The sequence below is a fragment of the Bythopirellula sp. genome (assembly GCF_041737835.1).
Taxonomy (GTDB): domain Bacteria; phylum Planctomycetota; class Planctomycetia; order Pirellulales; family Lacipirellulaceae; genus Bythopirellula.
Map to the genome: position 1 here is coordinate 115344 of NZ_JBGSQY010000030.1, position 57671 is coordinate 173014.

The following is a 57671-nucleotide window of genomic DNA, read 5'->3' on the forward strand; positions in this document are numbered from 1 at the left end:
ACTCTTCTTGTGCAAGCGTGGCTTCATGGTCGAGATTCGTAAGCCGCGCTTGCCAGGAATCCGCCGCTGCTTTTTCGACCATCAGCTCAACTTGCAGCTTCTGCACCGAAGGATTCACCGCGGTCGTGGAATAGGTGCGAGAATCTTGTTGATCGTCCATGATGTCTTTGGCTTCGCGGACTTTCTGACGCGCGGCAATGACCAGCGGATGTTCTTCGGTGTACTTCGAGAGTAGTTCCTTTTCCTGAATTTCGAGGGCGTAAAGTTGCTGCCGCATGTTGTCCCCCGCCGTGTTGGGCATGCCGTCGACTTCTTGCGACGTGATCCGCGAGGGTAACGCGGCAATCAACTTTTCCAAACTGGCAACACGAGCGGAACTTGCGCTGAACGACGTATGCGCGGAAAGCTGCTCAGTCGAAATCTTTTTGACTTTGTCTTCGACGAGCTGTCGTTGGCCTTCGAGCGAAGCGAGCCCCATTTCATTCTTAGCCTCGGCCAACTTTTTCTGAAACTTATTCACTTCGTCAGAAAAGACTTTGGCTTGATCGACGAAAAATCCGTAGGAGCCTGCCGTCGCGTGGATACGTTGATGTTCGCTGAGATATTCATCAACGACCGCCGCCACGATCTGCTGAGCTTGTCGTGGGGACCGCGCTTTGTAAGCGATCGAGATGATGTTCGACTTCTGTTTGGCATAAATGGCCAGATTGTCCCCCAGGGCTTGAACAGCCTTCTCCCGCTCGCTGATCGGGCCTATGGGCTCAAGCCACCCGGAAACTGTTCCCACGACGCTCGATAAGGCTTCTTTAAATGGATTCGGTTTTGTTGGCTCGCCGCCTTCGGAGGGAGGAAGCAGAATGGCTTCTGGCCCCAGCCGATCGACGACTCGCTCCATGAGTGCGCGACTTTTCAGAACTTCCAAAATGGAATTCAATTCGCTTTCGCGGGATTCATTAAGGGCAATAACTTGGCCCGTGGTCACCGTGGGATCAAGCGTGACGCTTTCCCGACCAACTCGCACAAAGAGCAGCGATTCGGATTCGTAAGTCCGCGGCAAGAAAATGAGCACGGCCACCGATAACGCCATCAGGCTGCAAAAAGTCAGGAGTGACTTCTTGGGATGACGTCTGAGAATGCGCGGTATATCGCCCAAGCCCAAAGTGGGGGCTTCTCGCACAAGGGTCATGCGTAGCTCCGAGGATGTGTATCGAGAAACTGGCCGCAATCGCGATCCAACGCGGAGTGTTTATTCAACCAGGCGAATCAATGCCCGGTTGTCGTTTGCTGGTTGTCCAACAGCCAAGCGTGATTGGTGCGGACTTCAGCCGAGGCGGGTTAATGGTGACCTTAATGTTCGGTGGGAAAATCTCCAGTCTTTGACGACTGGAATCCGATCTCTCTGAACACAAAGTCTTGTTAAACACCAATTTGCGCAACCCTTACAGTATTTACAATCGCTACAAGAGTCAATGGTTGAGACTTGCAAAACAGCAGGATTCTACAGTCGCAACTAGCAGTCGAGCATGCCTCACACCCTCGGCAAGGCTGTGCCTAAGTCAGTCCGCTGAAACCAATTACTGCTTATTAAAACCAGGTTTCGAATATTCGGCGGTAAACACATAGCTGCCTGATTCAATTTCTATCGTCGCCACATGATCGGCCATTCCCAACAGCTTAGCCCCTTCAACGTCAGTCAAAGGCTTGTCCCCTTCTCGGATGGTCTTTGCATCGTCGGTGGGTAGAGTAATCGTGGCAGTCGTATTGGCGGGGATTTCGATCTTCAATAGGAACTCATCGCCCCGGCAGTCCCAGCGACAAAAGATCGGGCCACGAACCGAGTCATAGCTCGCTTCGGCAAACGTGAGATCACCCACCGGGTGCGGCGTGATCAAAATATGTTTGAATCCAGGAGCCGCCGGGTCGGGATTGATCCCCACGAGCGTGCGAACGTACCAATTCACACAATCACCCAGAAAGATGTGGTTTTGCGATCCGCCATCGGTCCACATTTCCCACAACGTCGTGGCCCCCTGCTTGATCCACCACCCCCAACTCGGTTGCGTTTCCTGGCTGGCCACACGGTAGGCCAATTCGACTTGCCCGTTCTTGGTAAGTGCATGCAGCAGATACTTGGAACCCAACACGCCCGTGTCGAGATGGTCATCGGTCTTGTGCAAACTCTCCACGAGGGCATCCGTCACAGCGGCCACTTCATCTGGTTCCACCATGTCGTGAAACAGCGCACAACTTTGCGATGTCTGGCTGCCGTTGGAGTATTGGTGCGTTTCAGGATTGTAAAGCTCACGGTTAAAACCCGCCTTAATGAAATCTGCTTGATCGGAGTATTGCTTGGCTTCATCGTCGTGGCCCAACAATTGCGCGGTTGCGGCCACGATATTCGCGTCGTGAAAATGATAAGCCGTGGAGGTGACGATCTCGGGGGTCGTGGTTTTGTAAGGAACATAATCGCCGAGCCCTATCGCATTGGTGCCGGTCTTGGCTTTCTGATTGAGATAATCGACGTAACGGCGATGCTGATCGTACAACCGCGTGCGGGCACGCGCGTCGCCATAGTACAGGTGCAAATAGTCAGGGATGATCAGAAACGCGCTATCCCACGCCGGACCGTTCCCCCACTGATAGCCCCAACCGCCCGTGGGCACGATGCCGGGGAGTTTGCCGTCGCTCTGCTGCTCGTCGGCCATGTCGTCGAGCCATTTTTCGTACACGGTCACCGCATCGTAATTCCACAGCGCCGTTTCACACGCCAGATGCGCATCTGCCATCCAGCCGTTTTTTTCGCGGTGCGGGCAGTCGGTGGGAATGCCATGCAAGTTGCTCAAGTACGACCAACGGGCATTCTCCCAAATTTGATTCAGCAGAGGGTTGGAACATTCGAAGTGCCCGACTTCGGGAACCGCGGAATGAATGAAGTGGATTTTGAGATTATCCGCGGTGAGCGGTTCGTTCGCGCCTGTGACTTCCACATACTGAAAACCGTGATAAACAAATCGCGATTGCCATGATTCTTCGCCCTCGCCTTTGAGAACATACGTGTCGGTTTGAAACTGCTGATCCTTTCCTTTATTCCAAACATGCACGGCGATCTCGTCTTGATTCACCGTGCCATCAGCGTTGAGTCGCTCGCCATACTTCATCGTGACCTTGCTGCCTGCAGGGCCGGAAATTTTGATCTCGGCGCAGCCTGCTAGGTTTTGTCCTGCATCGAAAACGTAAACCCCGGGTTTCGGTTCAGTAACTGACACGGGTTTGAGCGTCTTGTCGACCATGATTGGATGGAACGCTTGCGCCACCAACTTGCCGCCGGGCGACTTCACAACTTGGGCAGCGTCCCAGCTGCTATCGTCAAAACCCGCCCGATCCCAGCCCTGCTGCTCAAGACGCGCATCGTAGGTTTCGCCGCCGTAAATGCTGTTGTAAGTGATGGGCCCCGCGGTTGTTTTCCAATTTTCGTCGGAAACGATCCGCTCGGTGGTGCCGTCTTCAAACTCGATCACCATTTCCAACAGCATCCGTGGCGAGGCCCGCCACGGGGCCGTATCGAAATTCCAAGCCGCCAGCGTTTGCACGTTCAGCCAACCGTTGCCCAGCATCACTCCCAGCGCGTTTTCGCCCTCGCGAAGATCCGCGGTTACGTCGTAAGTCGAATAAAGCACCCGTTTGTCATAGCGCGTGTACCCAGGATCCAAACGGCGGTTGCCAATCCGCTCGCCGTTGATCGAAAGCTCATAATAACCCAAGCCGGTCACGTAGACTCGGGCTTGCTTGATCGGCTTGGAGAGCGTGAATTCCTGTCTGAGCAGCGGCAAAGGTTGTGGTTCGATCGATTCGTTGCGCGCGATCCACTTGCCATGCCAGTGGTCGGGATTGAGCAATGCCATTTCCCACGTTGCCGGTTCACTCCAAGCCGATTGTTGACCAGGGGCATCCCAAATCCTCACCTTCCACCAAACTTTTTGATCCGTAACCAACGGCTGGCCGGCATATTCAATCGCCACGGATTCGCTGGAATCAACCTTGCCCGATTCCCATAAGTCACCAATATCGTTGGCGAGTTTGTCGGGAGAACTCGCAACCAAAATTTGATATGCGGACTGACTTTGATTGCGTTTGTCGGCATCCACTTGCCAACTCAACCGCGGCTGTGTTTCGTCAAGTCCCAAGGGATCCGTCAGATATTCGCATCGCAAGTTTTCCACACGGCAAGCCGTTGATTCCGCGCGTGACTCGCTATTCAGAATTAACGCCGTGATGGTCGTGAATAAAACACAGACTGTAGTTTTCCGCCAGTGAAACATGCGTGCCTCATTCAGCAGGTAAGACTTGATGGCAATCCGAGAAGTGAGCGAGCCCTAGTATCGTAAGCAGTCACCGTCGCACAGAGCTAGACCTACGGCTGATAACAACAAACTCGAGGCCAAAATAATTCTCAATGACTTGTGAACCTTTGGCCGTTATTTCTCAATGACTGGCTCACGTAACCTGGGAATAATGAAAAGTTGATAATCAGCATTAGCACAGTTGAAAACATTGCTAGAACCGTTGACCCTTGCCCCGGTAGCGATTTTCTGCACACTGCTCTTCAGTGACCGACGGTTCGTGCGGCATGTTTGAATCGATCTCTCCTCAGGTACTCGCTCATCATGAATCAACGATATTTCTTTGTCTTGATACTGGCATTGCTTGTGATGCCTGGACGCCTGTCGGCAGCTGAGCCCGCCACGACTCGTTGGACGCCTGAACAAGCCAACGCGTGGTATGCGGATCTGCCGTGGCTGGTTGGAAGCAATTTCCTGCCAAGTTCGGCCATCAATCAACTTGAAATGTGGCAGGCTGACACCTTCGATCCTGAAACCATCGATCGCGAGTTGGGTTGGGCCGCGGCCATCGGTTGCAACACAATGCGGGTATTTCTACACGATCTTTGCTGGCGTGAAGATCGCGATGGCTTCTTCGAGCGAATCGACAAATATCTGGAGATCGCCGACAAGCATAAGATTCGCACGATGTTCGTAATATTTGACGGTGTTTGGGATCCTGATCCCGCGACTGGCAAGCAGCGCGAGCCGCGCGCTGGCGTTCACAACAGCGGTTGGGTGCAATCGCCTGGCCGAGCAATCCTCGAAAATCCCGCCGAAGTGGCAAAATTACAGCCCTATGTGGCTGACCTGCTCAAAACTTATGGCAAGGATCGCCGCGTGTTGGTTTGGGATTTGTTCAACGAAGCGGATAACCCCAATACCAATAGCTATGGTCCCAAGGAATTAGCCAACAAGGACGAACTCGCCGAGAAGTTAGTGAATCTCTCGTTTGAATGGGCACGCGCCGTGGAACCCGAGCAGCCGCTTACGGTGGGTGTCTGGCGCGGCCCCGCATGGGATCTGACCGACGAACTCAATCTCGTACACAAAGCAGCCTTGGCACAAAGCGACGTCATTTCATTCCATGATTATGGCGATCCAAAATCCATGAATGCTCGCATTGCCCAACTGAAACCCTTGGGCCGGCCGTTGTTTTGCACCGAATACATGGCCCGCGGCAACGGTAGCACGTTCGAGTCGATTCTGCCAATTATCAAGGAACAAAAAGTCGCGGCATACGGCTGGGGTTTGGTCGACGGCAAGAGCCAAACCAAGTACCCCTGGGAAACTTGGCAAACCCCGATCGACGGCGAACCTTCGCCTTGGCATCACGACATTTTTCGCGTTGACGGTACGCCGTATCAGCAACAGGAAGTCGATTTGATCGAATCACTGACCAAGTAATTAAGCATCAACTCACGCGGAGCATGCCACCCAAAGGCACACGCGAGGCGCGTTCCGCTGGAATCCAGGCGGCGATCACGATTGTCACCAGTCCCGCCAAAAATGCGCCGACAGTCAAATACGGATGGAATTGGAATTCGATCACGTGCCCCGTGACGCCGTAGGTGGCCAAATTGATCAGATAAGCGATCCCCAGCCCCGCTATCACCGCAGGGAGCATCGCCATCAAGGCAATGATCAGCGCTTGGGCGAAGATCACCTTGCGAATCTGACCCCGTGAGGCGGCGATCACTCTGAGGAGCCCAAACTCGAATGTTTGCTCGAGCACGCTGATCATGAGCGTATTCACAACGCCGAACGTGGCGACCAACAATCCCAGTGCCACCATGCCCCATAATCCGGCATCGATGCCCGACATCATGCCATCGATTTGTCCTTGGAGTTCGGAGAAGGACTGCAAAATCAGTCCATGATCTTGAGTCACGTTTAACAAGTTCGCACGCACCTTGTCGATCTGGGCGTGGTCGACTTTGACGACGAAAACATCCACGCCACCGATCTCGAGTTCTTTTTCCGCTGTCGCGCTATCCATGTACACCGTTAAACCGCCGGCTTGGTACTCGGTCACAATAGCCGCGACGCGAAATGGTTTCACGCCACTATCTGTTTCCAGGGGCAGTTCATCGCCAATTTTGAGATTGGACCGTTCTGCCAAGACCGAGCCAATCACGACTTCCCCGTCCGCCAGACTTAGGCGAATCGTATCCTCGTCCCCTTGCACGATGTCAAACTGCTGGAGCGCCGAGTCTTCGAATCCACGCACGATCAGAATGATGTTCTGATCGCCAACTTTGGCATTCACAAGCCGGATCGCGTCGATCCCCTCGACGCCATCCACAGCCAAAAGCTCAGCGCCAAGTCCGTCAGGAAGATCCGCCGCGAGCCCCGTGGCCATGTCAGGCATTGTGGCTCGGATAAAAAAGTCGGCGATCAGCGTTTTTCTATACCAATCGCGGATGTCTTGCACGTTGTCGAGCACCGTGTTCGCTAAACCCAGAGCCGCGCTGGCGGCGATGAACACCACGCCCACGGTCAATGTTGTGCGTGAGCGATGAATCAACAGTTGCCGACTGGCGATGCGGCCTTCGACGCGCATGCGCCGCGGCAAAAGTTTCGCCACGGCGGCCGTAATTATGGGAAGCCCGACGGGCAGAATAAGCACCAGACCAACCAGACCGGCGACCCCCGACAAGACGGCCACGACCTGAGAAACTCGTCCCGTGATGCTCAAGAACAACAGAATTCCAGAGATGATCACCGTGATAATCCCGGTCACCACAAACCATTTCGACGAGCCTTCGATTTCATCAGGCAGGACCGACCGTAAAGCATCGAGTGGAGCCAGCCGCGCGGCTTTGAACGCGGGAAGCGCCGCGCCAGCGAGCGACATGCCGATTCCAAAGATTGCCGCCAAAATGAAAGGAGTTGGGGTCAATTGAATCGGCGGCAATGTTGTTTCGTAGATGGCCCCCATCGCGACGTTGAGATAACGAGCGATGAATACGCCGAGCGCGCATCCAAGGATCGTCCCCAGCACACCCATCACGGCGGCTTCGGTCATCACCAGCGTGGCGATCTGCTGTCGTGTGCCGCCAATCGCGCGCATGATGCCCAATTGCCGACGGCGCTGCGTGACGCTGATCAAAAACGTGTTCGTAATGACAAACACGGCTACCAGCAAGATAAACGCACGGGCCATCATCAGAGCCTGGTTGGTCGAAAGCACGGTTTCTTGAGCCATCGCGCTGCGGCCAGCTGGGTTCCGTAATTCCGCGGACTCGGGCAAGACGGCTTCAATCGCTGCTCGCAGAGCCTCTTCATCGGCATCGGGCGTCATCACGATTTGAATCACGTCGAGCCGCCGCGGCGCGCGGAACCATTGCTGACCCTTGGCGAGCGGCATGAGGAGCCCGGCCCCTTGGATCGAAATCGAAGCGGTCTTGGATGTGAAGAGCCCCACGACATTCGCACCGACTCGTCCGCTGCGGGTGAGCAAAAAGACCTCATCGCCGACTTTAACACCCAGGTTTTCGGCCAAAAGTTTGTTGAGCAACACGCCATCAGAATCAAGGGGCTTACCTTCGACGATTTCATAATCATGCACATCCCCATCGCGTGCTGGGTCGACTGCCGCAGCAACTAGCTGCACGCGCTCGTCGCCCGCATACAGGACGGCGGGCCGTTGCAGCCGAGGCGCGACCGCTTCTACGCCGGGGACTTTGGTGATGGTGTCCACCAGCGTAGCAGGAATCGATTGACCGATCGGCGCGGCCACTTCTAACGACGCCTTGCCCGCCAGCGATTCGAAAATCTGATCGAAGGCTTTGCCGGTTGAACGAGTCGTGAAAGTCACGGCCACCACGGCGGCAACACCGATAGCAACACTGGCAAGTGTAAGAATTGCGCGGCCCGGATGTTTGCGTGCTTCTCGAATTCCTAGTTTTCGATAAAGCATTTTTACTTGGCCCCCACAATCTGTGCGTTCTCTTCCGCTTCGGGTCGGGCGTCCTCGGCAATCAATCCGTCACGCATGTGCAGCACCCGGTCCGCCGTCGCGGCAATTTCGCTATCGTGGGTAACCATGATGACGGTTTGCCCGTGATCGACCACCAAATCGCGAAGTAATCGCATAACTTGTTGGCCTCCCGCGCTGTCGAGATTGCCCGTCGGTTCGTCAGCGAGTAACAGCGTCGGATTCGTCACAAGCGCTCGAGCCACGGCCACGCGCTGTTGCTCGCCGCCTGATAGCATGCTGGGAAGGTGATCGACACGTTTACCCAGCCCCACTTGTTCCAAACCCGCTTGTGCGCGTTCTTTGGCTTCCCGCTCGCTGATACCGTCAAGCTCCAATGGCAACGCGGCATTCTCAAGCGCGGTGAGTGTCGGCATCAGATTAAACGCCTGAAACACAAAACCAATTTCGCGGCGGCGAAGTAGCGTGCGATCAAAATCGGTGAGGCTCGCGATGTCGACTCCACCCACAAATACTTGGCCCGTGGTGGGGGTATCAATCGCGCCTAACATGCTCAGCAAGCTGCTTTTGCCGCAGCCCGAAGGACCCACAATCGCGGTTAATTCTCCAGTATGAATCGCGCAATTGATGCCACGGACGGCTTGCACGGCCACTTCCCCCGTGCTGAATGATTTGGTGACGTTGATCGTTTCCGCGGCATATTTGGATTGCTGCATGATCGCATCCCTTCCATAAGTGCAATAAAGTCCCGCTTGGGTAAGCCTCAATCCTAGCAATCTCTATGCCGATTGAAACCGGGCGAAGTACCCCTAAATTCGCTGTTCTCCCGAGAATTACGGGTTAATGCGGAAGAAATCGCAATTATTACCGGAGAAATGCCACCAACTCTGGCACGTGGAGAGGCAATCGTCAGTTGCTCAGATATCAGCCGAGATTGGCACCGGCTTGGGTGGCGACCACCATTCCGAGAAGGATTGCAGCAGCAAGAAGAAGACCGGCGTGAAGAACACGGCCAGCACCGTCGACGTGATCATGCCGCCAAACACGGCCGTACCTAGCGCTTGTTGACCAGCCGCCCCCGCGCCCGTGGCCCACACCAACGGCGCGACGCCCAAGATAAACGCGAATGACGTCATGAGAATCGGTCGGAATCGAAGCCGCGCGGCTTCGACGGTCGCATCATAAATCGAATGACCTTCTTTGCGTAAATCACGAGCGAACTCGACGATCAAAATCGCATTTTTGCTGGCCAGTGCGATAATCAGCACGATGCCAATTTGCGTATAGATATTGTTATCCATGCCTCGAAATGAAACCGCGGCAACTGAACCCAACAATCCCAACGGCACCACCAAGATCACTGCCGCCGGGAGAATCCAACTTTCGTACTGAGCCGCAAGGACCAAATACACGAGCAACACGGCAAAAGCAAAGACCCACATGGCCTGCCCGCTGATGCGTTTCTCTTGGAACGATTCGCCAGTCCAATCGTAACCCATCGTGTCGGGCAACTCGGCTCGCGCGATCTGTTCCATGATGGTCAGTGCTTCACCAGAGCTTACACCGGGGGCGGGCTCACCCCGAATCGCAGCCGTCGGATACAAGTTATAACGTTGAATAATCTGCGGGCCGAACGAACGCTTCACTTTGATCACCGAGCCCAGCGGAATCATCTGCCCTCGCGTGTTGCGAACTTCGAGACGTTCGATATCACGCGGATCAAGTCGAAAATCCTCTTCTGCTTGCAATCGCACCTGGAAGGTCCGGCCAAACTTATTGAAGTCGTTCACATACGCCGAGCCAAGATAGGTCTGCAAAGCGCCAAACACGGCCGACAAGGGAACGTTGAGCGTTTTGACCTTCACGCGGTCGATATCGATGTAAAGCTGGGGTACCCCGGCGCGGAAGGATGAATTGACGCCAGCAAGCTGTGCTTGGCCCTCAGCATTCGTTTGTCCTGTAGCCGTCTCTACGATACGCCCCACGGCTGACTGCAACTCGCCCAAGCCAACGCCGGTACGATCTTCGACTTGCATTTGGAAACCGCTGCGAAAACCAAGGCCACGAATCGCCGGGGGCGGAAACGCGAAGATTTGCGCTTCCTTGATTTGCGAAAACTGCCCCATCAAGTTGCCTAAGATACCTTGCAAACTCAAGCTGGGATCTTGCCGCTCATCCCAATCCTCAAATCGCATGAAGATCGTCGCCGCGTTTGACGCCGCGCTGCCGTCGACCAACGACATGCCACCAATATTGAACCACGTCATGATGCCCGGCGTGTCGGCCAGAATCTTGTTCACTCGATCGGTAACTTCCTTGGTGCGAGACTGCGAAGCGGCATCGGGCAACTGAATGCTGGCGATGATGTAGCCCTGATCTTCGACCGGCAAGAAGCCCGTCGGTACGCGGCCATACCACCAAGCTGTGAATCCCACCAAGCCGACAAACACCAGCATCGTGACCCATTTGACCCGCAGCAACCCGCGAACGATGGCCACGTAAACGCGTTCGAACTTACTGTAGACGTAGTTGAAACCGCGATAGAACCAGTTCTTGTGTTCGGAGGGCTTACGCAAATAAGTCGCACATTGAGCCGGTTTGAGCGTCACCGCGTTGATGGCACTGATGAGTGCCGTCGCGGCAATCGTGAGCGCGAACTGTCGATACAACTGGCCCGTAATACCACCCAGAAATGCCGTCGGAAGAAACACGGCCATCAACACCAGCGTGATGCCGATGATCGGCCCCAACACTTGTTCCATGGCGCGGATCGTGGCTTCGCGAGGCTCCATGCCACGTTCGATATGATGAGCCGCAGCTTCGACGATCACGATCGCATCGTCGACGACGATACCGATGGCAAGCACCAAGCCGAACAGCGTGAGCATGTTCACCGAAAAGCCCATGACAAACATCGCGGCGAATGCACCGATAATGGTCACGGGAACAGTCGTGGCAGGCACAAGCACGGCCCGCCAATCTTGCAAGAAGATCAAGATGACGATGAGTACCAACACGCCCGCTTCGATGATCGTGTGATACACCGATTCAATCGAGGCTTCGACGAAGGCCGTCGTATCAAGCGGGAAGTCGACCAGCATGCCTTCGGGAAACGATTCCTGCATGCGGCCAACAGCTTCGCGAACCCCTTCGGCTACGGCCAAGGCATTGGCGCCGGGGAGTTGATAAACACCGAGGCTTGCCGAAGGGACACCACCCTTTTCGGCGTATTGGTCGTAACTCTGCGCACCCAACTCTACCCGTGCGATGTCTTTGAGATACGTAACGCGACCATCTTCGCTCGCCTTGACGACGATGTTCTCGAATTGCTCTGGATCGCTCAGACGACCCAACGCCGATACGATGTATTGGAACTCTAGCGTGTTCGGAGAAGGCGGCTGACCCACCTGCCCCGCCGCGACTTGAACATTCTGCTCCTGAATCGCCGCGTAAACGTCCTGTACCGTCAAATTACGCGATTTGAGCTTCTCGGGGTCCAGCCACACTCGCATCGAATAGTTGTTGCCACCAAAAATGGTCACGCCACCCACGCCCGGCACGCGGCTTAGTTCGTCACGCATCCGCAGGTTGGCGTAGTTCGATAAAAACAGCGAGCTGTAGCGATTGTTTTCCGAAGTGAGGCTCGCCACGATCACGATCGCGGTCGACTGCTTTTTGACCGTGATCCCCTGACGGCGGACTTCTTCGGGCGTTTGTGGTTCGGCGACCGCGACGAGGTTTTGCACAAGCACCTGGGCTTGATCCAAGTCGGTGCCGATTTCAAATGTGACCGTCAACGAGTAAGTGCCGTCGCTGGAACAAACCGACGACATGTAGAGCATGTTTTCCACGCCGTTGACTTGCTGCTCGATAGGCGAAGCCACGGTGTCAGACACAACCTGGGCATTCGCACCCGGGTAGACGGCGGTCACCACCACGGTCGGTGGGGTGACGTCGGGATATTGCTCGATGGGCAGGCCGAAAATAGCCACGGCACCAAGAATCATCGTGACAATCGCGATGACGTTGGCAAAGATCGGTCGGTCGATAAAGAAGCGGCTTAACACGGAGTTTTTATTTCCCCACGGCTTTGGGGGACTTCGTGCTTGCCAATTCCGATTCCGTGCCAGGCAGGCCCGCGGCAGTTGTTTTGTTCGCGTCCTTGTCCGCCTTGGCGACGTTCTCTTGCCTCTCGGGATTCACCGGCGCACCGGGACGAGCCCGCTGCAAACCGTTGACCACGACCCAATCGTCGAGGTTGAGGCCTTCATTCACCACACGCATTTCCTTGACGCGCGTGCCGAGCTGCACGGGCCGATATTCCACGACGTTTTTGTCATTCACAACCAACACGTATTCGCCCCGTTGATCGGTCGCAATTGCGCGATCGGGAACGAGCAACTTCGGTTTGGGGGTCCCCACGGGCAAACGGAGCCGCACAAAAAGTCCCGGCAGCAATTGGCCATCGGGATTCGGAAACACCGCGCGACGCATTTGCGTACCTGTTTGCGAATCGACACCCAACTCGGAAAAATCGAGACGGCCTTCGTAAGGAAAGCCACCAGCGTCGGTTAGCCCCATATAAACCTTGGGCTGAATTTGATGATTTGTAGCAGCGTTGTCGTTCTCGCCTTGCAAGAGCTTCAACACATCACTCTCACTGACTGAAAAATAAGCGTGGATCGGATCCACAACTTCCACACGGGTAAGAACCGTGGATTCCGCGGTCACGAGATTCCCGATATCGACCATGTGTCGCGAAACGCGTCCGCTGAAAGGGGACTTCACCTGTGTGTAGCCCAAGTTAAGTTCCGCCTGACGGATAGTGGCGTTCGCCGACGCGACATCCGCCTTGGCGGTGGCTACGTCGGCTTTTTTCACATCGAGTTCATTCTCAGAAAGTGCGCCGCGAGCCACGAGTGGCTGGGTGCGTGCGATTTCTGCCTCGGCAAGGGCAAGCGAAGCCTCAGCTTTTTGAAGGGTCGCCTTCGCGAGGTCGAGGGCCGCTTGAAACGGCGCGGCTTCGATCACAAACAGCACGTCGCCCGCTTTGACGTTCGCACCATCATCAAAGTTAATCTCTTGCAGATAGCCGTTGACGCGAGCGCGAATTTCAACAGATTCGGTCGCGCGGGTCGTGCCGGTGAACTCAAGTTCTTGCACGATTTCGCGTTCGATGGGCTTTTCGACACTCACTGCCGGTGGTGGCGGTGGGGCGTAGGTATTGGGTTGGCCGCAACCGACGAGCACCAACAACCCGAGTACCACGGCTATGCCGGTGGCTACTGGCCACGGTTTGAATTTCCGAGCGTCCAAGGAGTGTTCCATGGAAGAATTGTCCATAGGGAGAATGCGATATTCCAAGAATAGCCCGCCAGCGGAGGGGTTTTAGGCAGCGGGATTCGTTAATGAGCTAATGGTTAGCTTTTGCCTCATCTGTAGTCTAGTTTACGCTGGACGGGCGCGCCCGTCCAGCGTAGTATTGTTGTGACAACTCACATTGGGGGGCGGTATTTTCCGCAATCTTGCTGGCTGCTGTCGCCAGCAGGGACCCTTGGGCTTTTCCCTTGGTTCACCACGACTTGGCCTACTAGAACGTGGTTCGCACTAACATGGCTGTTTCAGAAACTCATACCGAATCCTCAGAACTCGCCCCTACCACAAAACGGTCGCAGGAGATCCTCGACGCCGCGGTGCAAGCGTTTGCCTCGCAGGGGTTTGCCCAGACCGACGTCCAGGTGATTGCCGACCAAGTCGGCGTGGGAAAAGGGACCGTTTACCGTCACTTCGGTAATAAGGAAGCGTTGTTCCTGGCCACGGTGAAGCACGCGCGCGACAAATTAATAAGCGCCGTCGATGCCAGCAAGCATCCGACCATCGAACCGCTTGCTCAGCTTCGCATCTGCATGACGGCCATTTTGGAGTTCTTCGACGCGCATCCCGAAGTCGTTGAGCTGCTGATTGAAGAGCGGGCACTCTTTCGCGATCGCCGGCCGTCGTTGTTCTTTGAGCACGACGACGAACGCAAGCGCGAATGGGGGCAGCGGCTGCAAGAAATGATCGACGCGGGGACGATCCGCGACTTGCCCGTGCCGCAGATTCAAGACACGCTTTCGCGGTTTGTGTTTGGCGCGATGTTCTTCAACTACTTCGAAGGGAATCGCAAACCAATCGCCGATCAGGCTGCGGCGATGTTCGACATGTTCTTCAACGGCCTGCTCGCGCCGGAAACATCTGCATAAGAACTGCTTCAACTATCTCCACACGAACGGACTCTTCGTCGGTTCACGGCAGATTCCGAACGGTCCGCACAAGGCCCGTGGTATGCATGTGGGGCAAGGCTTCTTGCAATAGTTGTCGCAACAGCAGTCGTAACAACAATCCTGACAGGGCATAGGCTTCTGGCAGTAGTCATCGCAACAGCAGTTGTAGCAACAGTCCTGGCATGGCATTGGCTTGGGACAATAGGTTGGGCAGAGGCAAAGAAAATGCGGCGTAAAGCAACTACGCGCGGCAGGGATTTCCTCTTCTTCAGCCCGCGCTGCTGTGGGTAGGACCAATAAGCCCAAGAGCAGAACCAGCAACAGTCGACGCAAGTTTTTCATTTCAATCAACATATCTGTGCTCGTGTTCTTAGGGGTTCGTGTTCATGGTTTCTTCTTCGAGCTTAAGCGTCTCTGGCAAATCGGCCGGCAGCGGTTGTGGGATTTCCGGCAACGGTTCCGGTTCGACGGCAGCCGGCACGTCCACGACATCCAGCGGCGGCAACGGTTGCAACCGCAACTGCCAACCACCACCCAAGGCCCGATAGATGTTGACCAAGCTGCGAGCCACCTCGCCCTGAGCAACGGCCAAGGCATCTTGTTGCTGCACGAGGAACAATTCAGCCACGAACACACGACCGAAGTCGGCCCGGCCACCTTCATACAAGTCGTTCACAAGATCACGTGATTCGACTGCGGCGGCGGCGCCCGTTTCCAGAATCTTGACTTGCTCTTGAGCTTGCAAGAAGGCAATGATCGCATCTTCGGCTTCTCGATTCGCATCGAGCACCGTTTGCTGATACGCGGTCAACTGTTGCATGAACTGGGCTTCTTGCACGGCGATCAAACTTCGCAGTCGGCCGTAGTTGAAGATGTTCCAGTTGAAAGACGGCCCCACCGACCCACCCGTGGCATTGGAACGGAACAAGTCTTCGAATTGATTCGCACGCACAAAAATCTGACCGTTGATCGTAAAAGCGGGATACAAGTCAGTTTCGGCAATACCGATTTCCGCGCTTTGCACCGCCACGAGCCGTTCGGCACGGCGGACGTCGGGGCGACGGCGAATCAAGTCAGCAGGGATGCCCACGGCGACTTCCGCTGGGGCGGTAGGAATCTGCGACACTTGGCGAGCCAAGATCGCCGTAATGTCTTGAGGCGGCATGCCCATCAACACGCAGAGGCGGTTTTCGGCCTGACGCAGTTGTGCTTGGAATTGAGGAATCGCGGCTTCCGTTTGCGCGATATTGGTGATCGCCTGGGCCACGTCGAGGCGATTCGACACGCCTTCTTGTTCTTTGACTTCCGCGATCCGCATCGAACCAGTTTGGTTACGCACGTTCGCTTCGGCATAGCGGAGCCGTTGTTCGAGCGTGCGAATTTCAACATAAGTCGCCGCGACGTCGCTGATCAACACGACGAGCACTTCGTCGTAGCCTTCAACCGAGGCATCCAATTGGGCATCGGCGGCTTCGATCGACCGACGGAATCGGCCCCAGAAGTCGAGTTCCCAGGCGAATTGAGTTCCGAAGTTCCAAATGCTGAATTCACGCGGCACGCCCAAGCCACCACCACCGCCGCCGACGAAACCAACTTGTTCACTCAACAATTGGCGGCTATATCCACCCGACGCGGTTTGTGATTGAGGAAACAAATTTCCCACGGCGTAGGAACGCAGGGCCCGCGCTTCCATCACGCGAAAGCCCGCTTCACGCAGCGAGAGATTCTGCTGCGAGGCGGTTTGCACCAAATCGTCGAGAACCGGGTCGTTGAAATTCCGCCACCAAGCCCAATGAGCTTGCGGAGTGCTGATCACACGGCCGTCTTGATAGTCGATCCACTCGTTGGCCACGGGGGCGGCCGGTTTGCAATAGTTCGGACCAACCTTGAAACCGTTCTTGAAATATTCTTTGCAGCTCGTCACGCAGCCGCTCAGTGTGCTCAGCCCAAAGGCCAAGCAAACCAAGGTGAGTAGCATACGACGGGTACGGGAAGCACTGCCAGCAAGAGGCGAGTGCGCGATCGATTGAGTCATGAGTATCCGCGCCAAAGGGTCTGGTTCTGACGGTAATACTCGAAATATCGGTCAATCCGCTGCCAGTAAGAACGATTTCAACGGTTTTGACGGTAACTCCATTTGTACTAGCACCCAATCAACCGATAGGACCGTCAAAGTTTGCCAAGGTGGTGGCGAACTAGGCAAGAAGCGCGGACGCGCGCGTCCAGCCAACATCTGGATATTTGATTCGATAGCAATCAATGAATGGGAAAGATGTTTGTAGCACGCCGCCACACACGAGATGGAGCAACGATGTCTAGAACTTCGAGCGGCTGGGATCTGCGCGGAAGAAAGTTAGTAGCAACCAGCAGATACCAAGCGTATTTGATCTTAGGCACACAAGACACACCATCCTCTATTGCCAAGCGGGGCAAATTATGAATAGATCCGTTCGTCACGAACCGTCGTTAGTTTCCAGAATTTCCATGTCTATATCAATCATCCATAAACAATCATTTGGAGGCGACGGAGAACTCTACGCGGGTCATTTCACACCGTGAAATTGGACGGGTTGGCACCCATACGCGGTTGCAGGCGAACAACGCTATATTAGAACCATGTGTCCCCTAGCCGCGGCTTGGCAAAGGAATCGGGATGTCTGGAGCTCAGAATGAGAGTCAATGGGTCGGTGTCCGCACTGTCGGTCGTGTCGCCCTCTTCATGTTTCTTTGCGCCCTTGGCGTAGCATTTGCCGCGCCGATCGCCAAGCAATTTTCAGGCATACCCGCGGAGCTTGCAATCGGCCAACTTACAAGCCTTTGGACCTTCGCACTCACGATCGCGTTCGTCAGATGGGAACGACTACGGCTCGTCGATGTAGGAGCGGCGCTGACAAGTAAGAGCGTGCCTCGCGCCATTCTGGGATTTACTCTTGGCATCGCGATTCTTGGCGCCTGGGCAGTTCTTTGCGCGTTGGCCGGCCCTGTAAAGTGGAGTATGGCGAAGGATTCAACCTTTGGCGCACTGGGAGTGTTTGCTATCGCATACGTGCTTTTGGCGTGCCGAGAAGAATTGGTGTTCCATGGTTACCCGCTACGACGGCTAGATCGCTCATACGGAATGTGGGTTGCCCAGATTATGGTAGCATTAGTATTTATCGCCGAACATCGACTCGGCGGCATGTCGAGGCAGCGCGCGTTTCTAGGGCCGGGCATCGGGTGTCTACTATTCGGCATGGCAGCAATAGCTACGAGAGGTCTTGCGATTCCCATAGGCCTGCACGCAGGCTGGAATACAGGGCATTGGTCACTTGGTTTGAAGGGCGCAGGGGGATTTTGGCAAGGAGTTGTGCCTTCAGGACAGGATGATCGCGCAGAGTTTGTGGCAATGGTCGCTTATATCACTGTGATGTGTATCGGGATCGTTGGGTTTTGGCTGCGATATCGTTGGTGCGGGCGTAAAGGACGTCTAACAATTTGTTAGGCGTCTTTCGACATCGATTTCTGTACATCTGCTTGTGTATGCCAGTGCATCTGTAAATATGGCTCGCTAGTCATGAATTGCTGCAATAGTTCATCATCGGTGCCGTCCAAGTGGATGTCGCTTTCATGGCAAAACATCACTTCAAGCCGCTTCGCTGGAACTTCAAAGATAAAGTCCGACTCTCCTGGCGTGACAATCTTCTGCTCAATTGAATCTTCAATAAGATATTGCATCCAACGCGTGTCATCGTTCATGGGCTGCCAATGCAGACTGCCGTGAATCTTTGTCTTCCAGCCATACATGGCGACGATTTTATGCTCGCCAACAAGGTTTAGCAGCACATCGGGCAAAGCCAGCAGAGCAGCATGCATCTGCTCCTTCGGTAAATAGTCAGTACTAAATTTTGCGGCCTTGCTCGCCATCGATCGTACGCCTGACGTAGAAGAACAATTGCCCGTCCTGCAATCTACGAGGTCGAGTGCCAGTATACCGCCAAGAAAAGGTAAAGCCAAAGCGCCCGTTTACTGCGGGTCAACGACTGCGCCTTGCTCGGCTTCGATATCTCTGAACTAACATACCGATGACCCCTATGAAGGAGGCTGTAATTGCACTGGATAAGGTGCCGATGGCTAATAGGCCCAAAGGGGCGAGTATTCCTGTAGCAAACTTTGAACCAAAGAGTGGTGGAGACAACCCGGGCGGTGAGCGATCAATAGCACGTATTACTTCGATAATGGGTACATCTAATGTCGCGCTTTTATAGGCAAGTAGACCAACTATTCCAATCCAAATTAGGACACAGATTGCGCCGAGCACGACGAATGAGATTTTTGTGCCAAGCCAAGTGCATCGCTTGATCAACGCAAATCCATTCGGTGATGCTGTATCATGCATAGTGACCTAACCAAAATGCTCACTTGCCGGCTCCCAAGCTATTGGGATCTAGAACCAGTATACCGTCGCGAAAAGAAAAATTTCAAAAGCAATCGTTATTTCACGGCATTGAATTCTTTGACAACTTTCGATATTCATCGAATAGCTGTTGAGCAACGAAGGAACGGTGTTCCGGGTTGGTTTCGATACCAATGCTCACACGTTCAAGCGAATGGAGATGTTGGGCGAGTTTGACAGCATCCGCACCGTCTTGGAGCAGGCAAACCATCCCCGGCACATAGTTGCTGTATTCGTTGCGTGCCGCTGGGCTGTCGTTCACACCGATAGGGTCCCAATGTTTCCAAAGGATGCGATCGACCGACTTAGAAAGTGCTGCTTTTACTTTGGCTTTCACAGCAGGCGTACTAGCCGCCAACTTGTTATTCAACACGAAAAGTAAAGGGATCGCTGCCGAACAGAGTTGTTCAACAGCACCCGAATAGAAAAAGCTCCCCGGGTAGGACGCGAACCTACGACCCAGCGGTAAACAGGCGATTCTGGCAAGTCTCTGCATGGCTTTTTCGCTGCAATTATAGGGTATTCTAAATCGGCCTGGATACTTTATCCATCTCAAAAGTATCCATTTCCCAAGGGCGAGACACGGTCAACTTTCATTATCAAAAGCAATTGTGGCTACTTGGTTGTTTTCTCGGCGTGCCCGAGCCGGCTATGGCAATGATGCTGCTCTTGGCAGCGGCAGGAATTTACCAGCAGCGACGGCGGAGTATCTAAATCCTACACCCACAATGTGCCTGGAGTCCTTCGAGAACATTTCAAGCATTCGAGCAGTAGTGCACGCGGCATACAAGAGTGGGGGTGAGGGTCAAATCATCTGGATTCTCACTCCAAATCTGACCGCAGGTGAAGGGGGCAGGTCAGTGTTCAGTGAGGAACGCAAAAGGATCAGGTACATTTGCGACCTGGATGTTGTGATGTGCTCCTTTTCGTCACACTTTTCTCCGATGAGTGCGGACCGGGCTCCGTGGGCGATCCGTTTTTTCCAGGATTTAGCTGTCGGAGTGATCGGCACCTCAATTGCTCGGTTTTTAACCTCTGGGGCTCATTCAGAGCCCATAAAGAGTACTCGTTTGCGAAAGGATGCGACAATAATGAACAAAAATCATAGTTTGGCAGGCGTCCTGGGCATTTTGTTAGTCGGGGTCGTCTGGGCTCAGGGTCTTGATGAGCCACTGGTTGAGCCGTTTCCTAACACCGAAGCGAAGCCGTTCACTTTCTGGATGGATGTGAAGCTGGGAGAATCTCAAAAAATCTTCGCTGCCTTAGCGGAGGCCGATTTCGAAACCCTTGTCGGTAGTGCCAAGAAGCTGACGGCCTTAGCCGAAATGGAGGGCTTTGTCCGCAATCGCTATCCGGGATATAAAACTCAATTACAATCCTATCAATTCGCTCTTCGCGAAATCGAAAAGCAAGCGAGCCATGAGTCTATTGAAGGGGTAACGCTGGGTTTTCAGCAGTTGACTTTGAGCTGTGTGAATTGCCACAAGCAACTACGCGATGCCGCTAAATGACTTGGAGTGCTTCATTTAGACCTAGTTCACGGTTTGGTAATCAAGGAGATTGACGATGGCGTGTGTTCACTTGCAGCGACTTTACAATCTTTGCCAGGAACAGGAACTGAAACTTGGCGGGGCGGACTTGATCAGAGTGTTCTGCACGCAGTGTGGCGAGCAGGAAGTTTGTCCGTCTACGTTGATGGACGACTACCATCCGCAAGAAAACGAGCCGGCAGGAGAAAAGTAAAAAGCACAACAGGCTGCCTTGCCAGAGGCCCAAGTAGGCAAGTTGAAAGAGGCGATATCGGGTAGTTTTTGGTCGTCGCCGCTCACGGTTTCCTCGATCGCGTTTGCCCTAGCAGGTTTACTTGTATTGATGGTTGGCCTGTGGACGCGACAGGCAGCGTTTGGGTTTGGCGGCATTGTGCAAACCGAGGGACGCGACATCTCGCGCTTGATGGAAGCGCTAGGAGCACTTCATCGGAAGTACGAGCTCATGTATACAGTCTTGCTCGTCGCGGCGATCATCAGCTTAGTATCGTTTGTGGCCAGCCTTTGGCATGCGTGGCGGGGCGGTACCTGACAGTAAGAGGATAGGCAGTTTCTTTATGGCCGATCTTAACGGCATGATTGGGATGGCTCGCTCGCTTATCGATGGGTTAGAATCCCAAGCTCTCAGCTTGCACGGGTTGGTACTCCCCTCATTCATGGAATTTTTCATGAGCGCAGATGTTTCAAGACTCATCGCGTCCCTTCGGTCCGACGATTCTGCGACACAACAAGCCACAGCAGAACAACTGGCTCACATGGAAACAGGTGCCCAGGCTGCCGCCGTGGCGCTTGTCGAGGCTTCTGACTCCGACAAGGAAGAGGTACGCGAATGGGTTGTCGCGGCATTGGAAGGGATCGGACCGCCTCTGGAAAAGGACATCGCGCAATTAGCCGCGTTGCTCCAGAAAAAATCGCTGGATGTGGCGTACTGGGCCGCGACTTTATTGGGTCGATTGGGGCATGAGGCGGCGCCTGCCGTTTCCGAACTGACCAAGGCCGTTTCCACTCATGACGAGTTGGCTGTCAGGCAACGGGCGGCTTCGGCCTTGGGAGAGATTGGTCCGGCAGCCAAGTCATCACTCGACTCGCTACAAGACGCCACTAAGAGTACGGATCCTCGACTGGCTACACTTGCACGGGACGCCATCGAACAAATCAAGGATTAGCACTGATCTTATAAACTTCTATGGCTGGCTGTTAAGGCCCGATGTTGAATGCACTCTACTCAGCGAGGATTTTCTGGCCTTGTGGCGATAGCCATGCCATTTCCCGATTCGTAGGCACTGAACTCCGCCCAGACGGGGCAATGATCCGAGACTTCCAGAGCTTCCGCCTCACTGAGTCCGAAGCTATTCATCAAATCTACAACGCCGAAGCGTCCATAATATTCGGACGTGGCCATCTGATTAAAGACGATGTTGTCGTACATCTTGTTACGCCGCGTGTTCGTTGTCACTTGCGTGATGGCGTGTGCGATATTGGGGAGCTGCCCTAGATTGCCGAGGTGGTATTCATCCACATTCAGGTCACCCAGAAGAATGACGTCGTCCTCGCCGCTCCCATTCTGCTGCACACCCACGAAGGTATGCGCCAGGGCATTCAATTCCGTTTTTGTCTCGTCCGGATCGGTGTGAATGTCGACCAATGTAAAAGTGAAGGCCCTCTCCGGAGGTACTCCGCGCACCCGAAACCGCGCTGCCAGCGGTTCTCGGTGCAACAAGTCTTGAGGATCCGGGGTCGTGTAAACAGAATTCATTCCCAGCTCGATACGCGAAGAGTCGAAGATAATCGCGTACTGTTCCTTACTGTTCGTCCTCCCCAGTCGGGGACCGATCACATAACTGTATTGACCCACTCCGGCGTTGATCATGTTCACGAACGTCGGCACAACACTATCATCGGTCGAACGAACTTCCTGGATGGCTACGATGTCGAACTGCCGAATGATGTTGGTCAGCACCTGCATCGCCTTGGGATTGGCAAGCTTCGACGTGCCAAAGACTTGGATATTAAACGAGGCGATCTTGATCGATTCCGGGCCGCGGGGCGCCAGCGGTGGCAGGTAAACATTGGTAGGGGTGTAGGCAACCCCGCCAGGTTGCTGGGCCACGTTGACATCGCTCGGGTAGGCTTGGGTATCTGCAGCGCGCTTGCCGAACAGCTTGTCCGCCGCGGAGACGACCAACACCTGCAGGTCGTGGCTGATCTTGGCTGCCTGCTGTTGGTCGACCGATATATGGGGCTTGCCTTCCGACCACTCGACCTTAACGATGCCCGAGCCCGTGACACCAAAGATTGTGACTAACATGAGCCACAAATACTTCGATACACCGGATTTTTTCGCAGTCGCTGGCCGTCGGTTACTTTTAATGGTCTTGGCCATGCGTCGTCATCGTTCCATCGCAGCGTTAATTGCGAAAGTTCGCCAGGCGTGGCGAGTTTTTCGCACAGCCCCTAAGGCGCAGCTCCCTGCAAACGCAAGTAAGAAGAAACTAGCTACTGCTGTTCGTTGCGTGTGTTCCAACGGTCAGTCAGCCATTCCTTGGCAGTGCTTTCACCATCGGCCATGTGCAGCCTTTGTTCTACGCTGTGCTCCAAGTTGTGCTGGACTTCAATCGCGCGTTCTTTGTTGACTTGCAAATGTGGCACACCTCCCGACCAATCCAAAGTAAGGACACCAGAAGCAGCCAGAGCGCATACCAGGAGCAAGGTGACACGAGCACCCCAACGGCTGGCCACGACATCTCGGATTGGCGCGGGAAAAGCCATCGCGCCAACGCCCACGAGATGTTGCGCAGCAGTCTTCTTTTTGGATCTCGCCATGTGGAAACTCCAATTAGGTACAATGAGAGGCATCTGTGCCGCAAAGAAACGGCCGCGACTTGTATCCGGTGGCCCGCTTTGCTGCAAGCCGAACTTGGTGGGGGCTATCTGCTATCAGTGCCGAAGCATTGGCCTGCAAGGCACTATTCGACGGTGCTGTCAATCTGCAAATAGTTGAGAGAACGGCGAGTTCAATGGCTCGCGAACGAGTTCGCAGGTCGCTAATTCGATGCGACTCGTGATTGCTTGAGAAAAAACTTTCTATAACTCTGTGGCCTATTGGTGGCTCGACAAAGTTTGAGGCTGGGTATCGACCGCTCAAGCTCGGCGAATAGCGATGTTTCAACTGGCTGGAGGGACGATCAGGACCGCGCGGTTTTTGTTGGATGATTCGCTGCGCTGTATAACTTGACTGAGATTCGTCTAATACGTGTCGAACACTCATTTTTTACGCAAGTGTGCACGTTGAGATTTGTCTTGGTCGAGTTCGACGACTCGGGTCAGGATTCGCAAATTCGGCGTATAACACAGTCATGACCTCTTATTGGACTTTATCCGTCTATCGAAAAATTTGACAGTTGCTCTGATCCTCATCAAAGCAACCGCCCATAGTTTGCCTTTTATTCAAGCTAGTCAGGGGTCGACGCACGTGATTCTGATCCAACACCCCCACATGGAGAAAATTATGAGCGTTTTCGCACGCCTTGCACGATGAGCTGCAGTGTTGCACGGGCATATGATGTTGAAAATCGAGCCGTTCCAGGTGCTTGCCGTGGTTTGCTCCTCCAATTCAACACTTGGTATGCGTCTTGCAAGTTTACCCATCTAGGAAATGAGTGGGTAAAGGAAAGTAAGGTGCAGCATGTACGAGGGAACGGACTTAGAAGACTACATGGTTACAATCCGTGAGCGCGTTTGTTCGCATTGCATTGAGCGGCCGCCCAACGGGCCGCCGTGCCTGCCGCTGGGGAAACGCTGTGGAGTCGAGGTAAACCTTCGCGAACTTGTCGAAGCCGTGCACAAGGAGCATTCCAATTGGATGGAACCGTACATCGATCGATTTCATGAAGACGTTTGTGCTCACTGCATTAATCGTCCGACGCCGCAATGCCCTTGCACCCTTGAATATTTGCTCCAGCTTGCGGTCGAAGCAATCGAAGAAGTCGACGAAATTCGAGGCAAGTCGGCCATTTAAACGCGCGAAGATAAAACTTTGAGAATGTACAGCACTGTGGCTGTTCCATGTGTGGTCGCATTTCGGCGAAACCGCTTCGGGCGGTCCGTACGGGGGGTTCGACTACTAACTTCCAGGAGTCGGCAAAAGAATTGCTGATCTAATTTTGGAAAGAATAAAAGCCTTGTTACGTGCACAGCCTATGTCGTAAGTATCCTTAAGACGTTGAAGCGAAACCCGCGTGACAGCCCTCACAGTTGTGGCACCGCGCAGGCCGTTCGCTTGCTGATGCGACTGGCAGTCAGCACGACGGACTAGATGTATTTATTATTTTATTGCAGTTGGACAACTGACCTAGGGAAGCGAGCATGGCATGTATTCACTTACAAAAGCTTTACAAACTTTGCCAGGAGCAGGATCTGAAGCTCAGCGGGTCAGAATTGATCCGCGTGGTGTGCCATCAGTGTGGCGAACAGGAAGTGTGTCCCTCCATTTTGATGGATGAGTACGACGCTAAAGAGTCGGAGCCTGTTGCCGCCACGAAGCAGACGCAGCCGGAAAATTCCGCCTTGTGAAGTATCAACAGCGGTTGATTCGGCTGAGCCGGTTTGGACGAGTGGGCGATTTCAATATGCTGCTCGCTAAGAGCGAATAATTTCATTAAGCCATTATAAAGATACTGCCGACAGAGGGCTCTCGTTGAGAAATTAGTCTCATGGAACTATCACCACCTGAAGAAGAAATTCAAAAACTCCTGACCTTCGTCAGTGAGCATGAAGCTTCTGATTTGCATTTGAAAGTCGGATATCCTCCTTATGTGAGGATCGGAGGGCACCTCCGCAAGTTGCAGCTACCGGATCTTCCGGATGCGACCTACATCGATGGCATGTTTAAACCGATGGTCCCGAACGATCGTTGGCGGGACTTCGAGAAGAAGGGCTCGGTCGATTTCTCAACCGCTCACAGTACTGGAGACCGCTTTCGGATCAATCTCTTTCGTTCGCGAGGTGAAATTCATGCTGCGATTCGGCGCGTGCAGGCTAAGATTTCGAACTTTAATGATTTGAACCTTCCTGATGTTTACCGCAAAATGATCACTGAGACTTTTGAGGGATTAGTCTTGGTGTGCGGTGTGACGGGTAGCGGCAAAAGTTCTACCTTGGCCGCAATGCTCGAACACATCAACCAAACCCGCAGCATGCATATAATCACGATCGAAGACCCTATCGAGTTTACTTATCATGGGAAAAAGTGCATCATCTCGCAGCGTGAAGTAGGACTTGACGTACCAAACTTTCAGGACGCGATGCGCGTTGTCGTACGGCAGGACCCAGATGCGATACTAATTGGCGAGATGCGAGATCGAGAAACTATGCTGGCGGCAATTCAAGCAGCAGAGACAGGGCACTTGGTGATGGGATCGTTGCATTGTGCAGATGCTCAGTTGAGTTTTTCCCGGATTCTTGAATTCTTTGATAGAAGTGAACACAGCTTTATCCGCTCGTCGCTCTCAAGTAGCCTCAAGGCCATCATGTGCCAGAGGTTGTTGCCAGCCTTGGAAGAGGGGCGTCGCTATCCAGCGACGGAGGTATTGCTGGTGAATTCAATTGTCAAAGAGAAGATTTTACACGAAGAGGACGAGGACCTACCAGCACTTTTGCATCAATGCCGAGCGGAAGGTATGCGAGAATACACCCATTCCTTGTGTGAGTTGGTGCTGTCAGAAAAAATATCGCGCGTCGTAGCGCTAGACGCTGCCCCGAATCGTGAAGCCCTACTCTCGGCGCTCAAAGGAATTGATTCTGCTTCTGGTGGAATCATCTCGCGATTAAGAAAATAGAGCTTTGGTGGCTACTTTGCTTTTCTGAAATTGCAAATCCAGTCTATCTTGAGCAATACATTGATCTTATGCCCAGCGGCTGAATGTACATGCCCCTTCCCTGGTTCATAACAGAAGTCGCTTAACGGCTTATTTATCAAACAATTTTCTGCGCTAAATCTAAAAAGCCTCATTTCAATGAGACTCCCTTCTTCATATTCCTACCCGTTGCACGTTCCCACGGCGCTTCCCGTGAACTCGCTGGTCATGGAAGGTCGATGAAATTCTTAGAGCAACCGTGAAGTGAAATCGGCGCGAACGCCCACCCGCATCGCTTACAAAAAACGCTCCTGCAAACTTTAGATGGAGGGATAGGCGGCATCTCTCATCAGGAAGCCTATTATGTTTTACACTTTTACCAGACTACTGCCTGCGGTATTACTGATTTTCATTCCAGCCGCGGTCACGCTTTCAATTGGTGCCGAGCAATACGCGGACTCATCAAATCTGATAGCTCGACCAGTTCCAGGGCAATCCAATGATGCTCTGCTGAAAAAAGTTCGGCAGGTTCTCGACGAATACTACCTGCGTCCGCTTAACACACGAGATGATCCCCCCTGGTCCGTGCTCCACTGGTCCATCGCTTACGGTGTCGATGCCAAGATCCGCGTCGGCCACCCTGCCGGCAAGCAGGTTACCGCCATCGGTTGGCTCTGTTCCAATTATCCTTTACGAGGCAAGCAGTTGATTGCCTGCAGCGAAGATGGCCTCTTTCTACCTATCGGTCCGGGAGTCCAAGGTCACGACGCCCAATTCTTAGCTATGCTAGCGCAGTCGCGAGTGCCTGCAAATTATTTGTTGCAAGTGTCCGAACAAGAATTGACAATTGCTGACCTCGTTGAACACGAGAAGCAAACTTGTACCACCGGCAACGAACAAACTTTCAAGCTCATCGGCATCGGTCACTACGAAGGGACACAAGCACGCTGGCAGAACAAAAGTCATGAGCGTTGGTCTGTCGAACGTCTGTTACAGGAAGAGCTCCAGCAGCCGATTAGTGGTCGACAGGCCACATGTGGAGGATTGCATCGACTGTTTGCCTTCCACTACGCAACGGAACTGCGCATGCGAGAAACAAGCTCACTCTCAGGACCGTGGCAAGAAGCGGTCCAACGAACAAACTACTATCAGCGGCGGGCGTTCCAGTTGCAAAATCCCGATGGTAGTTTTAGTACAGCCTGGCTTGACAAATCCGAACAGCGTCCCGATCTGGAACGACAGCTCATAACCAGCGGGCACGTCTTGGAATGGTTGGCGTTCTCGCTCCCAGAAGACGAGCTACGCGATCCGCGCTTTGAGAAAGCTGTTATGTATATTGTCCAGCTGCTTAACGACAACTTGCATCAACGCCTGCACCGTGGCGGCATGGGACACGCGTTGCATGCCTTGGCAATTTATGAGCAGAGGATGGTCTGCACCGAGCCTGGCGAACGCAGTGAACGACTTGCCAGTGTTGGTGTGGGACCGCAAACTCGTGGCGAATCCATCGATTGAGGTGAGACGACTTGGAGAGTCATGCGACTCTGCAAATTTCCCAGATAAATCCCGCGGAATAAATCCACGCGCCGAGGTTCTAGGCTCCTTTGACTTTGTTCAGACAGGAACACCCAGTGCCGACGGCGTTACCAACCGTTTCCCCCGTGCGGCCTCCCTATTTCCGGAGGTACTATAACGGTAGCAGTAACTAAACCGTTTTGCCATCGATTCTCGCACTAGCCCGATATGTTCTGCACCGCCGAACGTCACCGGGTCGCCTTAATGGGCCACTCAGCAAAGACTTACAAAAAGCTCCCCGGGTAGGACTCGAACCTACGACCCAGCGGTTAACAGCCGCTTGCTCTACCAACTGAGCTACCAGGGAATGTCAACGCGATTGCGAAGAATCTCCATAATATCGGACACACCACACACGAACAAGAGCCGTGCGAACACAGAAAAGTTCGAGAAAAGCCCCTTTATGCGGGTTATAACGCCGAGCGTTCCGGCTGGCGCTAATTGAGCACTTTTTCCATCACTACACAGGTGCCGCGTTCGGCCAGTTCGACCCTGTTCATGTAGGCCCGCATCAGGGCCAAGCCTCGGCCGCCGGGAACTTCAAGATTTTCGTCCGCGCAGCAATCGGGCACGTGGCAAGGATCGTAGCCGGGGCCTTCGTCGCGAATCTTCACAAAGAAGCGCTTCGGCGAGAGTTCACAATCCACATAGACAAGTTTATTGGGGTCGTGCTTGTTGCCGTGCCGAACCGCATTGCTGAGCGATTCTTCGAGGGCCATGCGAACGGCAAAAACGTCCTGGTTGTTCCAACCAAAATCTTGCAAGACACTGATCATTTCTTCCATGGGCTCATGGTAGGCCGTCAGCGTACTCGGCAAGGTATGCGACATCGTGATGGGTTGAGCGGGAGCAGTCATGACCATATGCTCGGCGAAATCTTACGGGAAAGAAATTTCATCGAGGCCGTCACCGCTGTTGAACCCATGCGCTATCGACCTGCCGTTATGGGTGCTCTCTGTTCCAAGAAAGCACAGTCAACCCCTGCGTTTTACGCTTTATAAAACCGCGAGGGCGTCAGCTTCATTATCCTTGATGGTAAAGAGCTTGTCCAAATTGGTGATCGCAAACACCTGAAAAATCTCAGGGGCGATGTTGGACAATATGAGCTTGGCTCCGTTCTTTTTCACTTTCTTCTCGAAAGTGATCAGTTTGCCCAGGGCCGCCGACGACAGAAACTCGACATTGGCAAAATTGAGCAGAATCTTCTGGCGGTTGTCCTTCTCGACCAGGGTGAACAGCTCGTCACCCAGCTCCTGAATCGCTTCGGGATCGATGATCTTTTGGTCCTTGAACTTCACCACGCTCACTTGAGCCGATTCAGCCACTTCCAGTCGACGCAACATAACCACGCTCTAGGGATGAAATAGAATGAATGCCAATGTTGGGAAACGAGCAAAACGAGCGGCCAAAAGATGATTTGCCGCCTCAAGCGATCATATCCGGCCCGGGGGGCATGTCAAGGAAGCGGGGGCCCTCGCTGGGTGCGTTGCCGAAGCTCAATTCATGACCTGGATCTGTTCGGGTGCTGGGGGTGCCGAGGCCGATTTGTACACCGCCCGGCTAATGAGCAGGAAATTGCGCCCGTTGAATTCCGTGACCACGCCGGTGACGCTCCAGCGAATCGTCTCGGCTTCATCGGAACCTTTGAGGGTGCGGACCACACGTTCGAGATTCAGATTCGGCAGGGCGACGATTTCCAGGTCATCCTCGGCAACAAAGATCGCCCCATCGCCATCCTGTCGGAAATGCCCGCCGTGGTCAGTAAGTTGTGTGCCTTCGCGCAAGCGGCGCTTGGCACGCTCTTCTTTTTCTTCCCGCGAGAGCCGCTGCTCCAGCTGGCGAATCGCTTCGTCTTCGACGATCTCGTCAGCAACTTCGATGGCACGCTCTTTGGCTTGAGTCGACCAACCCGCGCAGACCATGCCAACAACAGCAAATGCGATGCTCAAGCGGAGGGCCAATGATTTCATAATGTCCATCACTTTCGCACGTTGAAGCCCAGCGTCAATCAAAAATTGCGTCAGCCACCCGGCTTCTTCATCGCCAGACTATGCAGAATCAGCACGGCCCCCGCGGAAATCATGAACCACCCCAGCCATTCGGGCGGGCTGATCACTTTATTGGGCAGGGCACCCAGATCGCGGGTGAATGACACCATCGTGGCAGTCGTCGACGACTTATTGGAGCGCTCCGCCAGAAATTGCGTGGCCTCATCGGTGAGGACATAAGTGCTCACGAAGCGAAATTGCAAGCCAATCAGCAGAACGATCATCCCGAGGAAAAAATATTGGTTGCGATTGAGTTCCATGGCCTTGATCCTTCATGACGTTGGTTGATGGCGGCGAACACAGCGGCCTCGACCATCACACCATTCACTGAAGCGAGAAAAACGGCTTCTCTTAATCCCTTCATCGAGAAAAGCGCGGTGAAAGCTTCAGAATGCCTCAGTTGTAACCAGTCACACAGATCGTATGGCTCTTAGCGTGTTTCGCGGTTGAGCAAGCGATCGACGCCGCTGTTGAACGTGTCGTTGACCGCGCTGTCGATCAGGTCGCGGCGGTTGGCGTTGACCAGGGCAGCCGCAATATCGGCATGTTGCGCCCAATCGGAAATTTTGTAGTCACGAATATCAACGAACGTGTTGGTCAATTGGCCATCGACCTTGGGGACCAGATGCCAGCCATCGTTAGCGTGAACGACGTGGTAGTGCATGGCCATATAGATAAGCACCCCGCCGGTCAGCACTCCCGCGAAAAAGCTGGTCAGTCGGCGTATCATGCTCGTCTCCGGAAATGGGTCAAAAGGAACGCGGACTTTACGCCGCCTGGGGGAGATTCGTTCTGGCTGGCGCGATCTTGCTCGCCAAATGACCAGTTTCAAGCCGATCCGGCCGGTTGGTGGGATTATAATGAGAACAAGTATTGGCCGTCGGGGGCGTTGAGACAAGATTGATTGACACCCCCCGTTCCCCTGTCAATTGTGAAGAATGACGGACATTTTTCGCCCCTTTTCGCTAGTGCGCGGTACGTTTGCAGGAACCCTTTCCCCGCTGCTGGCAACCACATAGCTGCCTGAGATGCCCTCTATGCGCCAAAGAACACCAAACTTCTGGCAACCCTTGCTGGCTTGCGCCGTGCTTGTGGTTGCGTGCATCGCGGGCTGCAATCAAAAGTCGAGCGGCTTAGCTCAGGGGGAAAACCAAACCCGGCCTCGTTCGATTTACGCACTGGGCCAATTGGAACCCGCCTCGGGAATCATCGCCGTCAGCGCGATTCCGGGTGAGCGACTCGTCGAACTCGATCCTGACGTGGTCGAAAACCAGCGCGTGCCAGCCAATGGTATCTTGGGTTTGCTCGCGAGTTACGACGTTGGCAAAGCCCAGCTCGCGGCGCTCGTCAAAAAAATGCAGCTCACCGAGAAGAACAGCGGCCTGCAAGTCGAAACCGCCAAAGCGCAAAAATCACAAGCCGAAGCTTCGCTGGCTCAGGCTCAGGCCAAGCTCAAAGAACTAGAACTGCAATCCATCAAGCTGCAAGCCTTGGAACGATCGGTCCAACTCGCGACCGAAGAATTTATTCGCCTCGAAGCGCTCCGTTTGGAAGACCCGGAATTGGTCACCGAACATCAGCTCAAAAAGCGCGAAAACGAAATGGCAACGGCAGCGGCCGATTTCCGAATCGCCAACGAAAGTTATGAGTCGGCCAAGGAAGCGGCAGATAAAACTGTCACCGCAGCGCAAGCTCAGATTCGTGTGGCCGATCTCACCGTTCAACAACTTGGCCAGAAGTTTGAAGAACAGGCCGTGGAACAAGAAATCGACGTAGCCAAGGAAACGCTAAAGCGCTCGGTGTTGATGGCTCCCAACGTCGCGCCCGACACGCTGCAAAATGTGCTTGAAGTTGAAACTGTCGAAGATCACAAACCGGGTTCGACCGACGATCGCAATCCGCTCACCGTGCTCAAGATTTTCTTGCGTCCCGGCGAATTCGTCACGCAGATGCCCATCATGCAACTGGGCGATTTGAGTTCGATGGTTTGTGTGGCCGAGGTTTACGAAGCCGACGTCAAAGATTTGCAGGTCGGCCAAGCGGCCGTGATTCGCAGTCCCGCCTTCTCGGGTGAGTTCGCCGACGGCATCAATCCCGAAACCCACGAGCGCACCGGTGGCATGAAAGGCCAGATCGAACGCATCGGCGGCATCATCGGTTCCCCGGGGCTGGCCAATCGCAATCCGCTCGCTCCCGCGGATCGCAGCGTCGTGGAAGTGCGCGTGGCCATCGAAGACCCGGTCGCGATTGCCGAAGCTGCCCGCCGTGTCGGTTTGCAAGTGACCGTCGAGTTTGAAAAGCCTGAAACGGAAGAATCCGCCTCCGATGCGAATCCATGAAAACCCCACTCGCCTGGAAGAACCTTGTTTACAATAAGGTCCGCACGGCCATTGGCATTGCGGGGGTGGGTTTCGCCGTCATTCTGATTTTCATGCAACTCGGCTTTTTGGGTGGGATCACGCGCACCGCCACGCAAATCTACGACGCGCTCGACTTCGATTTGATGCTGCGTTCGCCCGCGTACTTACATCTCACGGAAGCCCGTTCCTTCCCGCGCTATCGCGTCCATCAAGCCGCTTCCGTGACGGAAGTCGCGAGTGCCGAACCGTTTTATCTTGGTTTGAGTGAATGGCAGGCCCCAACATTCAACGCCGGCGAAGAAACCGATGACCGCGCGGGGCAATGGCGCGGGATCATCACGATGGGAACCGATCCCAATCACCCTGGATTTGTCCGCGAGGACATCGCCGCGGCAACTCAAGCGCTGACCGATCCGCGCTATGTGCTGGTCGACACCAAATCGACACCCGATTACGGCCCACGCAACGGTCGCCGGTTCAGCGAAGACGACATCGGCGTGGAAACGGCGCTTGGACCAAATCTCGTGCAGATCGTGGGACTGTTCAAGCTGGGCGCCGGCATGGCCAGCAACGGCGCGTGTATCACCAATGTACAAGGCTATGTGCGTGCCTGCCCCTGGCAGACGATCGAAGATGTCACCTTCGGGCTGATCAAGCTTCGCGAAGACGCCGATCCCGAAGCCGTGCGGCAAGAACTGCGAAAGATCTACGGCATTCCCGATACAAACTATGGTCCCGGGGATTTGTCATCGAACCCCGCCGCGTTAACCAACCGCGACGTCGAGATTCTCACCCGTGCGGAAGTCAACGAACGCGAAGAGTATCGCTGGGTTCATGAAACGCCCTTAGGCCAGATATTCACGCTCGGCGTGTGGGTCGCGTTGTTCGTGGGTATAGCAATCGTCTACCAAGTGCTGTCGACCGACATCGCCAACATGATGAGCGAGTACGCCACGCTCAAAGCGATGGGCTATTCGGCCATGTATCTCACCAAAGTGGTGTTGCTGCAATCGGTGCTGCTGGCGCTCGTGGGGTATATTCCATCGCTCGTGATTTCCTGGGGGCTTTACCGCTTGATCGAAGCCCTGTCGGGCATGCCACTCGAGATGACTCCGGGAATCATGATCACCGTGTTGGTGCTCGCCCTGTTTATGTGCGTTGTCTCGGGACTCGCGGCCCTGCGTAAACTTTATAAGGCCGATCCCGCCGATTTGTTTTAAGCGATGAAATCACTCACCAAAACTCCGCTGGCCTGGAAGAATCTGACGCACGACATGCGGCGGTTGGTGGTGGCGATTTGTGGCATCGCGTTCGCCGTGCTGTTGATGTTCACCCAAGTCGGCTTTCAGAATGCGCTCTTTGATAGCCAGGTCAAACTGATCGACGACCTCGCAGGTGATATCTTTATCGTCAGCAAAGCCAAATACACGCTCGCCGCGGAAAAGCGGTTTCCTATTTCGCGGCTCAATCAAGCTCGTTCCTGCCCCGGCGTCGAGGGGGCGTATCCGATTTACACCGAGCTCACCACCTCGGTGGTCCGCCGCATCAACAACGGCATGGGCAATCTCGGCTATCCCCTGCGAACAATCGGTTTCCATCTCGACGATCCTGTGTTCGAAAGCAACGAAATCAACGACCAAAGTCCCAAATTGCGCGTCAAGGGAACCGCCCTGCTCGACCGCAAGAGCAAGCAATCAAAATTTCCTTTCCCTTTGGACGATGATGCCGCGCTTGAGCAGGAATATGTGGAACTCGCCGGCAAGCGGCTCACGCTCGTTGGCACGTTTGACTTGGGGACCGATTTCGCTCACGACGGCAATTTGCTGATGAGCGCCGAGAGCTTCGCCGAGTTCTACCCCCATCGGGTGCGCTTTGGCGATCCCTTAAGCGTGATCGACATCGGAGTCGTGGATGTCGACCCCGCAGCCGACGTCGATGAAGTTCGCACATTTCTCGAGCAAACGCTCGATAAAGACGTGTTCGTCATGACGCGCGCTCAATTCCGTGCCGAGGAAATTCGCTTCTGGGATAAAAGCACGCCGATTGGCACGGTGTTTCTCGCGGGAAAAATTATCGGTTTCATCGTCGGCATGGTCATCTGCTACCAAGTGATCTACTCGGATATCGCCGATCACATGGCCGAATTCGCCACGCTCAAAGCCATGGGCTACACCACCCGATACTTTATTGTGTTGATTCTCACCGAAGCGGTGCTGCTGGCCGTCGTCGGATTCATCCCCGGCACCGCCGTCAGCACGGGACTGTACACCTGGCTCTCCGGCCGTACGGGGTTGTTGATGGTAATGACGCTGCACGGCGTGTTGTTCGTGCTCGTGGCCACGATTGTCATGTGCGTTGCCTCGGGCATGCTGGCGGTGCGAAAATTGCTTGCCGCGGACCCGGCAAATTTGTTCTAAGCCTTACCCTCGAACCTATCACGACTATGACCTCTCAAACCACCATCCCGGCAACCAGCGGCGCGTTTACTGGGAGCGGCTTGCAAATGCCGAAGACCGTGCGAGTCAACGGTCTGAATCACTATTTCGGCGAGGGGGAATTGCGTAAGCAAGCTCTGTATCACAACAACCTCGACGTGCGCCGTGGTGAAATCGTCATCATGACAGGCCCTTCCGGTTCGGGCAAAACGACGCTGCTCACGTTGATCGGCACGTTGCGCACCGTGCAAGAAGGAAGCCTCACCGTGCTGGGGAACGAACTCAACGGTGCGGATCGCGACCTCATCGTGCGGCTCCGCAAGGAAATGGGCTTCATCTTTCAAGCTCACAATCTGTTTGAATCGCTCACGGCCTATCAAAACGTCAACATGGCGGCGGAACTCGTGGGTCTCGACCCCATGGTTGCCGAAGGACGCATTAACTCACTGCTCACCCGGCTCGGGCTGGGGCACCGCATTCACTACAAACCCAAGTCACTTTCCGGCGGTCAAAAGCAGCGTGTGGCGATTGCCCGCGGCTTGGTCCACAAACCAAAATTGATACTCGCCGACGAACCCACCGCCGCCTTGGATGAAAAATCGGGCCGCGAAGTGGTGACGCTGTTTCAAGAACTCGCTCGCGACGAAGGCTGCACGATCATTATGGTCACGCACGACAATCGCATTCTCGACGTGGCGGACCGTATCGTGAACATGGTCGACGGCAAGATTAAGTCCAACGTCGCGGTGAAGGAAACGGCTGTGATCTGCGACTTCTTGAAAGGCTTCCCGCTGTTCGCCGATCTCACGCCAAACACGATCGCGGAGTTGGCTGATCAGATGATGGTCCACGAAGCCGACCCCGGCGACGTCGTCATTCGCCAGGGAGATGCCGGCGATCTGTTCTATCTCATCCGCACGGGCAGAGTCGACGTGTTCATCAATGACGGCACCCAGGAACGCAAAGTCGCCGAGCTCAAAGAAGGCCAATACTTCGGCGAAGCAGCCCTCATCACCGACGAACCACGCAACGCCACGATCGTCGCGCACGAGCCTTGCATTTTCTACGCCCTCGGCAAAGACGACTTCCGCGCCGTGCTCGAAACCAGCGCCACGTTCGAAGAAGAACTACGGCAGGCCTTGTTTAGACGGCAGTAGGGGAGTTACAAGCCGTCCTGTCATTCTGAGGGAGCCTCGGCGACTGAAAAATCTGGTCAGCATAACCCTGCCCTGCCCCACTTAAGTTCGTCAAAGCAGATTGGTCATTTGATGGTGGCTAAATCACCACCGATGGGAAGCCCGCCAGACTTGTAAATCTGACTTGGTTGAACTCGATACCCCATAGAGGTGATGTGGAATAAGAGATGGGCCCAGAAGTCCGCAAACGCCCCCGCAACGACAACCTAACCGTCGCATATGGACCGGCTAGGGCCGCTAAGTCCTTTATTTGCTAGGCACTTCGACTACTCACCCTACCAAGTTCGGCACTTCAGCCGTAGAATCACTCTCAGTAGGCGAGAAGTTGGGACCGTGCTGGGCGTTGCCGGGCCGGTCAAGACGTAATGAAGAATGGGCAGCAAACGGTGACTGCTCGCCTCTCTCATCGTTCAGGAGTGATTTGGTAAGTGCCATCTCTGTTTGTCATTCGTGGCCGCGACCAAGGTACGCGGTTCCAGCTTGAGGAACCGGTCCATACCGTCGGGCGGACTCAATCGAATTCCGTGCGCCTGCACGACACTGAAGTTTCCCGTGAACACGCGGAACTCGTGCGCCGTGGCGATGGCTATGTGCTGCGCGATCTGAGCAGCTCGAATGGCACGTATGTGAACGGCCAGCCAACCAGCGAACGCGAACTTGTGAGCGGCGATCAATTGCAGTTTGGTCGTTCGATGTTGCTGTACACCGGCTTTGTCGAAAACGCCTACGAGAACATCGCCGACCAGATCGACATTATTCCCCGTGCGGATAGCAACGACGGTTCGCGGATCGTGGCCGCGTTGAGCCACTCGAACAACAGCGATTGGCTCTTGCCCGACGCGCGTGATTCTTCGAGCCCCTGGATCGCACGGGCACGCAGCAATTTGCAAATCATGTATCGCACGGCCTTGGCGGTGAGCCACACGATGGACATCGACCAATTGCTGGCCCGCATCATGGAGATGATCTTCGAGTGGGTCGATGCGGATCGTGGCTGCATCATGCTCTACGATACCGAAAGCGAACAGCTCGTACCGAAAGTGCGTCGCCATCGCCGAGGGATTCGCAGCGATGAAAAGATTACGATCAGCAAGACGATTCTCGACTTTGTCGTAGATCGCAACGAAGGGGTGCTCACCAGCAACGCCCGCGACGACAAGCGTTGGGACCCCACGGCCAGTATTGTGAGCTTAGGTGTACGCGAGGCGATCTGCGTGCCGATGCAAGGGCGTTACAACGTCGTGGGTGTGATTTACATCGATACTTCGATCACGCCGCAACGGATGTTGATGAACGCCGGTAAGATCGATCAATTCACCGAGGAGCATTTGCGGTTGATGATCGCGATTGCTCATCAGGCTGCACTCGCGGTTGAAGATACGTCCTACTATAAGGCCATGCTGCAAGCAGAACGGCTCGCGGCGGTTGGCCAGACGATTGCCTCGCTGTCGCACCACATCAAGAACATCCTGCAAGGGGTGCGAGGCGGCAGCTATTTGATCGAACTTGGTCTTGCCGATCATGGCAAATCCCTAAGCAAAGGCGAGCCCGACGAAGCGGCCACGAACAAGGCGGTCGACACGATCCGCAAAGGCTGGGGCATCGTCGAGCGCAACCAGGAACGCATTTCCGCTCTCGTGATGGACATGCTCACGTTCAGCAAAGAACGCGAGCCCGAACCGCGGGCGGCGGATCTGAATGAATTGGTCAAAGATGTCGCCGAGTTGATGCAAGTTCACGCCAACGATATGAACGTGATATTGGAATCAGGAATCGATCCCGCGATGCCGGTATTGATGTTTGACCCCGAGGCCATGCACCGCGCGCTACTCAACGTTGTGACCAACGCGATCGACGCCTGCGACGAAGTTGAGGGGGCCACGGTTACGGTCAGTTCGCAGTACGACCCAGAACAAAAGTTGGCGCGATTGGTGATCACCGATAACGGTGCAGGGATCGCGCCCGAGGACCTCGATTCCATCTTCCACGTGTTTGTTTCCCGCAAAGGCGGACGCGGTACGGGATTAGGCTTGCCCGTTTCACGTAAGATTCTTGAAGAGCACGGCGGGCAAATCTTGGTGGCGAGCGAACCAGGCAAGGGGAGTTCGTTTACTCTTGAACTTCCCGCCACTCAGCCGAACGTTGAACAGTTGCAGGAGTTTGACGGCGAGCCGGGCACGCTCAACCGCGCGACGCAGCAGCACAAAGTCGCTCCGCCTCAACCTTCGTAGTGGGCGTTCGCACCGACATAAGGATTGTGCTCTTTCTCTTCACCGATTGTTGTTTGTGGTCCGTGGCCGGGAAGAACGATAGTTTCCGCGGGCAAGGTGAACAGCTTTTCGTGGATCGAACGTTTCAGATCGGCGAAATTCCCATCGGCAAAATCAGTGCGCCCGATGCCGCCCGCGAAAAGCACATCGCCCCCCAGCACGAACACGGGGTCGTGATCTTCCACGATGAAGACCACATGTCCGGCGGAGTGGCCGGGCGTTTCGCGAACCTTGAGCTTGATGCCGGCCAAATCGAGGGTCTCGCCTTCGGCCACGGTCTGGTCCGCTGGGGGGCTAACCAGTTTGAAGCCGTAACCAGCCGAGAGGTTACCTACGGGATCGGTCAGTTTGCTAGCATCTCCATGGCCGATGATCAGCGGGCACTCAGGCCACTGCTCCTTAAGCGACGCGTTGCCGGCAATGTGGTCGGAGTGGCCGTGAGTGCATAAAATGGCTGCGGGTGTGAGTTCTTGCTCTGCTAGCAAATCTAAAATCGCCTGTGGATCGAAGCCTGGATCGATCACCAGGCACTCACCTTCGCGTGGGCCGGTGACGATGTACGTGTTCTCGTCAAAGGGCATGGAAACCACGCTCTGAATTTTTAGCGGCGACTTATGCATGCAGTGAAATTCCTCTTCCGCCAGTTTGCCCAGTTCGCTAACATCCCCACCCCCGCAGATACCCGCAGCAAGATCGTTACTCTCCCAATAGTTCCGAATAGGCAGGTTAGGTAGAAACTCGGCTTTGACGAGCTGATTGTAATTGTTTCTGCCGTGCGGGGCGATAGTTAGTACGACCGGCAATATTTTCCGTTCTCGCCGTCGGGAAAAGCTGCCTCACGACGGGTCGTGCACATCGCACAACTAACCAATATGAATTGAAATCGAGTGCCGGGAGTGCAACGCTTCCGCAGGAGTAACTTAGTATGGGCTGTAAAGTTTCTTCGCTGTTAGCCGCCACTCTTCTCGCATCACCGTTCTGTCCGACCACATTTGCACAACAAGCTCAGCTAGTCGAGCCCATCCACCGAGTTGAAAACCAACAACCGGCGGCCGCTGCTCCCGCGCAAGTGCCGGCTCAACTTGCTTCGCGAATTGCCCCTCCAGCGTCAACGGGTCCGTTCGATTTGAATCCCCAACCCGGCGAGCATCCCTTGATGCCGTCAGTGCGGATGGCGCAAGACGCGGTAGCTCGAATTGATGCCACGATCGCTGACTACAGTGCGATGTTGATCAAAGAAGAACGTATCGACGGAACACTGAATCCCAAGGAAGTGGCGTTCGTCAAAGTTCGTCACCAACCTTTCTCGGTTTATTGCTACTTCCTGCAACCCCACAAAGGCCGGGAATGTGTTTACACCGATGGCCCCAATGCCTCGAAGGGTGTACTCGTGGCTCGCGATTGTGGTTTCCGCCAACGCCTGGGCAAGTTCGAGCTTGATCCCGAAGGCCGCTTGGCAATGGCCAATCAAAAGTACCCCATCATGAAGCTAGGCGTTCGCAACCTCATGGAGGAACTCTCGGTCGTGGGTGGCAACGATACCCAATTCGGTGAGTGCGAGGTTCAAACCAAGCAAAGCGCGATCAATGGCCGGGCTTGCACCTTGATCGAAGTGGTTCACCCGGTTCCCCGTCAGAACTTCCGCTTTCACAAAGCTGAAATCTTCATCGACAACGAGTTGAAGCTGCCAATCCGCTATGCCGCTTACATGTGGCCGCAAAATCCTGGTGAGCAACCGCCGTTGGAAGAAGCCTACACCTACCTGAACATCAAGTTGAACAACGGCTTCACCGACGCCGACTTCGACAAGAACAACCCCGAATACTTCAAATAAGCAGGTCTTTGTTCGATCAATCATCCATCAGCCCCAGCATCGCACTATGTGATGCTGGGGCTGTGTTTGTTTAAAGAGACGATAGACGGCCAAAAAACTATTCTTACACCTCTGGGGTCACTGCCCCGCTTTAACGTCATCACATCTAACAATGCAATCTGGCTTGCATGAGATATAAAGTTAATCGTTATCAAACGCATAGATGCACGTCTGACGATAGGTTTCCCCAGGCCGCAACACAGCGGAGGGGAAATTTGGATGGTTCGGCGCATCGGGGAAATTTTGTGTTTCCAAACAGAACGCGCATTGCCCGTGATACGGCACGCCCTTTTTGCCTGACTGCCCCGAGAGATGATTTCCCGTGTAAAGCTGCACGCCCGGCTGATCGGTGGCGACACGCATCACCCGACGTGACTTGGGATCGAGCACCTCGGCGATAGGACGCAACGTGCCCCACTCGCCGTTAAGCACGTAGTTTTGATCGTAACCGCCGTTGGTCTCCGCGATGCGATCGCCAATCGCATGCCGCGTGCGAAAATCAAGCGGCGTGCCAGCCACTTCAGCAAACTCGCCGGTGGGAATCAAATGTTCGTCGACAACCGTGTAGCGGTCGGCATCGATCATCAGCTCGTGATCGACAATGCTCGGACCGTCCTGACCAGAAAGATTGAAATAACTGTGGTTTGTGAGATTGATAATCGTCGGCTTGTCGGTGGTCGCTTCGTAGTCGATCCGTAAGGCGTTGTCTTCGCTCAACGTGTAAGTGACCGTGCAGTTGAGCGTCCCGGGGAACATTTCTTCACCGGCGGGGCTTTCGTAAGTGAACCTTACGCCTAATTTGTCGGACAGCTGCTCTCCCGTCCACTTCACCTTATCCAAGCTTCGCGAAATACCACCGTGCAAATGATTGGGACCATTATTGATCGCCAATTGATATTCCACGCCATCGAGTGTGAACTTGCCATGCCGAATGCGATTGGCAAAGCGACCCGTCGTGCAACCGAAATGATGGTTGGCCCCCGAATCATATTCACCCACCGTATCGAAACCGAGCACCACGTCGTCGAGTTTCCCCAACCGGTCGGGCACGTGCAATTCCGCCAGCGTGGCTCCACGGGAAAACCATTTGGCAGTCATGCCGTGCGAGTTCGTGACGATAAACATGGGCGATTTCCAAAAGCTGAAATGGTGACGAGTTCAGGCCGGAAATTATGGCGATCCGCGCGAATCTCCGCAAGCGAATCCCGGTGTCGGGGGTAGGCGAAAAATGGTTTTGTCAGGTAACATATCACGATCGACTTTGTGAGAATACATTTCAGCGGAACGTCCTTAGTAACGAGAACACCAGCAATAATTTCATGCATAATCAACAAACTTCAATCCGCATCGGCGTGGACCTGGGTGGCAGCGACATTAAACTCGGGGCCACCGATTTGAGTGCCACGACGATTCTGACTCCTGAATTGGTCAAATGCGCGAGCCTGAGCCAAGAAGGTCCGCAAAAAACGATCAGCCAAATCACCAACGGCGTGCAAGCCGTTCTTAACAAGGTCGATGCCCGCTGGAGCGACATCGCCGACATCGCGGTGACTGTCCCTTGCCCTTGCTCGGCCGAAGGATTGATTTTGAGCGTGCCGAATCTGGGCACGCCCGAAACCAAGCATCTCTGGCAGGTGCCGTTTGGAGAACTGCTCGCTGCGGAAATCGAAAAGGTGGCTGGTCGCGCGATTCCGGTTTTTGCCTGCAACGATGCCAACGCCGCGGGCCAGGATGAAGACTTCACACGCTTTGGCAGCACCACCGCCTCGCGAACGACGGTCTTTGCAACCACCGGCACGGGCCTGGGTGGGTGTATCATTGCCGATGGACGAGTCTTTTTTGGTTTGGGTCAAGCGGGTGAATTGGGTCACATGAAAATCGCACCGCCGGCTGCCTATGCCGAACGATTTGCCGACGATCCGTTTCCCACCTGTGGCTGCGGAGCCAAACAGTGTGTGGAATCACGCGCTTCATTGTCGGGGCTCGTGCGGCGGATTACTTGGGCGTTGAGTGATGCCGGCACGGCGTTGATCACCAAAGATTTGCAGTCACGCGGCCAGTCCGTGAATCCCGAAGTCGTGGCCCGACTCAAAGAGCTTCATCAAGAAGGGGCGAAGCGCGCCGCTTACGAAGTTCGGACCTTTGCCGATAAGCAACAAGACGCCTTCTGCCGTTGGCTGCTCGATGATTGGGCGATCATGTTCGGTGCCCTGTTCGCAAGTGTTGCCGCCGTGCTGCACCCCGACATATTCATCATCGGGGGTGGACTCACGGAAATGTCGACCGAAGGCAAGGAATGGTTCTTAACCACGGTGAAGCAATCCTACGCCGCTGTCAACAAACAAGTCTGTTTTGATAGTTCCCCCACCAATTGCGACATCCAGTGGAGCGTTAGCCGCGATCAAGGGTGGCGGGGTGCAATTCTGATGGCGATGCGAGCCAAAGGTTAAAAAGAAAAACGAACGATCCTTGACCAATCAAGCGCCGCCACGAGTACGCGCGGCCTGGGAGATCTTGTCGCCGATCATGGCGATTTTTTGGTCACGCAACCGCTTTTCGTTGAGCCAATACGGGCTCGTGATTTCTTTAAAGGCATAAATGGCCGCTTGAATCCCTTCGGCCCAGGCCACGGTAATGAGCTTGATGTCTCCATGCACGTCGCCGATGGCGAAAATCCCGCGCCGACTGGTTTCAAAGTAGGGATCGACCGCAATGCTGCCATCTTCATTGAGGCGAAGATTAAGACGTTGAAAGGTTTCCTTGGCCGAGAGAAAGCCAATCTGTACCACCACATAATCGGCGAGGAGTTGCTGGCCTGTGGTGAGTTCCAAGGCAATTTCGCCTGCTTGGAACCAAGCCCGAGAAATTTCGGTGCTGCAGTGGACGGTTCCACCCGCCTGACGAAAGCGCGTCACGCTGTCGGATTTCGCGACGGGCACTTCCTCACGGACCACGACGTCGACTTGGCCGTTGCGCTCTTGAGCCATCACCGCGGCATCAAGGGCCGAGTCGCCGCCACCCACCACAACAATCCGTCGGCCATCATAGTCGCCGATTTTGGGAATCTTGTAGAACACCTTCTTGGATTCAAGTGCATCGACCACTGGCAAGGCACGTGGATAATGCAAAAGTCCACAGGCTATCAAAACCTTGCGGCACAGATACTCGCCGTTCTTAGTGACAACCTTCTTAAGAACGTCCCCTTTTTCTTCTTGATTGGTGTCTTCAATGGTTACGAGCTCGTCATTGAATCGAAACTGCACCAGGGCGTCGACTGCTTGCCGATAGGTGCGTGCCGAGAGTTCTTCGCCACTAATCCCATCGGGAAAGCCGGGAATGTCGACAATCTTTTTGTCGGCGTAAAGAAATTGCGGCTGTCCACCCGGTTTGTCTTTGGCTTCAATCACGAGTGTCGTCAGTCCGCGATGCGCGGTCGTCAAACTCGCCGCCAACCCCGCGGGGCCGGCTCCAATGATGACAACGTCCCAATAAGCCAAACTGTCGAAATCGAGATCATCCGCAAGTTCGGTGACTTTGAAATCAGCCATAAAACGTGTTCCTTCCAGCCGTTTGGTTCTATTCCCGCTTCGTTGTTATAATGAAAGTCTGAATGTGGAACCACCGCGGGAATAAAGTCATGACGCTTCGCACGCTTATCATTCCTCTCTTTATGAGCCTCGCTGGCGGCGCTATGTTCGCGAGTTTTTGCGCAGCGCAAGGGCGCAATCCGATGCAGCAAGGCGGTCAAGGCGGTATGGGTCAAAGTGCCTTTGGACTCAGCGGTCAAGGCGGTGGGGGACAAGGTGTTGGCCGCGGTCAAAGCCGAGCCGGTGGGCAAGGAGGTTTTGGATCATCGGGCGGTTTTGGATCGGGCAGCACGGGCGGCGGTGCTTTCGGAGGTATGGGCCAAGGCGGCACCAATCAACTTGCTCCCGGCCAAAATGGCTTCATCGGCAGCAACTCTGATCAGGTTCAAGATCTTTTTCGCAACCGCCGAGGAGCCCAAGGTCGAACCGCGATGTTTGATTTTATGATCGAGAATCTCAACGATATGCGTGATCGCGGCGGTCGTGGTGGTGGCGACAATCGCACGCCTCCCGTTCGCGTAAAGCTGCGCCCCGCGTTTGAAACACCGCTGGGCACGATGCAGCAGGTGCATAGCGACGTTCAGACACGCCTTTCAAGCAGTCTGAATGATCTGGGAGTGACCGATACGCGCATCGCGATGGAAGGTCGCACGCTCACCCTCGAAGGAACCGTGGCCAGCGACCACCACAAGGCGTTGGTCGAGAAAATGATCTCGCTGGAACCAGGAGTATCGACGATCGAAAATCGTTTGACCGTCGATCCTAGCCTCAAGCCAGAATAATGCCCATTATTTCTTGGGCGAGCTAAGACGTTTTTCCCACCTCTTGGGCAGCGAAATCGTCGTGGTCGACATCCCTGCCTCGGCTTTTTCAGCTTTCTGCTCTTTCACAGGCGTTTCGGCTGAAAGTTGTTGCACGACGTTTTGCACCAAGGGTTTTTCCGTGTGCTGAGCAATGTCGACCTTGCCGACGCCCGCTTCTTGAACAAGATGTTGACGATCTTCCTTGCTTACGCCTGGCAGAAGATGCTTGGTTTGCTCGCCCATCACATAGTTGGCACCATCGGGATCAAAGCGAGCAATCAGGCTGATATGCTTAATGTCTCCCCCGACTTCATCCCAGGGGATCCATACGCTGTAAGAGGGACCTAGCTGCGAATCGCTTTCGTGCCGTACAAACGATTCCTTGGGGAAGACATATTTCCGCGTCGGATGGGTTTCATGCGGCTTGCGGTCTGTTTCGTCGTAAGCATACACAACCAATTGACCATCCACGCGGATCGGATCTTCAGACTCTCGATTGAAGAAGATAATCCGCCCACCAAAGCCACGTTGAGGCGCTTTCCCCGTGCGTTGAAGCACCGTATCGGTCCAGGTGCTGACGATTCGTGTGGGCACTTCCGGCAAGTCCGGTTTGCTCGACTTCATTCCGACCGCCCGCTTGAAATCTCCGTTCTTAGCATATCGCCAAGATTTCTTCGTCGAAGCGCAGCCCGAGACGCTGCTGATCGCCACCAGACACGCCAGGGCTATCAACAACAATGGAGACCGTCGTTGGCATACTTGCTTGTTCATGTTTATTTGGCGGCCGTCGCTTCGTTTTTCGAGCTGCCCAACGAAAATGGGAACCGCAATGCCGAGCGCTCGCCTGACTCTTGCATCGGAGCATTACTCTGCGGCGGCAATGGCATCTCGTCCAGGGGGGGAGCTAAATCCGGCGTTGGCAGCAGCTCACCCTCGGGAACCTGTTCGGGAAAGACCGTCTGCGATTCCGATTCGCCCAGGACGTCGTCCTTGCTCCGTAATCCCACCGGTCCGTGCATGTTGATCACGTCGGAAAGGCACCAGCTCATGCGGGCCGATTCAACTTGTTTGAGCATTTCTGACTCGAAGCGATTGTTCACAACATGCGGCGTCAGAATGATCAGCAACTCCGTGCGACGCGTCGAGGTGCTGTCGAAACGGAACAAACTTCCTAAGAGCGGAATATCGGCCAGGATCGGCACGCGACGATGCAAGGCAAAGTCACGTTTCGTCAACAAGCCGCTTAACACAACCGTTTGACCACTCGCGGCACTGACGGTCGTGGTGGCTCGCGTCATCGCGATGATCGGTGCGTTGATCGCGTCGCCGTTGGGAGCGATCGACACCGGCACGCCGTCGGCAACGCTTCCCAATTCACTTTTCTCGGCAATGACGTTCATCACGACCAAGCCTTCGGGACTGATCCGCGGCACGACGGTTAGGCCCAAGCCCACTTGGCGGAAGTCAATTGTATTGTTGCGCTGGCCCAGGGCGTCGATCGTGCTGCCCACGATGAACGGCACGTCCTGCCCGACAAACGCAGTGCCTTCTTGATTGTTGAGGGCCATGATCTGCGGACGGCTCAGAATTTCTAGCTTGCGAGATTCTTGCAGAGCTCGCAGCAGCATGCTCACGCTGTCGCTGCTTGCCGAGAGGACCATGCCGCCAAATCCCAGGTCCGGATTGACCCGCTGCATGGCAAAACTTGCCAAACCTTGGGCGGCCACATTGCCTGCCGTAGCCAACGACCGGTCACTACCAGAATTGCCCAACGGAATGCCCGCGTCACCAAAATTAAAGCCAGGGGCAAGCGTCGCAGATTGAATCGTTTGCTGTTCAACCTGGGTTATCGCACCGCCTGGAGTCGTGGTTTGCGTCGTCGTATCCGTAAGCTCCAGTTCGCTTAAGAGACTCCGATCGAACAACACAGAATCTTGCAGACCGAGTTCGATGCCGAATTCATCGGCATCTCCAAGTTCCACTTCGCCAATCAGCACTTGCACCATCACCATCGGCTCTTGAGCATCAAGCTCGCGCACCAAGCGTGCAATCTCGTCGTAGTAGCGCGGAGTGGCGCTGACGATCAGACTGTTGCTTTCAATCTCCGGTACGACCACAACTTCCCGTTCGATCTGCTGGAAGGGACTGGCCGTTCCGGGAGCGGTCCCTTGCACGTCGCGCTCGGCACGCAACCAATCGTTTAACGCCAATGCCACTTCTTCGGCCGGTTTATTGTTCAGTCGATAGACATGATTCTGCCGATCCCGGGAATCCGTGGAGTCGAGTCGCAGCACGATGGCCTCGACCACCAGCAAGTCTTCCAACGTTCCCGCGGCGATAATGCTGTTGGTGCGTTCATCGACTTCGATGCGTATGGCCGACAGAGAGGCCGGTTGATCACCGTCCCCTTCCCCTTGTGGTCCCGTGGCAAACAGCTCTCTTAAGGTTTCCGCCAAGGATACGGCATCGCCGTTCTTGAGCGAGAAAATCTTGAGCTCCACGGCGGCATCGGGGGATTGATCCAATTGAGAAATCAAATTCGCCAGCATCGGCATGCTCTCGGGAGGTGCCGTCACGATCAAGGCGTTCGCGCTCGGAGCCCCCGTCACTTTCGAACCGCTCAATACGCCCGATTCCAACTGCTGCTTCCCTTGAGAATCGATCGTGATCAATTTCAGCAACCGCGAAAGATTCTCGGGGCCACCTGTGCCCGTCGGATTGAAAGCTTCTTGCAGCACTTCAGCCAGATCGGTTGCGACGGTGTTCTTGAGTTTGAACACACGTATCTCGTTGACCGAATCGCTCGCCTGCTGATCGATTTCGTTGATCAACGCGCGGATTTCTTCCATGTCCCGCGGTGTGGCCCGCACGACGAGGGCATTCAACCGCGCGTCGGCAAACATTTGTGCCCGCGAACCGAGGCCCGGGACTTCCGTCTCACCTTCCACGGCAAACAAACTTTCCACTACGGGGAGCGCATCCACGGCGTTGGCGTTTTTCAAGCGGAACACGCGGAACTGCATGTTCTCTGCGGGCGTTGGCAGATCCAACCGCTCGATGATGCTCTTCGCACGTTCCACCGAAGGTTCCAAACCGACCAGCAGAACTGCGTTAGGATTTACGAGCGGCACCGCCACGATCGAACCAAAACCATAACGTGTGGAAAGCTCGCCCGTGACTTGCACGAGCAATGCCGCCAGGGCCTGCGAATCAATGTTCTTGAGCATCACCACTTCGATCACCGGCTCGGAGATTTGTTCCATCTCTTCGATTTCTTCGATGATCTTCATCACTCGTTCGACGTCTTCGGGGCTACCACGCAGCATCAAGCTGTTGGTCCCTTCGACAACGTCGATCCGCACCGGTCCCAGCGGGCTATTCTGTTTGCCACCCTCAGTCGCGGCAGGAGCCTCGCCAGGGATTTCGGCTTGAACGGTTTGTGCTTTTGTCGTGGTTCCCGTCAGCAGCGCAACCGCTTCACGCAATTTGGGATTGGTCGGAGCTTGCAACACGGCCACCTTTTCACCAGCCGCCGATTTATCCAGCGTCGCGACGATTCCTTGCCAGGCTTTCACTTGGGCCGGCGTGCCGTCAATCTTGAATTCCTTTGTGGTATCGTTGACCCAGATCTTCACCACGGGGCCATCGCGATTTTCGATGACTGTCGCGCGTCCCGCTGAACCGGCTTCAACATTGAGTTTGCGTCCCAGAACTTGTTCTAAACGCTGATGCAGCGTTTCGGTCGTCAAGGATTGAAGCCGATTTGAAACAACAGGAGCAGGCAGCACCGGAGCAACCTGCGGCGCGAGTTGAGGCCCATCACTGGGAGCAGGTGGAGCTGGCTCTTTCGCCGTGAACTCTCGTGCAATTCGTTCGTGAACCGCAGGTAGCGCGACCACAACCCATTGCTGCGAAGCAGCGTCGTAAAATTCTCGCACATCTTGCCGGCCAGCAAACTCTTGCCTGATCGGCTCCATGCGCTGAGCACCCGCCGCATCGACACGATACGTTTGCACATACGGGCCGCTATTATTTGTGGCCTGCTGCGCTGCGGCCAATTGCGCCAGTAGACCAACAATCGCCACACAGCAAAGCACGATAACGCGCCGCTGAACGCCCTTGAGCAGATTGGATTGTTGGTTGGTCATGGCAGGCCACCGTTGCCGGATAGGTGCGCGGAACGCCTAAAAAGGCGCCCTTACAATCGGAATAATCGGCAAAGTTTGCCCAAGACGCCAGAAAATACCACCATCTGGGGAGAGATTATCCCGCTAGCAGATTAGCCTGCTTGCTGCGTAACGGGCTGAGCTTGTCCCAAGGACTGCCCCAAGAAGATTTGCAGGCGGTTGCCCTCTTGCTCGACGATGGCTCGGCGGCCGTCGATTTCACTCACTTTGCCGGTGAATTTACCGATCTGAATCGAATCCCCGGCACGGAAATACATCATCTTGCCGGAGTCTTTCATCCGGATCGACATATACCAACCCCCCTCACCCTGCCCCATGCCCGAGATGAATGCTTGATCGGCTTCGTTCTCTTGAGGTTTGCTAGCAACGACGGCGGTGTCTTTGAACGGCGCAAACAGATCGCGTTTGGCGATAGCTGCTTGCAATTCATCGAGCGGCGGAAGCTTTAAGTCACTCTTCAGATCGCTCAACGTATCGGTGCGTGGTGAGTCACGCATTGATAGCGCATCAACCGTCAACGTAATCGAAAGATCGTTTCCTTCCTTGGCGGGAGCAAGCGAAGCCCGCGAGATTCTTTGCAAATGCCCTGCTTGATAGAACCGTGACAGAAAATCGACAAGCTGCGACATTTGCCCCGAGGCCGTCACGACATAAGTGAATTCCTGTGTGCGGTCATTGCCGCCTCGTAGGCCAGCAGAACTTTTGATGTCAGCCACCTTCAACCCCGCCTCGGTCATTTGTTTCTGCAACCAATCCTGGTAGAGCGAATTCGCAATATCCGCATTCGTCGGCAGCGACTGCTTCTGCCAGCGGCGCAGCTTCGTCACGGCTCGCTGGCCGCGCAGCTTGGCCGTGCGGGCTTGGCTAACTTCCTGTTCCGCTTCGCGAAGTTCCGAACGATTCGCCTCGACGGCATCGCGATAGCGGGTCAGCCCCGACGAGCCAACCCACAACACGGCAATCATGCCCACGGTGCCAGCGAGAATTTTTTCGCGTTGCGTCATGGCTGGCCCCCCGCGGGACTACCATCGACGACGTCGACCACGATTTGCACCTGCCAAGGGTACTGCCCCCCATCGGTCGTAGGATCGCTTTGCTCGCGGCGGACACGATGGCCCGTATCGCGCAGGCGATTCTCCAACGGCTGAACTGCGGCGGCACTAGCCACGTTGCCCGTGAGAATCAAGCGTCGATTGGTGAGATCAACTCGCTTCAAGACTCCATCGTTGGCGATTGCAAAATCCTTGGAATCAAACGTCTCTGGCCGCCAATCCTCGCCCAAAGCCGCGAGTTCCGTGAGCAAATTCGGCGAAGCGTCGAGCCACTCGCGAATCCGGGCCGCATCGCGTTCTTCTGCCTGCAAAGGCTCCAACTCTTGATTGATGGTGTACAGTTCGTCCTGCAATTTCTCCGTCGTCCACAGCGGCTCGTTGAGATTCGCATACATCTGCCAGCCGATCATCGCCGCAAGTAACCCTGCGGCCACACCCGCGAGCACCAACGTGCGTCGATTCGATTTCGGTTCCGGCGGTTTCCGGGGATGCAAAAAGTCGAGGACCGGTGGCTGCCCTTGCACGGCTTGCCAGGCGATTCCCAGCAGCGGCAAAAGTTCGGCTCGGATCGCAGTTGCCGACTCCGGCAATGAGACTTCCGGCGGCAAGCTCAAAGTTCGCACCGAGTGTGTGAACTGGCCCCGCAATTCATCTGCTAAACCTTGCAGCGCCGCAATTGGTTCACCCAGGGCAAGAATCTCGGCCTCATCGGCAAGGATTCCTTCCTGCGACAAACTCAACATCGTGCGGCGAAGTTGGGCGGTCACTCCAGCAGCCGCTTTGCCACTGTCCAGTTCTTCCACAAGCGTCACTTGTCGAATCAGCGCCATCTCGCCGGCGACCATCGCCCAAATCGTTGCTTCTTTACCCTGGATTGCGACCAGTACCTGTGTGGTTTGTGTCGCTGGGTCGAGTTGCTTGCCAAGTTCGGCCCAACCGACCGCCAACGGAACGAGATGCTCCGCTTTCAAACCGGCGATGCGTGAAAAATTCCGCACGCGTGCCAGCTCTGCCACTCGGAGCATCATTCCCAACACCCGCTGGGGACGATCTTCGCTGCCGACAAACGGCAGGAAGTCGTAGCCAATCGCTTCATCGTCGCGCGACGGCTCCAGATCAAGCTGCAACGTGACCAGGGCCGGCAGATCCTCGGGCGGACACGGGGGCAATGAAACATACTGCCACTTGATGGCCGCTGAAGGAATCGCCATCAACATCTCAGCTTTGTTGGGCTGATGAACTTCCAATTCCGCGGCAAACTTCTTTGCCGCGGCGGCGATATCCGCGCCCTCAATCTGTACGGCAATCACGCCTTCGACCTGCATGCCCGAGTGTTCCGCGCGCGCAACCACGGCACGAATTTCTTGAGGAGCAAGTTGGATAACGACGGCTCGTGTCATGCTAATATTCTTCGTAGCCGCAGGCGGAAGCACACGGTTCTTATAATTATGGACCACCGGCTCCCGCCGACGGCTATTAGATAATTTTAGTCACAAAACTGGGCCGATGCGAAACTACTTATTGCTGCTCGATGACTGCCGCTCCCAGCTCCGTAGGCGTAAATCCCGGCCCCAATTTGCTCAAATCTTCCCAGCCGACCAGCAAGGTCGTCGTATCCGTGCGGTCAAACACAATTTGGGCCCGCGAGGTCGCCGGCTGCCCGTCGAAAAAGCCCACGACTTGGGCACTGTAAACGTCACCTCCCGAAGTGACAAACGGATCGATCTGTTTCATCTCTTCGAGGGTCACCACCCCATTGGCCAACAGCCAAATCGCATGACGCTGCAAACTGATCTGTCGATCGACGGCCACCTCACGCATCGTGAGAATCTGATCGGCTTGAATTTCCGTCAGATTGGGGATCGACAACAGCACAGGCCGCGTCGCCAAATTCACATTGATCCGCCCACCACGCGCTGCCTCATCGGTGGTGGTCAGCTTGTCCAACAAGGTCAAAAAAACGCCGCTATAAAGCCCGGCACCATCTTGCCAAGGAGATTCAACCGTTTCTTCCGCTCCACCTGGTGGTGTCGCCCCCGGAGGAGTCCCTGCTGATTCGCCCTCTTCACCCTGCACAGGTGGGGTTTGTCCTGATTGGCCGTTCTGATTCTCTTGAATGGTTACTCGCGCTCCCACCAAATCCAATAGCGAATTGATCTCGGTTGTCGGTTCGACGTTCAAATCGATCGTCAACGACGCGGCGCTCGAGTTCCCGCCACCAGGGCCAGCCGATTCCCCCTCCGCCGGCCCATACTGGCGATACGCGATAATAAAATTCGCAGCCTCCGCGTCGACGGCTTGTTGCAACGCCGTCTGCAACGCACGTAAGTCGGGATTGTTGACGTTGATCTTCGGATTGCCCGTCGGATCGAGCATACGCTCCGCGGCATAGACCGTAAAATACGCCGACCAACCCCGATTCAATTGGCCCAGCGAATTATCAAGCTGCAACAACATCCCCCGCGCCTGCTCGCCGGTGTCCACCACAAAATTGCGATTCGTATCGAGTCCATACAACAACTCCGGCGTCACGCCCCGAACTTGCAGCAACTCGCTGAGCGATTGCAACGGCCCATTCCGCGGTTGATAGGCCGGGCTCAATCCCTGGTAATAGCTATCCTCGGCACCATACGCCCGAGGCTGGTTATCGGCGTCAATCCAATCGAGAATCGCGTCGGCGATGTCCTCGGTCATCCCGGGAATAAACAGCAATCGATTCCGCGTGGCGGTCTCATCCCCTTCGGCTTGTGCCAGCGCGTTGAGATTCAACTTGCTGGATTCGTCTTCCAAGCCGTAGCGCACGCCGGAGTAGTAACCCTGGACGATATCGGGAGCGACAACCGTGAACCGTCCGCGTGATTCCAGATTCAAATCATCCGCCACCAATATGCCTTGCATCGTGCCAGGATTGGCCAGCAATCCTCCTTGCTGGGCAATCAACGCATCGGTTTGATCGAGAAACAAGCTGAGATGGGCGGCTGCTGATTCGGTGAGATAGCGAGCTTGCAGTTGCTGACCCGCGTTGCGTGTGGCTTGATGCTCGTTGCGCATCAATGTCAGATACGACGCCGTCGCCAGCGACATAATCACAATCGACAACAACACCAGCAGCAAAATACTACCGCCGCGGCTCGCACGATTGATCAGCATCAGGGGCCTCCTGGCTGCTGTGGTTGACTCGTGTCGGGTGCTGCGGGGCCGCTCAATTGTTGCGGCTCGTCAAGCTGTGGGATACGCACGACCAGCCGGTGTTCCACCCACCGCGCGGGATCGCGGCGACGTTCTTCTTCATCAAGATCTCGCTGTGCAGCATCGATCCCCAGCACGTCCGCAAACAGTGTGACCTTGATTTCCACCGCCGCGGGCAATCCTTGCTGCGTCGAAGAATCCCACTCTTCAAACCACTGCACAGCATCGGAATACATGAACGAAATCTGCACCACTTCCGGCGCAAGTAATTCCGCCGGTTCCTGGCTTTCGGTAAGCCTTGCGCTCGGTGCAGTCGTCGACATGATCGACGCCGTGGGCGTTTGACGGCGGTAAAGCCCCGTGTAGCCGGTCAAATTCGTGTTGTCACTCACGCCCCCCGCCGCCAAATCCGCGAGCGTCATCACCCGCCCTTCTTCAAAGAAATACTCCACCGTCTGGGGCATGTCATAAGGATCAGTCGTTGCGGCGATTTCAGCCGCAGGCACCATCACCTGCCGCCAATTCCGCTCCGTCGCACGATCGATCCGCAACTCGGTTAAAGTTCCGTAGATGCCCAGATCGGTCGAAGTCGATTGCCCAAAGGCAGGGCCTGAACTTGACCCAGCATCCGAGCCAAACCCACTCTCTGCGCTGCCGTCAGCCAAGCCAGGTTGCCCCGCACTCGAGGACGACGTTGCATAACGAGCTGCTCGCAGATCCTCGGCAATCTTATTGAGCAACGTCCGCGCAAGTTGGGACGATTCCACTTGCGTGCGGCTGGTATCAACGCGGACGAGATACAAATCGATGGCCGTCACCAACAGCGCCATCACCGCGCCACACAGCCCAATCGCCAACACAACTTCCAGCAGCGTAAAGCCACGCCTCATATCCCCCTCCGTGGTACTCCAGGGAGGGGCTAGGGGAGGGTCGATTGAACCCAGATACCAACATCGCTTCCTAACCACTGCCACCTCCCACACCAGCTGTGGCATCCGCGGGAGTTTCCGCCACCGGCGCAGTGTAGTATCTGACCAATCGATATTTCACCGGATTAAACTGCGGCTCCAAATCTTGCTCGACAATCACTTCGATCAATGAGAGCCCAACGATATTCGTCGTGTTGATAGTCACGCTGTACATCCAGGGAACGGTTTCCTCGGACGTTTCCAATGGCTGCCGCGAAACTTGAATGACTTCCGTGATTCCAACAAGCATTTCATCCATCACGGTCGCCGCCATCAGCTGCGCGCGGGATTCGGCTTGAGCATCGCGCGCGTGGCGCCCGGCGATAGCCATGATTTCACCCAACACGGCGACAGACCCCGCCAGAATCGCGAGTGCCAGAATGACTTCAATCAGTGTGAATGCCGAACGAGCGGAGCGTCTCATTGAAATTGCCTCCGCTCGGCTTCTTCTTCGGAGAGCAATTCACTCGAACGCGCCGTGCCCGTCAGCGCTCGCAACGTGGCTCGCTGAAAAACTTGCTTTTCATTGCGCAGCAACACGCTCGCAGCGGAGGACGAACCATCGGGGAAAAACAAAATGGGGCTCGACCACAAGCCAGACCCACCCTGCGCCATCGGCGTGACTTGTGGCCCAACCGTCGGTTCAAAAACCTGAACATCCCCCTCAGCAAAAACCACTTGCTCGGGAAGATTGATGTCTTCAATCGGCGCAGTGTCTGTAACAAGCGCAGTCGGTTCTTCGACCACCGGCAGCGTCTCCTCAGGAAACCAAGGCTCGCTGCGATAGCTACCCGATTCCGGTTGAAACCGGAATTGCTGAATCTGCCCCGTCTCGATGGCCCGGGCGCGTGTCTCCGACCACGAAGCCAGAACTTGATCGGTAGCTCGTCGCAAACGCACCGAGGCGAAGCCCCCTTCAAAGAGCGGCATCGCCAGGCTGCCCACGACCACGAGCAACACCAGAACGAGCAGCACTTCAAACAGCGTCAAGCCGCGACGAGCAATTGGCACGGATTAGCCTTTCGCTTCCCAGTTGCCGATGTCGTCTTCCGTGCCGCTTTTACCATCGGGACCATTGGACCAGAAATCGTACTTGCCGGAGTTCTTCTTGCCCTCGGCTGTGTACTGATACTCATTGCCCCACGGATCTTCCTTCAATTCTTCCATGTAAGGGCCGGACCATTTCTCTGCAACTGAAGAATCGCTTGGTTTTTCCCACAAATCCTGTAGCTTGGTGGGGTACTTGTTTGTATAGAGCCTGTAGGATTCGATACTGCTCTTTACCAGTCCAATCTGCGACTTGGCGGCATCAATGTTGGCACGTTCTTTGACGCCACCAAACTGGCTAACTGCGAGCGACGACAAGATTACCAAAATAATCAACACGAGCAGCACTTCGATCAGCGTGAAGCCTGTACGTGGTAACGCCGATGTTCGCGAGTGACTCTTGCGAAAAAACATAGGGAAACTCCTTTCCTCTGTACTCATTTTTGACTTGGGGAGGGACGCCTGAGGCGGGACAAGTTTATTCAATTTAGCGCTGGAGCTTGCTCCGCACACAACAAACAATTTCACTCATTACAAAGCCGTAGCTGATTTTAACATTGGCAGTAGCAGCGCGACAACGATCACCAGCACCGCCGAAGCCATCACCAACAGCATCAAAGGTTCAACCAGCCGCACCATCAGGTCCAATTTCCGCCAAGTTTGCCGCTCCAGCGAATCGGCAATGTCGGTCAGCACGGTTTCCAGCGTGTTGGATTGTTCGGCAACGCTGATCATTTCTACGACGTCGGGCGGAAAATGTCCGCTGGATTTCAAGGGATTCGCCAAAGATTCGCCTGCCGTCAGATTGTCGGCGGCATTGTTCACCGCGGCGGTGAGCACGCGATTACCAGTCGAATCGGCACTGATGGTGAGTGCCCGCACGATGGGGACACCACCGCTAAGCAGCGTTCCCAGCACGCGGCAAAATCGGGAGACCGCCAAATTGCAGTAAATGGCACCCGCTTGGGGAATCTTGAGTTTCCACTTGTCGACAAACCAGCGCCCGGCTTCGGTCGCAATCTGAGAACGCACGGCCATCACAATCAGGCCGATCGCTAGAGCGATCAAAAGCCCATAGCTCGAAATGGCCGTGCTGAGCCAAAGCAAAAACTCCGTCATCAACGGAAGTTCCCCTTTCGCACGCAAACGGCTGAACAGAGTTTCAAACTGCGGCACAAAGTAAACGATCAAGACCGTGACGATCGAAATACTGAACACAATCAAAAACATAGGGTATGCGAGCGCCCCCATGACACGGCTTTTCAGTTCGGCCTGTTGATCGGTAAACCGAGCCACGCGTTCCAAGGCCTCTTCCAAAAAACCACCTTCGATCCCCGCGCGGACGATGCTGATCGACAAATCATTGAAGGTGCGCGGATGCCTAGACATCGCCTCGGCCAATGACTCGCCGTCGGCGATGCGATCACGTAAGTCTTCGATCGTGGTCTTAAGTGCCGGCAACGTGCTTTGATTGCCAAGCACTTCGAGGGCCCGCAGCAAGGGCACGCCGCTTTTCATCAGCGCGGCCAGTTGCAGATAGAACTGCGCCATCGCGTGCGGGCGCACCTTTCCGCCGAATTTAATTCGCACGGGGGCAGCCGCTTGCTTCACTTCGACCGGAAACAGCTTCATCCCCGCGAGCGTGGTCATGGCCTCGCGCTGCGTGGCTGCCGACAACTTCCCCGCAACGCGTTGACCGGCGATATCTCGAGCGATGTAGGCAAAGTCGGCCATAATGAATGCGGATTGCGGATTTCAGTTTGCGGAATGGTATTTCGCTGTAGTCCTAGTCGCCCGAGATATTCTATTCATGCGTGTTCGGCTTAATCTTGTTCATCAATCCGCACTTCGCAATCCGAATTCCACGATCAAAGCCGGTCACCCTTTGTCACGCGCAGAACTTCTTCAACGGTGGTGATTCCCTCAAGCACCTTAAGCCACGCATCTTGCCGTAAGGTACGCATTCCGTCGGCGAGAGCCGCTTTGCGAATTTCCCAACTGCTTGCCCGATCGTGGGCCAATTGACGCACAGAGTCGGTTGTCACGCAAAGCTCAAAAATGCCCTGCCGCCCGGCAAAACCCATTTCGCGGCAGAGTCGGCAACCCGCCGGATGGTACAGCGGCATTCCCCCCGCGATGTAATCGTCCCACGGAAAATCGTCAGGCAGGTCTTCTTGGCGAGGCTGATAGGGTTCCCGGCAGGTCCGGCAAAGCCTGCGCACAAGCCGCTGAGCCATCACCGCTTCGATCGTGCTCGCCACCAAAAAAGGTTCGATTCCCATATCCACAAGGCGTGTGTAGGCGCTCGGCGCATCATTCGTATGTAACGTGCTAAATACCAAGTGACCAGTGAGCGAGGCTTGAATCGCATTTTCAGCCGTTTCGTGATCGCGAATTTCCCCCACCAACACCACGTCAGGATCATGTCGCAAAATGGCACGCAAGGATTGGGCAAACGTCAGCCCAATCTTCGGGTGGACCTGGATTTGATTGATCCCTTCGAGTTGATATTCAACCGGGTCTTCGGTGGTGATGATCTTGGTGTCTTCACTTTTGATATCCAGCAGCGCGCTATACAGCGAAGTCGTCTTGCCCGACCCCGTGGGCCCGGTCACGAGAATGATTCCGTGCGGCAAGCGAATCAGCTGATCGAAGTGGCGGCGCA

Annotated in this window: 50 protein-coding genes and 1 tRNA gene (2 of these 51 cut by a window edge); 20 read left to right on the plus strand and 31 right to left on the minus strand. The window is 55.0% G+C overall.

The genetic code is table 11. From position 1 onward, the window contains the following. Positions 1 to 1186, minus strand: partial view of a GumC family protein gene (locus tag AC6T8Q_RS09020; protein WP_500678762.1) — the 5' portion only. The gene continues 374 nt to the left of window position 1, outside the view; 1186 of the gene's 1560 nt are visible here — the first part of the coding sequence; its start codon is at positions 1184 to 1186; its stop codon lies off the left edge, out of view. A 388-nt stretch (positions 1187 to 1574) separates the two neighbouring features. Continuing rightward, positions 1575 to 4319, minus strand: coding sequence for a glycoside hydrolase family 78 protein (locus tag AC6T8Q_RS09025; RefSeq protein WP_500678763.1), 2745 nt, complete (start codon positions 4317 to 4319; stop codon positions 1575 to 1577). A 345-nt stretch (positions 4320 to 4664) separates the two neighbouring features. Here AC6T8Q_RS09025 and AC6T8Q_RS09030 point away from each other — a divergent pair, with 345 nt between their 5' ends. Further along, on the plus strand, positions 4665 to 5786 hold the full coding sequence (locus AC6T8Q_RS09030; protein WP_500678764.1) for a hypothetical protein: 1122 nt from the start codon (positions 4665 to 4667) through the stop codon (positions 5784 to 5786). Between the two features lie 7 nt (positions 5787 to 5793). Here AC6T8Q_RS09030 and AC6T8Q_RS09035 read toward each other — a convergent pair whose 3' ends face one another. The 4 genes from AC6T8Q_RS09035 to AC6T8Q_RS09050 all read right to left on the minus strand — a co-directional run bounded on the left by AC6T8Q_RS09035 (position 5794) and on the right by AC6T8Q_RS09050 (position 13647). Then, positions 5794 to 8301 (minus strand): ABC transporter permease, encoded by a 2508-nt coding sequence (locus AC6T8Q_RS09035; protein ID WP_500678765.1) that lies wholly within the window; start codon positions 8299 to 8301, stop codon positions 5794 to 5796. Between the two features lie 2 nt (positions 8302 to 8303). Next, positions 8304 to 9035, minus strand: a complete 732-nt coding sequence (locus AC6T8Q_RS09040) for an ABC transporter ATP-binding protein (RefSeq protein ID WP_496919060.1) — start codon at positions 9033 to 9035, stop codon at positions 8304 to 8306. 201 nt (positions 9036 to 9236) lie between these two features. Beyond that, entirely contained in the window at positions 9237 to 12386 is a 3150-nt protein-coding gene (locus AC6T8Q_RS09045) for an efflux RND transporter permease subunit (RefSeq protein WP_500678766.1), read from the minus strand. A gap of 7 nt (positions 12387 to 12393) precedes the next feature. Then, the gene (locus AC6T8Q_RS09050) at positions 12394 to 13647 is read right to left on the minus strand and encodes an efflux RND transporter periplasmic adaptor subunit (protein WP_500678767.1); all 1254 of its coding nucleotides are present in this window, start codon (positions 13645 to 13647) and stop codon (positions 12394 to 12396) included. A gap of 284 nt (positions 13648 to 13931) precedes the next feature. Between AC6T8Q_RS09050 and AC6T8Q_RS09055 the strand changes: the two genes are divergently transcribed. Further along, the gene (locus tag AC6T8Q_RS09055) at positions 13932 to 14561 is read left to right on the plus strand and encodes a TetR/AcrR family transcriptional regulator (RefSeq protein ID WP_500678768.1); all 630 of its coding nucleotides are present in this window, start codon (positions 13932 to 13934) and stop codon (positions 14559 to 14561) included. Positions 14562 to 14952: 391 nt separating this feature from the next. Here the strand turns inward: AC6T8Q_RS09055 and AC6T8Q_RS09060 are convergent, their stop codons facing one another. Beyond that, complete coding sequence (locus AC6T8Q_RS09060; protein WP_500678769.1) at positions 14953 to 16617, minus strand: efflux transporter outer membrane subunit; 1665 nt, start codon at positions 16615 to 16617, stop codon at positions 14953 to 14955. Here AC6T8Q_RS09060 and AC6T8Q_RS09065 point away from each other — a divergent pair. Together AC6T8Q_RS09065 and AC6T8Q_RS09070 are read left to right on the plus strand one after the other, a co-directional pair. Then, a complete protein-coding gene (locus tag AC6T8Q_RS09065; protein ID WP_500678770.1) occupies positions 16616 to 16864 on the plus strand; it encodes a hypothetical protein in 249 nt (82 codons plus the stop codon). The two genes, AC6T8Q_RS09060 and AC6T8Q_RS09065, sit on opposite strands and share 2 nt — an antisense overlap. Before the next feature lie 371 nt (positions 16865 to 17235). After that, positions 17236 to 18063, plus strand: coding sequence for a CPBP family intramembrane glutamic endopeptidase (locus AC6T8Q_RS09070; RefSeq protein ID WP_500678771.1), 828 nt, complete (start codon positions 17236 to 17238; stop codon positions 18061 to 18063). Here the strand turns inward: AC6T8Q_RS09070 and AC6T8Q_RS09075 are convergent. Next, positions 18060 to 18485, minus strand: a complete 426-nt coding sequence (locus AC6T8Q_RS09075; RefSeq protein ID WP_500678772.1) for a hypothetical protein — start codon at positions 18483 to 18485, stop codon at positions 18060 to 18062. The two genes, AC6T8Q_RS09070 and AC6T8Q_RS09075, sit on opposite strands and share 4 nt — an antisense overlap. Before the next feature lie 572 nt (positions 18486 to 19057). Next, a complete protein-coding gene (locus tag AC6T8Q_RS09080) occupies positions 19058 to 19387 on the minus strand; it encodes a hypothetical protein (protein ID WP_500678773.1) in 330 nt (109 codons plus the stop codon). Between the two features lie 238 nt (positions 19388 to 19625). Here AC6T8Q_RS09080 and AC6T8Q_RS09085 point away from each other — a divergent pair, with 238 nt between their 5' ends. The 4 genes from AC6T8Q_RS09085 to AC6T8Q_RS09100 are packed head-to-tail and all read left to right on the plus strand — an operon-like array spanning position 19626 to position 21727. Continuing rightward, a complete protein-coding gene (locus tag AC6T8Q_RS09085) occupies positions 19626 to 20525 on the plus strand; it encodes a hypothetical protein (protein ID WP_500678774.1) in 900 nt (299 codons plus the stop codon). A 55-nt stretch (positions 20526 to 20580) separates the two neighbouring features. Continuing rightward, a complete protein-coding gene (locus tag AC6T8Q_RS09090; protein WP_500678775.1) occupies positions 20581 to 20757 on the plus strand; it encodes a hypothetical protein in 177 nt (58 codons plus the stop codon). Positions 20758 to 20775: 18 nt separating this feature from the next. Next, positions 20776 to 21093, plus strand: coding sequence for a hypothetical protein (locus tag AC6T8Q_RS09095; RefSeq protein WP_500678776.1), 318 nt, complete (start codon positions 20776 to 20778; stop codon positions 21091 to 21093). Between the two features lie 25 nt (positions 21094 to 21118). Beyond that, positions 21119 to 21727 (plus strand): HEAT repeat domain-containing protein, encoded by a 609-nt coding sequence (locus AC6T8Q_RS09100; protein WP_500678777.1) that lies wholly within the window; start codon positions 21119 to 21121, stop codon positions 21725 to 21727. 59 nt (positions 21728 to 21786) lie between these two features. On the opposite strand, the gene AC6T8Q_RS09105 is transcribed toward AC6T8Q_RS09100, so the two are convergent. Next, a complete protein-coding gene (locus AC6T8Q_RS09105; protein WP_500678778.1) occupies positions 21787 to 22869 on the minus strand; it encodes an endonuclease/exonuclease/phosphatase family protein in 1083 nt (360 codons plus the stop codon). A 188-nt stretch (positions 22870 to 23057) separates the two neighbouring features. Continuing rightward, positions 23058 to 23384, minus strand: coding sequence for a hypothetical protein (locus AC6T8Q_RS09110; RefSeq protein ID WP_500678779.1), 327 nt, complete (start codon positions 23382 to 23384; stop codon positions 23058 to 23060). An 862-nt stretch (positions 23385 to 24246) separates the two neighbouring features. On the opposite strand from AC6T8Q_RS09110, the gene AC6T8Q_RS09115 reads away from it, so the two are divergent. From AC6T8Q_RS09115 to AC6T8Q_RS09130, 4 genes are all read left to right on the plus strand, one after another. Further along, positions 24247 to 24579 carry a hypothetical protein gene (locus tag AC6T8Q_RS09115; protein ID WP_500678780.1) on the plus strand — a complete coding sequence of 111 codons (333 nt, stop codon included), beginning with the start codon at positions 24247 to 24249 and terminating at the stop codon, positions 24577 to 24579. Positions 24580 to 24926: 347 nt separating this feature from the next. Then, positions 24927 to 25133 (plus strand): hypothetical protein, encoded by a 207-nt coding sequence (locus tag AC6T8Q_RS09120; protein WP_496919078.1) that lies wholly within the window; start codon positions 24927 to 24929, stop codon positions 25131 to 25133. A 140-nt stretch (positions 25134 to 25273) separates the two neighbouring features. Further along, positions 25274 to 26398 carry a type IV pilus twitching motility protein PilT gene (locus tag AC6T8Q_RS09125; RefSeq protein ID WP_496919079.1) on the plus strand — a complete coding sequence of 375 codons (1125 nt, stop codon included), beginning with the start codon at positions 25274 to 25276 and terminating at the stop codon, positions 26396 to 26398. A 381-nt stretch (positions 26399 to 26779) separates the two neighbouring features. Further along, positions 26780 to 27931 (plus strand): hypothetical protein, encoded by a 1152-nt coding sequence (locus AC6T8Q_RS09130; RefSeq protein WP_500678781.1) that lies wholly within the window; start codon positions 26780 to 26782, stop codon positions 27929 to 27931. 294 nt (positions 27932 to 28225) lie between these two features. Here the strand turns inward: AC6T8Q_RS09130 and AC6T8Q_RS09135 are convergent. From AC6T8Q_RS09135 to AC6T8Q_RS09160, 6 genes are all read right to left on the minus strand, one after another. After that, a tRNA-Asn gene (locus AC6T8Q_RS09135) sits at positions 28226 to 28298 on the minus strand. Between the two features lie 130 nt (positions 28299 to 28428). Further along, positions 28429 to 28848: an ATP-binding protein gene (locus AC6T8Q_RS09140; RefSeq protein ID WP_500678782.1), complete on the minus strand. Its 420-nt coding sequence runs from the start codon at positions 28846 to 28848 to the stop codon at positions 28429 to 28431. 138 nt (positions 28849 to 28986) lie between these two features. Beyond that, complete coding sequence (locus AC6T8Q_RS09145; RefSeq protein ID WP_496919093.1) at positions 28987 to 29334, minus strand: STAS domain-containing protein; 348 nt, start codon at positions 29332 to 29334, stop codon at positions 28987 to 28989. A gap of 153 nt (positions 29335 to 29487) precedes the next feature. Next, on the minus strand, positions 29488 to 29961 hold the full coding sequence (locus AC6T8Q_RS09150) for a hypothetical protein (protein WP_500678783.1): 474 nt from the start codon (positions 29959 to 29961) through the stop codon (positions 29488 to 29490). A gap of 50 nt (positions 29962 to 30011) precedes the next feature. Then, a complete protein-coding gene (locus tag AC6T8Q_RS09155; protein ID WP_496919095.1) occupies positions 30012 to 30299 on the minus strand; it encodes a hypothetical protein in 288 nt (95 codons plus the stop codon). A gap of 170 nt (positions 30300 to 30469) precedes the next feature. After that, positions 30470 to 30769, minus strand: a complete 300-nt coding sequence (locus AC6T8Q_RS09160; RefSeq protein ID WP_500678784.1) for a hypothetical protein — start codon at positions 30767 to 30769, stop codon at positions 30470 to 30472. A 307-nt stretch (positions 30770 to 31076) separates the two neighbouring features. On the opposite strand from AC6T8Q_RS09160, the gene AC6T8Q_RS09165 reads away from it, so the two are divergent. The 5 genes from AC6T8Q_RS09165 (at position 31077) to AC6T8Q_RS09185 (ending at position 38261) form a co-directional block, all read left to right on the plus strand. Beyond that, positions 31077 to 32378: a hypothetical protein gene (locus AC6T8Q_RS09165; RefSeq protein WP_500678785.1), complete on the plus strand. Its 1302-nt coding sequence runs from the start codon at positions 31077 to 31079 to the stop codon at positions 32376 to 32378. Then, the gene (locus tag AC6T8Q_RS09170) at positions 32375 to 33619 is read left to right on the plus strand and encodes an FtsX-like permease family protein (protein ID WP_500678786.1); all 1245 of its coding nucleotides are present in this window, start codon (positions 32375 to 32377) and stop codon (positions 33617 to 33619) included. The genes AC6T8Q_RS09165 and AC6T8Q_RS09170 overlap by 4 nt, the downstream gene beginning before the upstream one ends. A gap of 3 nt (positions 33620 to 33622) precedes the next feature. Continuing rightward, entirely contained in the window at positions 33623 to 34816 is a 1194-nt protein-coding gene (gene devC / locus AC6T8Q_RS09175; RefSeq protein WP_500678787.1) for an ABC transporter permease DevC, read from the plus strand. A 26-nt stretch (positions 34817 to 34842) separates the two neighbouring features. Beyond that, a complete protein-coding gene (locus AC6T8Q_RS09180) occupies positions 34843 to 35991 on the plus strand; it encodes an ATP-binding cassette domain-containing protein (protein ID WP_500678788.1) in 1149 nt (382 codons plus the stop codon). Between the two features lie 467 nt (positions 35992 to 36458). After that, positions 36459 to 38261 (plus strand): ATP-binding protein, encoded by a 1803-nt coding sequence (locus AC6T8Q_RS09185; RefSeq protein WP_500678789.1) that lies wholly within the window; start codon positions 36459 to 36461, stop codon positions 38259 to 38261. Here the strand turns inward: AC6T8Q_RS09185 and AC6T8Q_RS09190 are convergent. Continuing rightward, the gene (locus tag AC6T8Q_RS09190; RefSeq protein ID WP_500678790.1) at positions 38249 to 38920 is read right to left on the minus strand and encodes an MBL fold metallo-hydrolase; all 672 of its coding nucleotides are present in this window, start codon (positions 38918 to 38920) and stop codon (positions 38249 to 38251) included. The genes AC6T8Q_RS09185 and AC6T8Q_RS09190 overlap by 13 nt on opposite strands. A gap of 305 nt (positions 38921 to 39225) precedes the next feature. On the opposite strand from AC6T8Q_RS09190, the gene AC6T8Q_RS09195 reads away from it, so the two are divergent. Further along, a complete protein-coding gene (locus AC6T8Q_RS09195) occupies positions 39226 to 40134 on the plus strand; it encodes a DUF1571 domain-containing protein (RefSeq protein ID WP_500678791.1) in 909 nt (302 codons plus the stop codon). Positions 40135 to 40314: 180 nt separating this feature from the next. On the opposite strand, the gene AC6T8Q_RS09200 is transcribed toward AC6T8Q_RS09195, so the two are convergent. Next, positions 40315 to 41298, minus strand: coding sequence for an aldose epimerase family protein (locus AC6T8Q_RS09200; protein ID WP_500678792.1), 984 nt, complete (start codon positions 41296 to 41298; stop codon positions 40315 to 40317). A gap of 194 nt (positions 41299 to 41492) precedes the next feature. Between AC6T8Q_RS09200 and AC6T8Q_RS09205 the strand changes: the two genes are divergently transcribed. Continuing rightward, the gene (locus AC6T8Q_RS09205; RefSeq protein ID WP_500678793.1) at positions 41493 to 42623 is read left to right on the plus strand and encodes an ROK family protein; all 1131 of its coding nucleotides are present in this window, start codon (positions 41493 to 41495) and stop codon (positions 42621 to 42623) included. A gap of 27 nt (positions 42624 to 42650) precedes the next feature. Here the strand turns inward: AC6T8Q_RS09205 and AC6T8Q_RS09210 are convergent, their stop codons facing one another. Next, entirely contained in the window at positions 42651 to 43721 is a 1071-nt protein-coding gene (locus AC6T8Q_RS09210) for an NAD(P)/FAD-dependent oxidoreductase (RefSeq protein ID WP_500678794.1), read from the minus strand. Positions 43722 to 43810: 89 nt separating this feature from the next. Here AC6T8Q_RS09210 and AC6T8Q_RS09215 point away from each other — a divergent pair, with 89 nt between their 5' ends. Beyond that, a complete protein-coding gene (locus tag AC6T8Q_RS09215; RefSeq protein ID WP_500678795.1) occupies positions 43811 to 44542 on the plus strand; it encodes a BON domain-containing protein in 732 nt (243 codons plus the stop codon). Positions 44543 to 44548: 6 nt separating this feature from the next. Here the strand turns inward: AC6T8Q_RS09215 and AC6T8Q_RS09220 are convergent, their stop codons facing one another. The 11 genes from AC6T8Q_RS09220 to AC6T8Q_RS09270 form a co-directional block, all read right to left on the minus strand. After that, positions 44549 to 45334, minus strand: a complete 786-nt coding sequence (locus tag AC6T8Q_RS09220; RefSeq protein ID WP_500678796.1) for a hypothetical protein — start codon at positions 45332 to 45334, stop codon at positions 44549 to 44551. A 2-nt stretch (positions 45335 to 45336) separates the two neighbouring features. Continuing rightward, on the minus strand, positions 45337 to 48711 hold the full coding sequence (locus AC6T8Q_RS09225; RefSeq protein ID WP_500678797.1) for a secretin N-terminal domain-containing protein: 3375 nt from the start codon (positions 48709 to 48711) through the stop codon (positions 45337 to 45339). 131 nt (positions 48712 to 48842) lie between these two features. Next, the gene (locus tag AC6T8Q_RS09230) at positions 48843 to 49754 is read right to left on the minus strand and encodes a hypothetical protein (protein WP_500678798.1); all 912 of its coding nucleotides are present in this window, start codon (positions 49752 to 49754) and stop codon (positions 48843 to 48845) included. Continuing rightward, the gene (locus AC6T8Q_RS09235) at positions 49751 to 51202 is read right to left on the minus strand and encodes a hypothetical protein (RefSeq protein WP_500678799.1); all 1452 of its coding nucleotides are present in this window, start codon (positions 51200 to 51202) and stop codon (positions 49751 to 49753) included. The genes AC6T8Q_RS09230 and AC6T8Q_RS09235 overlap by 4 nt, the downstream gene beginning before the upstream one ends. A gap of 118 nt (positions 51203 to 51320) precedes the next feature. Next, positions 51321 to 52952, minus strand: a complete 1632-nt coding sequence (locus AC6T8Q_RS09240; RefSeq protein WP_500678800.1) for a type II secretion system minor pseudopilin — start codon at positions 52950 to 52952, stop codon at positions 51321 to 51323. Beyond that, positions 52952 to 53881, minus strand: coding sequence for a PilW family protein (locus AC6T8Q_RS09245; RefSeq protein ID WP_500678801.1), 930 nt, complete (start codon positions 53879 to 53881; stop codon positions 52952 to 52954). Before AC6T8Q_RS09245 ends, AC6T8Q_RS09240 begins: the two co-directional genes overlap by 1 nt. Before the next feature lie 70 nt (positions 53882 to 53951). Next, on the minus strand, positions 53952 to 54383 hold the full coding sequence (locus AC6T8Q_RS09250; RefSeq protein ID WP_500678802.1) for a type IV pilus modification PilV family protein: 432 nt from the start codon (positions 54381 to 54383) through the stop codon (positions 53952 to 53954). Beyond that, on the minus strand, positions 54380 to 54970 hold the full coding sequence (locus tag AC6T8Q_RS09255) for a hypothetical protein (protein ID WP_500678803.1): 591 nt from the start codon (positions 54968 to 54970) through the stop codon (positions 54380 to 54382). Before AC6T8Q_RS09255 ends, AC6T8Q_RS09250 begins: the two co-directional genes overlap by 4 nt. Before the next feature lie 3 nt (positions 54971 to 54973). Further along, on the minus strand, positions 54974 to 55420 hold the full coding sequence (gene gspG / locus AC6T8Q_RS09260; protein WP_500678804.1) for a type II secretion system major pseudopilin GspG: 447 nt from the start codon (positions 55418 to 55420) through the stop codon (positions 54974 to 54976). 117 nt (positions 55421 to 55537) lie between these two features. Beyond that, complete coding sequence (locus AC6T8Q_RS09265) at positions 55538 to 56740, minus strand: type II secretion system F family protein (protein ID WP_500678805.1); 1203 nt, start codon at positions 56738 to 56740, stop codon at positions 55538 to 55540. A gap of 134 nt (positions 56741 to 56874) precedes the next feature. Then, on the minus strand, positions 56875 to 57671 hold the 3' end of the coding sequence (locus tag AC6T8Q_RS09270; RefSeq protein WP_500678806.1) for a GspE/PulE family protein. It continues 904 nt past the right edge of the window; only the last 797 of its 1701 coding nucleotides appear in the window; its start codon lies beyond the right edge, outside the window; the stop codon is at positions 56875 to 56877.

Excerpts from the sequence above, each read along its gene's own strand:
- AC6T8Q_RS09040 (WP_496919060.1), bottom strand. The coding sequence starts at position 9,035 with ATGCAGCAATCCAAATATGCCGCGGAAACGATCAACGTCACCAAATCA.
- AC6T8Q_RS09220 (WP_500678796.1), bottom strand. The coding sequence starts at position 45,334 with ATGAACAAGCAAGTATGCCAACGACGGTCTCCATTGTTGTTGATAGCC.
- AC6T8Q_RS09110 (WP_500678779.1), bottom strand. The coding sequence starts at position 23,384 with ATGGCGAGATCCAAAAAGAAGACTGCTGCGCAACATCTCGTGGGCGTT.
- AC6T8Q_RS09035 (WP_500678765.1), bottom strand. The coding sequence starts at position 8,301 with ATGCTTTATCGAAAACTAGGAATTCGAGAAGCACGCAAACATCCGGGC.
- AC6T8Q_RS09055 (WP_500678768.1), top strand. The coding sequence starts at position 13,932 with ATGGCTGTTTCAGAAACTCATACCGAATCCTCAGAACTCGCCCCTACC.
- AC6T8Q_RS09090 (WP_500678775.1), top strand. The coding sequence starts at position 20,581 with ATGGCGTGTGTTCACTTGCAGCGACTTTACAATCTTTGCCAGGAACAG.
- AC6T8Q_RS09210 (WP_500678794.1), bottom strand. The coding sequence starts at position 43,721 with ATGGCTGATTTCAAAGTCACCGAACTTGCGGATGATCTCGATTTCGAC.
- AC6T8Q_RS09070 (WP_500678771.1), top strand. The coding sequence starts at position 17,236 with ATGTCTGGAGCTCAGAATGAGAGTCAATGGGTCGGTGTCCGCACTGTC.
- AC6T8Q_RS09145 (WP_496919093.1), bottom strand. The coding sequence starts at position 29,334 with ATGTTGCGTCGACTGGAAGTGGCTGAATCGGCTCAAGTGAGCGTGGTG.
- AC6T8Q_RS09200 (WP_500678792.1), bottom strand. The coding sequence starts at position 41,298 with ATGTTTATCGTCACGAACTCGCACGGCATGACTGCCAAATGGTTTTCC.
- AC6T8Q_RS09160 (WP_500678784.1), bottom strand. The coding sequence starts at position 30,769 with ATGATACGCCGACTGACCAGCTTTTTCGCGGGAGTGCTGACCGGCGGG.
- AC6T8Q_RS09030 (WP_500678764.1), top strand. The coding sequence starts at position 4,665 with ATGAATCAACGATATTTCTTTGTCTTGATACTGGCATTGCTTGTGATG.
- AC6T8Q_RS09065 (WP_500678770.1), top strand. The coding sequence starts at position 16,616 with ATGAGTATCCGCGCCAAAGGGTCTGGTTCTGACGGTAATACTCGAAAT.
- AC6T8Q_RS09180 (WP_500678788.1), top strand. The coding sequence starts at position 34,843 with ATGACCTCTCAAACCACCATCCCGGCAACCAGCGGCGCGTTTACTGGG.
- AC6T8Q_RS09240 (WP_500678800.1), bottom strand. The coding sequence starts at position 52,952 with ATGCTGATCAATCGTGCGAGCCGCGGCGGTAGTATTTTGCTGCTGGTG.
- AC6T8Q_RS09100 (WP_500678777.1), top strand. The coding sequence starts at position 21,119 with ATGGCCGATCTTAACGGCATGATTGGGATGGCTCGCTCGCTTATCGAT.
- AC6T8Q_RS09140 (WP_500678782.1), bottom strand. The coding sequence starts at position 28,848 with ATGACTGCTCCCGCTCAACCCATCACGATGTCGCATACCTTGCCGAGT.
- AC6T8Q_RS09130 (WP_500678781.1), top strand. The coding sequence starts at position 26,780 with ATGTTTTACACTTTTACCAGACTACTGCCTGCGGTATTACTGATTTTC.
- devC (WP_500678787.1), top strand. The coding sequence starts at position 33,623 with ATGAAATCACTCACCAAAACTCCGCTGGCCTGGAAGAATCTGACGCAC.
- AC6T8Q_RS09150 (WP_500678783.1), bottom strand. The coding sequence starts at position 29,961 with ATGAAATCATTGGCCCTCCGCTTGAGCATCGCATTTGCTGTTGTTGGC.
- AC6T8Q_RS09170 (WP_500678786.1), top strand. The coding sequence starts at position 32,375 with ATGAAAACCCCACTCGCCTGGAAGAACCTTGTTTACAATAAGGTCCGC.
- AC6T8Q_RS09225 (WP_500678797.1), bottom strand. The coding sequence starts at position 48,711 with ATGACCAACCAACAATCCAATCTGCTCAAGGGCGTTCAGCGGCGCGTT.
- AC6T8Q_RS09205 (WP_500678793.1), top strand. The coding sequence starts at position 41,493 with ATGCATAATCAACAAACTTCAATCCGCATCGGCGTGGACCTGGGTGGC.
- AC6T8Q_RS09075 (WP_500678772.1), bottom strand. The coding sequence starts at position 18,485 with ATGGCGAGCAAGGCCGCAAAATTTAGTACTGACTATTTACCGAAGGAG.
- gspG (WP_500678804.1), bottom strand. The coding sequence starts at position 55,420 with ATGTTTTTTCGCAAGAGTCACTCGCGAACATCGGCGTTACCACGTACA.
- AC6T8Q_RS09125 (WP_496919079.1), top strand. The coding sequence starts at position 25,274 with ATGGAACTATCACCACCTGAAGAAGAAATTCAAAAACTCCTGACCTTC.
- AC6T8Q_RS09250 (WP_500678802.1), bottom strand. The coding sequence starts at position 54,383 with ATGAGACGCTCCGCTCGTTCGGCATTCACACTGATTGAAGTCATTCTG.
- AC6T8Q_RS09165 (WP_500678785.1), top strand. The coding sequence starts at position 31,077 with ATGCGCCAAAGAACACCAAACTTCTGGCAACCCTTGCTGGCTTGCGCC.
- AC6T8Q_RS09050 (WP_500678767.1), bottom strand. The coding sequence starts at position 13,647 with ATGGAACACTCCTTGGACGCTCGGAAATTCAAACCGTGGCCAGTAGCC.
- AC6T8Q_RS09190 (WP_500678790.1), bottom strand. The coding sequence starts at position 38,920 with ATGCATAAGTCGCCGCTAAAAATTCAGAGCGTGGTTTCCATGCCCTTT.
- AC6T8Q_RS09215 (WP_500678795.1), top strand. The coding sequence starts at position 43,811 with ATGACGCTTCGCACGCTTATCATTCCTCTCTTTATGAGCCTCGCTGGC.
- AC6T8Q_RS09115 (WP_500678780.1), top strand. The coding sequence starts at position 24,247 with ATGTACGAGGGAACGGACTTAGAAGACTACATGGTTACAATCCGTGAG.
- AC6T8Q_RS09245 (WP_500678801.1), bottom strand. The coding sequence starts at position 53,881 with ATGAGGCGTGGCTTTACGCTGCTGGAAGTTGTGTTGGCGATTGGGCTG.
- AC6T8Q_RS09025 (WP_500678763.1), bottom strand. The coding sequence starts at position 4,319 with ATGTTTCACTGGCGGAAAACTACAGTCTGTGTTTTATTCACGACCATC.
- AC6T8Q_RS09230 (WP_500678798.1), bottom strand. The coding sequence starts at position 49,754 with ATGACGCAACGCGAAAAAATTCTCGCTGGCACCGTGGGCATGATTGCC.
- AC6T8Q_RS09155 (WP_496919095.1), bottom strand. The coding sequence starts at position 30,299 with ATGGAACTCAATCGCAACCAATATTTTTTCCTCGGGATGATCGTTCTG.
- AC6T8Q_RS09105 (WP_500678778.1), bottom strand. The coding sequence starts at position 22,869 with ATGTTAGTCACAATCTTTGGTGTCACGGGCTCGGGCATCGTTAAGGTC.
- AC6T8Q_RS09235 (WP_500678799.1), bottom strand. The coding sequence starts at position 51,202 with ATGACACGAGCCGTCGTTATCCAACTTGCTCCTCAAGAAATTCGTGCC.
- AC6T8Q_RS09120 (WP_496919078.1), top strand. The coding sequence starts at position 24,927 with ATGGCATGTATTCACTTACAAAAGCTTTACAAACTTTGCCAGGAGCAG.
- AC6T8Q_RS09195 (WP_500678791.1), top strand. The coding sequence starts at position 39,226 with ATGGGCTGTAAAGTTTCTTCGCTGTTAGCCGCCACTCTTCTCGCATCA.
- AC6T8Q_RS09060 (WP_500678769.1), bottom strand. The coding sequence starts at position 16,617 with ATGACTCAATCGATCGCGCACTCGCCTCTTGCTGGCAGTGCTTCCCGT.
- AC6T8Q_RS09265 (WP_500678805.1), bottom strand. The coding sequence starts at position 56,740 with ATGGCCGACTTTGCCTACATCGCTCGAGATATCGCCGGTCAACGCGTT.